We start from the raw sequence: 57,411 nt of genomic DNA on the forward strand, positions 1-57,411 counted from the left end.
CCCTGCGCTTCTCGTGAGGGCCGGCTGGCTCCAGGGAACTCGCTACGCTCAAACACCCTTACGCCGAAACCCCGGCCCTCCCTGCGATGCTCGGCACTGTCGGAGGGGAGGTATGTCAAAAGCAACGGCAACATCAAAAACCAAAACAAAAACAAAAACAAAAACAAAAACAAAAACAAAAACAAAAACAAAAACAAAAACAACCCCAACCCAACCCCGCAAACCGTCTGCTCGCAAGAACGGTTCACCAAGCCCACCACTTCGTCATTCCGGCCCTGAGCCGGAATCCAGTCCGCAGCCCAACGGGCTGCCTATGGTTGCGACCCCGCTGCAACTGCCATCTGGTAAGAGCAAGTGTCACTGTGGGGGTACCGGCACGCTCCCGATTCATCCATGGCTACAAACCGGTATCAGCGCCTGCGGCGCAAGTATTTTGAACTGGATTCCGGCTCAAGGCCGGAATGACGAGTCAGTGGGATGCGCGTTGAATTGGCTGTTGCTGTTGCTGTTGCTGTTGCTGTTGCTGTTGCTGTTGCTGTTGCTGTTGCTGTTGCTGTTGCTGTTGCTGTTGCCGTTGCCGTTGGTTTGGATTTTGGGGTTGTAGTTGCTGTTGTCTTTGATGTTCTCCCCCCATCAAAGCCCAGCGCCGAAGGAGTGGAGGGAGACCCCAGGCTCCCGACCGACTGAGGGAAGCCCGGAGGGCCGCCAGGCTGGGGTCGCCTTTCTTTGCCTACTTTCTTTGGCGAAGCAAAGAAAGTAGGGTGCTCCCGCCACCGCGGGTATCAAATGCTTTTAAAAGACCCGCGCCGCAAGGCGCTAACACGCTTTCCCAACCCTCAGAGGCACAGACCACCAAGCCACCTTCTGGTGCACCCCCCTCTACCACCTCCCCCCACCGTCCATGCCCCAACAAAAAGCCCCCAAGGTCTCCCAAGGGGGCTTTCTGACAACCGGCAAGGTCAAACCCTGTCAGCATGCCGTGCTGGCAGGCACCGCAATCAGATGCTGTCCTGCGGATTGGCACCGTGCAGGCGTTGCTCCAGGTCCAGCACGCGGGCTTCCAGCTCGGCCAGTTTTTCGCGGCTGCGTGCCAGCACTTCTTGCTGGATTTCGAATTCTTCACGGGTCACCAGGTCAAGCTTGGTAAAGGCCGTGCTCATCATGGCGCGCACGTTCTTTTCCACATCCTTGGCCGGGCTGTTGGCAATGGCGTCCGAAATCTTGTTGGCGATTTCGTCGAACAGCTTTTCCTTGATCATGATGCTTCTCCTGGTTTTGTGTTGTACCTGACCAGTTTAGCAGAGCAAGCCCAAAAGCCTACTCCTCAGCACAATAACTTACGTGAATATTTCCTGAAAATCCATGCACTTGCACGGTGCATGCACTATTTTCAACTTGGTTCACGCGCGCATAAATGGTGCGCGGCAAGGTGCAAAGCGGCGCATTTGCCGTTTATCCGCCACGTGCTGACGGCATTTGCGGGGCTGGCACGGTTTCTGCTGAGAGGGAAACGTCGTTACCGGGACATGAGGAGCAAACCCATGAAATTTGTTACCGCCATCATCAAGCCGTTCAAGCTCGATGAGGTTCGTGAAGCCTTGTCGGCCATTGGCGTGGCTGGTCTGACCGTCACCGAAGTCAAAGGCTTTGGCCGTCAGAAGGGTCATACCGAGCTTTATCGCGGCGCCGAATACGTTGTTGATTTTCTGCCCAAGGTGAAACTGGAAGTCGCCATTGCGGACGACCTCCTGGATCAGACCCTGGAAGCCATCGAAAAGGCAGCCAATACCGGCAAGATCGGCGACGGCAAGATTTTTGTCTTCTCGCTTGAGCACGTCGTTCGCATTCGCACCGGTGAAACCGGCGAGTCGGCCATTTAAGCCAATCAAGAAAAATACGGGAAGGAGATGACCCGATGAAGAAATTACTTGCGATGTTCGCAATGCTGGGCGCGATGTGTATGGCCGCCCCCAGCTTTGCCGACGATGCTTCTGCTGCGGCCCCGGCGTCTGACGCTGCCGCTGTGGTGGCTTCTGACGCCTCTGCTGCCGCGCCGGCCCCGGCCGCTGCAGTGAGTTCCGACGCTTCGGCCGCTGCCGCTTCTGCACCCGCAGCAGCCCCGGCGCCGACTGCGCCTTTCAGTGTTGATTCTTCCAAGATCAGCGGTGGCGATACCGCATGGATGCTGACTTCCACGGCGCTGGTGTTGTTCATGACCATCCCGGGCCTGGCGCTGTTCTACGCCGGCATGGTGCGCAAGAAGAACGTGCTGGCCACCGTGATGCAAAGCTTTGCCATCACTTGCCTGATCACGATCATCTGGGTGGTGATTGGTTACTCGCTGGCCTTCACGCCGGGTAACAGCTTCATTGGCGGGTTCTCTCGCGTGCTGTTGTCGGGTATGAACTACATCAAGGGTGCTAACGCAACCACGCTGACCGTCAGCCATCTGGCCACGACGATCCCGGAATCGGTGTACATGGTCTATCAAATGACCTTCGCCATCATCACGCCGGCCCTGATCACCGGTGCGTTTGCTGACCGTATGAAGTTCTCTGCCATGCTGGTATTCATGGCCCTGTGGTCCATCATTGTCTACGCTCCGATCGCTCACATGGTGTGGGAACCGACGGGCTGGTTGGCAACCGCAGGCATCCTGGACTTTGCTGGCGGTACTGTGGTGCACATCAACGCCGGTGTCGCCGGTCTGGTATGTGCCCTGGTGCTGGGCAAGCGCGTGGGCTTTGGCAAAGAAGCCATGGCACCGCACAACCTGGTGCTGTCGCTGATCGGTGCTTCCATGCTGTGGGTGGGCTGGTTCGGCTTCAACGCCGGCTCTGCAGTGGCTGCTGATGGCCGCGCCGGTTTCGCCATGATGACTACGCAAGTTGCCACCGCCATGGCTGCACTGGGCTGGCTGTTTGCCGAGTGGGTTGCCAAGGGCAAGCCATCCGTCCTGGGCATCATCTCTGGCGCTGTGGCAGGTCTGGTTGCCATCACTCCGGCCTCTGGCTTCGTGGGTGTCGGTGGTGCGCTGATCATTGGTCTGCTGGCTGGTGTGGTGTGCTTCTGGTCCGCCACATGGCTCAAGCACAAGCTCGGTTACGACGACTCCCTGGATGCCTTTGGCGTGCACGGTGTGGGCGGTATCCTGGGTGCGGTGTTGACTGGTGTGTTCGCAGTGAAAGATATCGGTGGCGCTGACGGCAACGTGATTCTGCAGATCAAGGGTGTATTGACCACCGTGATCTACAGTGGCGTGCTGACCTTTGTCCTGCTGAAGATTATTGATGTTGTGATCGGCCTGCGCGTGACTGAAGAAGAAGAACGCGAAGGTCTGGATGTGGCCCTGCACGGTGAACGTGTGGAGTAAAACCAGAACAAGACAAAACACATCCGCTTGGTCGTAAAGAGCAGAGTCGTACCTTCAACCCGCCGCAAGGCGGGTTCTTTTTTTGCAGCGTGGCCCGCACTGGTAAAAAAACGCCCCGCGGTCTGGCGGGGCGTCGGGCTGGTCCAATGCAGGCTCAATGCAGCGCCATTTGCGCCACTTTCCACACGGTCATCAAGAGGGCAATCAACAGATACGCCCGCAGCACCCCCATCCACAACGTATTGCGCCGGGACAGCACCATGGGTTTGAGTGCCGACAACGGCGGCATGCGCCATGCATAGCGTGCCTTGTCGGTAAGCACGGCTGGCTTGTGATCGCTGAGGGCGTCTTCCCGCGCATGGATCACATTGACCGCCAGTGCGACCACCAGACCAATGACCCCGCCAAAGATCAATGTGTTGACGATGGTCTGTTCCGGCATATCCGGAAACAACACGGCCGCCACCAGAATCACCGATAACAACACCAGCGCCGCAACGACCACCGCCGTTAACAGATTGGTCAGCCGGCTATTAACCCACGGCCCCAACACCTCCCGGTCGTTGCACAGAATCAGCAAGAACACCGACGCGCTGGGCAGCAGCACCCCGGCCAGCGTCTGGACTGCGTTGGTCAGCAGACCCAGTGGCACACCCGGGATCAGCACCAATGCCGCCGCCAGTGCAATCAGACCGCAGTAAAACAGGTAGAAGCCTTTGGCGTCGCCCGGCTTGCGGTGTAGTGAATGCTTGAGGTTGAGCACGTCCCCCATGGCATAGGCGGTAGAGAGCGAAACCGCCATGGCGCCAATCAGGCTGGCATCAATCAGGGCAATGGCAAACAGTACGCCGGGAAGTCGGCCGTAGTGCTCGCCCAAAGCTTTGGCGACCGCGCCTGCATCGGTGAACTGGCCAAATTCCGGGCGGCCAGCGAACAGATGGGCACTGAAGGCAATCATGGCGACGGCGCCAATAATGACCAGCGCAATGCCCAGCCACAGATCTGCCCGTTCGTACTTGATAAAACGCGGCGTAATACGCTTGTCGATCACATAGCTTTGCTGGAAAAACAACTGCCAGGGCGCCACCGTGGTCCCGACGATAGCAATAATCAGCAGCATGATTTCGCTGAGCTTGCCAGCGGGCAGTTGCGGCACCACAAAGTCATGCGCGACCTGGCCCAGCGGCGGATGCACAATCACAAAGATCGGCACCAGCAGCAGACTGGCAAACACCAGCACCATGGACATCCGTTCAAAGCGACGAAAATCCCCAGTGCCAGCCGCCGCCATAATAGCCAGCGCAGACAGAATCACCCCTGGCACTTTGGGCATACCCAGGTAATCCAGACCCAGACTGATCCCGATGAACTCGGTCACAATGGTCAGCGCGTTGAGCAAAAACAGATCCACCACGCTGAACGCACCCCAGAACTTGCCGAAGCGCTCAAAGATCAGCCGGGCGTGACCGACGCCGGTCACTGCGCCCAACCGCAGCACCATTTCCTGGTTCACATACAGCACGGGAATCAGCAAGGCCAGCGTCCATAGCAGACTGGTGCCATAGTTCTGGCCCGCTTGGGCGTAGGTGGAAAAAGCGCCGGCATCGTTGTCACCGACCATGACGATCAGACCAGGCCCCAGAATGGCCAGCAAGGTACGCAGACGCTGCGCCCAGGTTTTGCGAGAGGCCACGTCGCCGTGGCGGATGGTGCCGAAAGCACCTTTGATATCACCGACATGGGCGCTATCGAGCACCGCTTGTTGTTCAGTCATGTCGTGTACTCCTGCGTTTTTGTGTTTTTCTGGTGGGCCGCACTGGCGCGGCCCGGCGGGTCAAGCGCGGCGCAGCCAGCGGCGGATCCGTTGCCCCAGGGGCAGGCGGGTCTGAATGGCAGCAGCGGGATGGATGTGTTCGGGCCGTTTGAAATCGGCCAGTGGCAGAGCGAAGAACATGGCACTACTCCTGAATCAGGTACGACCAAGGGGTCGCGTTCAGGCGCAGCAGGCAGGTGAGCAGGAAAGCCGGACGAAGCGCGCTAGCGTGGGCTCCTTCCAGATGGTATGCACACCCGCCCTGCTGCCGTCACGCGGGGCAGGTTGGGTAAACAAGATCGACTGTCGTCGGACATGGGACATGCTCCGGTTCGTGAATCACACACGCAGGTTGTGGCCGTGCCTTGCCGCAGTGGCAAAGCCAAGCAGGACACGTGCGCAGCGGCCGCGCTTTGCAATGGGCGCGGACATGCTGCGCAACACCAGCGCAGACCAGGGGTCAACAATAATCAGTGGGATGTACAAGCCGGCGGCTGAAGGCCGCTGGCATGGCATACCGTTGCGCGGATCGGCAACAGCACGCCAGAAAGGAGGGGGGTGCGTAGCCGGATTAGCGCGTCATTAACGCGGGACGACTGGGGGTTTCCAAGGCGGTTGGGCCTCAAAGTATGAAAACGGCGCCATTGTTATCCCGGTGCCATAAAAGCGTCAACGCGTTTTTTGTGCGTGTGGCGTGAGAGATATCCGGCGCCAGATAGGCAGGCGAGTTGTTTATATATCGGCGTTATGTTCGGTAAACTTGCAGCCAAAAGCAGGCTATGTGCTGCCATCATCAAATGATGTGCAAAGGTGGGCGCCGCAAAAAAGCCGCAAGGTACGCGGTCAGGCGTAGGTTTGCGGCTTTGTGCTGAGACGGATTTGTCAGGCCAGGGGTCAGATCAGATGACGAGCGGCCTCAATCGCAATGGCCACCGAATCACTTTCCGTCTTCTTCATGGTCTCGGCGTTGGGAATTTCCTGCTGGGTACGGTTGACGATCACGCCGGCAATCATGCCCGCACGCAGGCCCAGTGCAGCACACATGGTCAGCAGCGTGGCCGATTCCATCTCGTAATTCATGACGTGCAGCGCCTGCCATTGCTGCATGCTGCCTTCCCATTCCTTGTTCACGCGGCCAGAAAAGGTGTCGTAGCGTTCCTGGCCAGGATAGAAGGTGTCAGAGGACGCCGTAATGCCGACGTGTGCTGTCGTGCCTTTGGCTTTGGCACCAGCAACCAGCGCCGTGGTGCAGTCAAAGTCAGCGACGGCAGGGTAAGCGGCCGGTGCAAAGTGGTAGCTGGCACCATCAAGCCGTACCGACCCCGTGGTGATCAGCACATCCCCCACATTGATATGGGGCTGGATCGCACCGGTGGTGCCGACGCGCAAAAAGGTGCGAACCCCCAGCTGCGCCAGTTCTTCCACGGCAATGGAGGTCGACGGGCCACCAATGCCGGTAGAACACACCACCACCGGTTTACCGTCCAGCTCGCCCAGCCAGGAATTGAATTCGCGGTGGCTGGCCAGGGGTTGCGGGTTCTGCATCAGTTCTGCAATGCGCTGGCTGCGGGCCGGGTCGCCCGGCACGATGGCCAGCGTTGCACCCTTGAGCATGGCTTTGGTCAATCCGAGGTGGAACACTTCGGACTGGGTATGGGTTTGCGACATGAGTTGATCCTTGTCAGTCTGCTGCACGAGTCGGCGTAATGGGGCGGGTCAGGCGTTCGGGTCGAGGTAAAACGCACCGGGCAGAAGGGCACTGGCGCTGGTCACTTCCACATCGCCCTTGAGGTTGGTGAGCACCACTTCCAGCGTGGGTGAACCCAGTTCAATGATCACCTGCCGGCACGCACCACACGGTGCAATCGGGCCATCGGTATCGCCCACGACGGCCAGGGTGGCAAAGTCGCCCGGCTTGTAACCAGCGGCGATGGCGGCAAACAGCGCCGTGCGTTCAGCACAATTGCACAGGCCATAAGAGGCGTTTTCCACGTTGCAGCCATGAAAGACCTTGCCATCCCGCGTGAGTAGCGCTGCGCCGACCTGGAAACGGGAATACGGGGCATAGGCTTTCTGGCGCGCGGTTTTTGCTTCCTGCATGAGTTCTTGCTGGTTCATGGTGACTCCTTGTCAAATCGGAACCGGGCTCGGTGGTCAGTAGCCGGTTATCAGTGATGGGTAGGCTAATGAATAAGCTGCTGGATCACTGGTGGCAATTGGGGGGGCGTATCCGTAATGGTGTAGGCGGCGATGACGTCTGCCATGGCATTGCGGGCGCTGTTTTCATTGTGGGCATGCACCAGCGCAAGCGGCTGGCCGGGTTCCACCCGAGCGCCCAGTTCTGCCAGTTCAGTCAGACCCACCGCAAAGTCGATCCGGTCTGCCGGCAAACGGCGACCACCGCCCAGGTTGACCACCGTCAAACCCAGCGCGCGGCAGTCGATATTGCTGATGTAACCGGTTCGCGTGGCGATCACCGGCACCTGGGTGCGTGACTGGGCCAGACACTGATCGGGCGTTTCCAGCAGGTTGGCCGGCCCACCCAGCGCGGACACCATGCGGGCAAAGCGTTCGGCAGCCGCGCCGGTATCAAGGCTGTGCAGCAGTTTGTCGCGTGCCTCTGCCGCATTGGCAGCCAACCCGCCCAGCATCAGCATATGCGTGGCGAGTGTCAGCGTTACTTCGTGCAGCCGCGCAGGCCGGCTCTTGCCGGACAGGTAATCAATGGCGCAGCGGATTTCCACCGCGTTACCCGCTGCCGGGGCCAAGGGCTGGCTCATATCGGTGATCAGCGCCGCCGTTTTAAGCCCGGCCCCGTTACCGACATCGACAATGCTGTGCGCCAGCGTCTGGGCTTTTTCCAGTGTTGCCATGAATGCGCCACTGCCGGTTTTGACATCCATGACCAGCGCTTGCAAACCCGCACACAACTTTTTGGACAGGATGGACGCGGTGATCATGGCCACCGATTCCACCGTCGCGGTGACGTCCCGTACGGCGTAGATGCGTTTGTCCGCTGGCGCCAGGTCTGAGGTCTGGCCGACGATGGCGAGGCCCGTCTCGCTGACAATGCGCTGCAAGCGTGGCAGATCGGGCGAAGTGTCATAGCCCGGGATCGCTTCCAGCTTGTCCAGCGTGCCACCGGTATGGCCCAGCCCGCGGCCGGAAATCATCGGTACAAAGCCGCCGCAGGCCGCCACCATCGGCCCCAGCAGCAGGGACGTCACATCACCCACCCCACCGGTGGAGTGTTTGTCTACCACCGGGCCGGGCAGGTGCCATTGCGCCCAATCCATGGTTCGGCCGGAGTCGCGCATGGCCAGGGTGAGTGCTACCCGTTCATCCGTACTCATGCCATTGAAATAGACGGCCATGGCCAGCGCAGCAACCTGACCATCTGACACCGAACGATCCACCACGCCACGGACAAAAAAGCTGATTTCTTCCGCGCTAAGGGCAATGTGGTCGCGCTTTTTGCGGATAATTTCCTGGGGTAAAAACATGATCGACCTCAATCAATTAGAGCGCGCAGGCCGGACCGCCGCGTTCAGTAAGCTGAATTGCGGGTGGCGCCTGCGTCATGCCCCAGCGTGGTCAGCAAATTGCCGAGGAGACTGGATGCACCAAAGCGGAAGGTGGCCGGTCTGGCCCAGTCTGGCCCCATGATGCGATCGGCCAGCGCCAGATACGCTGCAGCCTCGGTGGCGGTGCGTACGCCGCCGGCCACCTTGAAACCTACCGGTTTGCCGGATTTGCGGATGGCTTCCAGCATGATCTCTGCCGTCTGCAAGGTGGCATTGACCGGCACCTTGCCGGTTGAAGTCTTGATGAAGTGTGCACCAGCCGCGATGGCGATCTCGCTGGCGCGCTTGATCAGTTGCGGCGCGGTCAGTTCTCCCGACTCAATGATCACCTTGAGCACTTTGTCGCCCACGGCAGTGCGACACATCGAGACCAGTTTGTGGCCCACCTCTTCATCGCCTGCCATCAGCGCGCGATAGGGGAAAACCACGTCCACTTCGTCCGCGCCCAGCAGCACGGCTTCGGCGGTTTCGCCGGCGGCGGCTTGCGGGTTGGCCTCGCCCGCCGGGAAATTGGTCACGGTCGCCACCGGAATACTCAAACCCCGGGCAGCCAGGGCTTCTTTGGCGGTGCGCACAAAGGGTGCATAGACACACAAAGCCGCGGGTGTGCCCAGCGGCGTGTCCGCTGCAGTGGCCAGGGCGCGGATGGAATCGTGCGTATCGGTGTCGTTCAGCGCGGTGAGGTCCATCAAATGCAGCGCGCGCAGCGCTGCTTCGGTCAGATGGTTGCGGTCGGTCATGATTGCCTCCGGCGGGTACATGATTACAAAGACAGGAAAATGCCGGCAATGGTTGCACTCATCAGGTTGGAGAGTGTGCCGGCGACCACCACGCGCAGGCCATAGCGGGCTACCTCAGAGCGCCGCTCTGGTGCGACGGCGGAAAACCCGCCCGTCAGGATGGCGATGGATGAGAAATTGGCAAAGCCGCACAGCGCAAACGACACGATCGCCAGGGTTTTGGGGTCCAGCACCGTCAGGCCGGCGGCGGCTACGCTGGTCGCGTCCTTCAGATAGGGTGCCAGCCCGACATAGGCCACAAACTCGTTCAGGATCATTTTCTGCCCCAGGAAATTGCCAGCCACCTGGGCGTGTTCCCACGGTACGCCAATCAGCCAGGCCAGGGGCGAAAACGCATAGCCCAGCAGGGCCTCCAGCGTCCATTGCGGGTGACCAAACCAGCCAAAGAATCCGCCCACAACGCCGTCCAGCAAGGCAATCAGGCCAATGAAGGCAATCAACATGGCCCCCACATTGAATGCAATCTGCAGGCCCACCTGCACGCCAGAGGCAGCGGCCTCAATGACATTGGCCGGACGATGTTCATCAAAACCGACATTGTCGAACTCGACCGTACTGGGCCCGGTGGTGGGACAGATAATCTTGGCAAACAGCAAGCCGCCAGGAATAGCCATGAACGAGGCCGCCAGCAGGTATTCCATTTTCACGCCCAACCCGGCGTAACCCGCCAGCACCGAGCCCGCCACGGCGGCCATGCCGCTGGACATGACCGCAAACATTTCCGGCCCGTTCATTTGTTTGACGAAGGGTTTGACCACGGCCGGCATTTCGCTCTGGCCCAGAAAAATAGTGGTTGCCGCAGAAAACGATTCGATTTTGGAGACGCCGATGATCTTCTGGAAAACGGTCCCCAGAATCAGCACGATCCAGCGCATAACACCGACGTAATACAAGACAGAGATCAGCGCAGTAACAAAAATGATCGCCGGCAACACGCGAAAGGCGAACACAAAACCACCATCGCCAAACACTTCAAACATCTTTTTGCTGACCAGGCCGCCAAACATGAACTCAATGCCGTGGCTACCGTAATCAAGCACGGCATTCACGGCATTGGCGGCACCGGCCAGAATGTCTTTGCCCACCGGCACAAACAGAATGAATGCCCCGATGGCAATCTGGGTCAAGAGCGCGGCAATGACCACACGCGGTTTGATCAAACGACGATTGTTGGAAACAGCAAATGCGATCAACAACAGAACCAGCATGCCTACAAGGCTGCGGATGATATCCATCTTGAAAGGTACCCCCGAAACGGCGTATCGAGATTGTTCTTTGCACCTGACCTGTCCGCTTGTGGCGGGGCCCGGTTATCCAGGAAACAGCTGACCGCCCAATTTGATCGCGCGGGCGCGCGTCAGTATTGATGCGTATCCTGTTTTTGGCAGAAAAATCCCTGATATGCCAATCAGGTTTGTCCTGATGCGGGAGTGAGGAGTGAGGAGTGAGGAGTGAGGAGTGAGGAGTGAGGAGTGAGGAGTGAGGAATGACGACGTAGAGGTGTGCAAGGGGCGGTGAACTGGCCACAGAATCTGGCACACCGCACACCGCACACCGCACACCGCACACCGCACACCGCACACCGCACACCTCACCCCTCACCCCTCACACCTCACCCCGTCAGTAATACTTCTTGAGGTCCATCCCCTTATACATGCCAGCCACATAGTCCCCATAGCCATTGAACATCAATGTCTTGCGCCGGAAGAATTCGCCAATACGCCGTTCGGTGGCCTGGCTCCAGCGCGGGTGATCGACTTCCGGATTCACGTTGGAGTAAAACCCGTATTCGCTGGCCACCGACTTGTTCCACGCCGTCCCCGGCTGGGTACTCACCAGGCGGATTTTCACAATGGATTTGGCGCTCTTGAAACCATATTTCCATGGCACCACGATGCGGACCGGCGCGCCGTTCTGGTTAGGCAGCGGCTTGCCATACAGGCCAAAGGTCAACAGCGTGAGCGGATTCATGGCCTCATCCATGCGCAGGCCTTCGGTATAGGGCCAATCCAGTACCCGTTCGGCCAGGCCTGGCATCTGGCGCGGGTCTGCCAAGGACGTAAATTCCACATATTTGGCGTTGCCGGTGGGTTGAACCTGCTTGATCAGGTCCGCCAGTGGGAAACCCTCCCATGGGATCACCATGGACCACGCCTCAACGCAGCGCAGGCGGTAGACGCGTTCTTCCATGGGCGCCAGCTTGATCAGGCTGTCGATATCAAAGGTCTGTGGTTTAAGGCACTCACCTTCCACCCGCACGGACCAGGGCCGGGTTTTCAGCGTCCCGGCGTTCTGGCCCGGATCGGTCTTGTCCGTACCAAACTCGTAGTAGTTGTTGTAATGGGTGATCTGATCAAAGGTGTTCTGGGCTTCCGTCGTGTTGTATCTGGAGGGTTTGCCTGCAAACACATTGGCCGGTGCGGCTGCGGCCATGGCCAGCTCAGGTATCAGGCTGGCACCCATCAGCGTGCCGGCCGCTGCCATGAAGCGGCGACGTTCGCGATAAATATCTTCCGGTGTGATCTCGCTAGGCGTAATGCCCGCGTCAAACATGAAACGAGACATGAAGGTTCTCCCACAGTGGTGTGAGCTATGAGTCGGGTTATTGCCGGTTTTCTTACGCGGATGAATTGTTTTTGGATGCACGGCACCGGTATCGCCAGGCTTTTGCGCGTGTGACCGTCAGTGCAGTAAAAAGTGCGCGGTGAACACACCGGCGGCGGCCACCACCAGCACACAGGCCGCGATCTTCATGGTGCGATCGACTTCTTTGCGGGCTTTGGGGTAAAGCCGGCTCCAGAGCCACCATGCGGCCAGCAGCAGGACCAGAACGCGGATCATCTGTAGAAATGCTGGGAGCATGTTTGTTTTTCTGGATCAGTAAGGGACGCTTATCGCCGCCGAAAGCGTAGGTCATCTCCGACGACACTTAATGTTCTACTTTAAGTACCGTGGTTTATATGCTGATACTTAATGATTTTATTCGACGGGAATTTTTGTGTGAAGTCCATTATAAGTGATTGTATAGAAACGGAAAAATAGGTGAGCGCCCCTTGTGGCGCGTTTTTTTTTGCTCTATAGTGGGGCGAAGTGGGAGAAAGTGGGTGAAAGTGTCCTTTTTACCCAGAATTCACCAGGAAAAACCAGGCAATGTTCGGCGGCGTAGCAACTCTCAATCTCGACAGCAAAGGGCGTTTGGCCATTCCAGCCAGACACCGCGAACTGCTGTCTGCGCATTGCGCCGGCAAACTGGTGATTACCGTGGAACCGGCAGGCTGCCTGCTGGTTTATCCCGAGCCGGACTGGGTTCCGGTCCGGGACAAGCTCAATCAGTTGTCTGGCGCGCAAGTGGCCATCCGCCGCGTGATCGTCGGGCACGCCGAAGAAATCGAAATGGATAGCGCCGGTCGCGTGCTGATCCCGCCACGCCTGCGCCAGATCGCCGGCCTGGACAAAGAAGTTGCACTGGTGGGCATGGGTAACAAGTTCGAACTGTGGGATGACGTCAAGTGGGCCGCACAAACTGCGTCCGTACTGGCGATTGACCCGGCGGAACTGGCCCAGCAAATGCAGGGTATCGTGCTGTGAGCTTTATCCATCGCACGGTCCTGCTCGACGAAGCGGTCCAGGGCCTAAATCTTCAAGCTGACGGTATTTACGTCGACGGCACCTTTGGTCGTGGCGGACACAGCCGCCGCATTCTGTCACAACTGGGCCCGAACGGTCGCTTGATCGGGTTCGACAAAGACCCGCAGGCCATTACCGAGGCCGGCACCATCACCGACCCCCGCTTCACCATTGTTCACGATGGCTTTGCACATCTGGCGCAAGCGCTGGACAAGCTGGGCGTGGACAAGGTCGATGGCGTGCTGCTGGATCTCGGTGTTTCTTCCCCCCAACTGGATGATGGCAGTCGCGGTTTCAGTTTCCGCTTCGACGCGCCATTGGATATGCGCATGGATACCACGCGCGGCATGACTGCTGCCGAGTGGTTGAACACTGCTGATGTAAAAGACATTGCCGAGGTGATACGTGACTATGGCGAAGAACGGTTTGCTAAACAGGTTGCAGCAGCGATTGTTGCGGGTCGGGGCGAACAACCCCTCACGAGTACACGCCAACTTGCCGCGCTCGTGGCAAAAGCCGTCCGTACCCGTGAGCCGGGCCAGGACCCGGCGACGCGTACCTTCCAGGCTGTACGGATTTTCATTAATCGGGAGCTTGAAGAGCTCTCGCTGATCCTGCCGCAGGCGCTCTCGCGCCTGAAAACAGGTGGGCGTTTGTCGGTCATTGCCTTTCATTCGCTGGAAGACCGGATCGTCAAACAATTCGTGCAGCATGCGTCAAAATCACACATGCCGGACAGATTGCCGCTCAGAGCCTCCGAAATGCCGGTGCCGCCACTGAGAATCATCGGCAAACCGGTCAGAGCCTCCGAAGAGGAGGTGGCGGAAAACCCCAGGGCCAGAAGTGCGATCCTGCGGGTGGCAGAAAGAACGGAGGCGGCGCTGTGATCCGCCTCAATCTGTTTTTATTGGCCCTTGCCATTGTGTGTGCCTTATCTGTTGTGACCAGCCAGCACCGCGCGCGTAAAGCGTACGGAGAACTGCAGAAAGAACAAGAGGTTGCGCGTCAGCTTGACGTGGAGTGGGGCCAGTTGCAGCTGGAAGAAAGCACCTGGGCCATGCATTCACGGATCGAGTCTGAGGCCACCCAGCGTCTTGGCATGCAGATGCCTGGCGCTACGCGCACGCAAGTGGTCGGCCCGGATGGCACGGCGGTCGGTCGCATTGCCACCAAAGCGGATCTGAAAGAATGAACGCGCGTATTTCCTCAGTGCGTCCGCATCAACGCCACGTCCATGTGCTCAAGCTGGAGCGCTGGCGGGTCTGGGCGATTGTAACGCTCTTGATGGCGCTGTTTGGCGTGCTGCTGGCGCGTGGCCTGTATCTGCAGGCGTTCAACGAGTCGTTCCTGCAAAGCCAGGGCGACGCGCGTTACACCCGTACCCTGAAGCTGGAAGCCAACCGCGGCATGATCACCGACCGCAATGGTGACCCGCTGGCTATTTCTACCCCGGTGCAATCCATCTGGTGCAGCCCGCGTGGCATGACGTTGCTGCCGCCGGGCCAGAAGCGCGATGACGACTGGGAACCGGCCAATGAGAAAGACCCGGTGCCGGTGTCGCGTGCCGAAGTGGCTTCACTGGGTAAGGCGTTGGGGATGACCCCGACCGATATCATCGGTCGTATCACGGCTTCGACCAAAAAAGGCCCGAACGGCGAAGATATCCGCCCGGATTTCGTCTGGCTCAAGCGCGGTATGGCGCCAGCCGACGCCAAGAGCGTGCTGGCGTTGAATGTTCCCGGCGTTTACGCCCAGACCGAATACCGCCGTTACTACCCCGCCGGGGAAGTGATGGCGCACATCATTGGCTTTACCAATATCGATGGTAAAGGTCAGGAAGGCTTTGAGCTGACCCGTGACGGCATGCTGGCGGGCAAGCCAGGCAGCCGCACGGTAATCCGCGATCGTCGCGGTTATATTGTGGAAGACATTTCCACCATCGTCCCGCCGCGTGATGGCGAAACGCTGACGCTCTCTATCGACAAGCGCATTCAATATCTGGCTTACCGTGAACTCAAGGCGGCAGTAGAAGCTAACAAGGCCGTGGGCGGCGGCATTGTGGTGCTGGATGCCCATACCGGCGAAGTGCTGGCACTGGCCAATGCCCCTTCGTACAACCCCAACAGCCGCGCCCGTATCGATCCGGCTGCCCGTCGGAACCGGGCGCTCACCGATATCTACGAACCCGGTTCGGTGATGAAACCGATCACGATCTCGGCGGTCATGGATTCCGGCAAGATCACGCCTTCCAGTCGGGTGGATACCTTCAACGGCACCATGTCGATTGGCCCGGCGACCATTCACGACACCCACCATGGCGGCGTGTTGTCCATTGCCCAGGTCATCCAGCAATCTTCCAATGTGGGCGCAGCGCGTATCTCTTTGATGATGCCGCGTGAATATATGTGGAACGCCTACCACAACGCCGGCTTTGGCGAAGTGCCGCACAGTGGTTTCCCCGGTGAAGCGGGCGGCATTTTGCGTAACTGGAAAAACTGGCGGCCCATCGAACAAGCCACCATGGCCTTTGGTAACGGTATTTCGGTCAGCCTGATGCAAATGGCGCGTGCCTACCAGATGTTTGCCGATGGCGGCCAGATTCACCCGATCACCTTTACCAAACTGGTTGCTCCCATGCCGGGCAAGCAGGTGATTACCCCGCAATCGGCGCAAGCCATGCGCGACATGATGGAAAGCGTGGTGCAGCCTGGTGGTACCGGGGTTGCGGCGCGCGTGGTGGGCTACCGCGTAGCGGGCAAGACCGGGACGTCCCACAAGCTGGAAAATGGTCAGTATGTGAACAAGTACGTTGCGTCATTTATTGGTATGGCCCCAGCATCTGACCCCCGTTTGATTATTGCCGTGATGATTGATGATCCTCAGGGCGGCAAGCACTTTGGCGGCTCCGTGGCGGGCCCGGTGTTCAGTAATGTCATGGCTGGCAGTCTGCGTTTGCTGGGCGTACCGCCCGATGCGCCGACCGACAATATCCTTCTGCCCGCACCCGATGAATCGGATGCAAGGGAATAACATGAAGCCACAAACCTGGAAACTTCCCGAGCTGGACCTGGCCGCCATCGATGCGATTGCCGCTGGCCGTGCCGTGCGCGCCGATAGCCGTCTGGTTGGCCCGGGCGATGTGTTCCTGGCCTTCCAGGGCGAATACGCCGACGGCCGCACTTATATAGATAAGGCTATTGCCGCAGGCGCTGGTGCGGTGTTGTGGGAAGCCGAAGGTTTTACCTGGCAACCAGACTGGACCATTCCCAACCTGGCGATCCCGCAATTGCGCGCGCAGGCTGGCATTGTGGCGTCCCACTTGATGGGTGATCCCTCGCAAGCGCTGTTAGTTGTGGGCGTGACCGGCACCAATGGCAAGACCTCGATTGCCCACTGGCTGGGCCAGGCTTTCAGTCTGCTGGGCAACAAGACCGGCGTGCTGGGCACCATGGGCAACGGCCTGTGGGGTGATCTGGAATCGTCCACCCACACCACGCTGGACCCCGTCGCCGTACAACAATGGATGACCCGCTTCCGTGACCAGGGTGCCAGCCACGTCGCCATGGAAGTCTCTTCCCACGGTCTGGCGCAGGCACGGGTGCATGGGGTTGCGTTCGATACGGTGGTGTTCACCAACCTGACGCGGGATCATCTGGATTACCACGGTTCCATGGACGCCTACGGTGCCGAGAAGGCCCGGTTGTTCGCCTGGGAAGGGCTCAAGAACGCAGTCATTAACGTGGATGACGAATTCGGCCGCAAGCTGGCCGAAGAAACCACGGCGCAGAACGTCTTTACCTACGGGATTGACCAGGGAGATATCCGCGCCATCGCCGTGCATACCTCGCTGGCAGGGCTTGCGCTGGAAATCGACACCCCGCAAGGTCGTTGCAGTGTGGTGAGTGAGCTGATTGGCCGCTTTAATGTCTACAACCTGCTGGCCACGCTGGGTGTGCTGCTCAGTGCCGGGGTTTCATTGACCGACGCCGCTCGTGTGCTGGGCGAAATCAAACCCGCTGGTGGCCGCATGCAGCGTCTGGGCGGCGGCAAGCTACCGCTGGTGGTCGTGGACTACGCCCACACGCCAGACGCACTGGAAAAAGCGCTCTCTACCTTGCGTGACGCCATGCCGGAAGGCAAACGGCTGTACTGCGTGTTTGGCTGCGGCGGCGACCGTGATCCGGGCAAGCGCTCCATCATGGGCAAGATTGCCTGTGATCTGGCGGACAACGTCATCATCACCAGTGATAACCCGCGCTCGGAAAGCCCGCAAAAAATCATTGAAGACATCGTCAAGGGCGTCGAGGGCGTTTACGGCCTCGGCGACCACAACTACGCCATCAGCGTGGACCGCCGCCATGCCATTGAAGACACCATTGATCTGGCCGGACCGGACGATGTGGTGCTGATTGCCGGTAAGGGCCACGAGACGTATCAGGAAATCAATGGCGTGCGCCAGCACTTCGACGATGTCGAAGAGGCGCGCGCTGCACTGGAAAGGAAGTCGCAATAATGCTCACCCTGCGCGAAACGGCGCTGGCCCTTAACGGCGCGCTCACTGGCGATGCGGATCTGGTCTTTACCCGGGTCAGCACGGATAGCCGTGATATTCAGCCGGGCGACTTGTTTGTGGCCCTCAAAGGCGAGCGCTTCGACGGCCATGACCACGCCGCCGCCGCGCTGGCGCAAGGGGCTGTTGCGGTGCTGGTTGAGCGTGAAGTGCCGGGCACGCATATCGTCGTGCCCGATACCCTGGCCGCATTGGGCCAACTGGGTGCGTTCTGGCGTAACCGCATGAGCGGTCTGAAAGTGATCGCGGTGACCGGCAGCAACGGCAAGACCACCGTGAAAGAGATGATCGCCACCGTGCTGGCGCATTACGCCGGTGCCGATGCCGTGCTGGCCACGCGTGGCAACCTGAATAACCACATTGGCGTGCCGCTGACGCTGTTGAGCCTCAAACCGGAACACCGCTACGCCGTGGTCGAAATGGGCATGAACCACTTTGGCGAGATCGACTACCTGACCCATCTGGCCAGCCCGGATGTGGCGCTGGTGAACAACGCGTTGCGCGCCCACCTCGAAGCCCTGGGTTCGGTGGAAGGCGTAGCGCGCGCCAAGGGCGAAATTTTTGGCGGCCTCAAAGATGGCGGTACGGCAGTGATCAATGCGGATGATCCGCACGCAGAACTGTGGAGCCAACTGGCCATGGGCAAGCGGCAGATCACGTTTGGTCTGAAATCGGCCGAAGTGCATGCGCGTGAAGTGCGGACCACTGATGAAGGGAGCCAGTTCATTCTGGGGGCCGGCATTGATGAAACCCACGTGCTGTTACCGGTGCCTGGCCTTCACAACGTAGGCAATGCGCTGGCTGCGGCCGCCGCGTCGTCGGCGGTGGGTCTGACCGTGGATGAGATTGCCGCCGGTCTGGCCAGCTACAAGGGTGTGAAGGGGCGACTGGAACGCAAAACGGCCGCCAACGGCGCCGTGCTGATTGATGACACCTACAACGCCAACCCGGATTCCATGCGCGCCGCCATTGATGTGCTGACCGGCCTGAGCGCCGCCAGCGGCAAGCCCTCGATCCTGGTGCTGGGCGATATGGGTGAAGTGGGTACTGAGAAAGTTGAGCGCCACATCGAGATTGGCCAGTACGCCAAAGACAAAGGCGTGCAGCAACTGTTCACGCTGGGCACAGACATGACCCACGCTGCTGCCGCATTTGGCAGCCCGCATTACGCCAGCCTGGAAGACCTGCTGGCGGCACTGAACAAAGCGGTAACGCCAGACAGCATCGTCCTGGTGAAGGGCTCGCGCTTCATGCAGATGGAGCGCGTGGTCAAAGCGCTGCAAGCCGATAACAACAATAAAAAGGATGCCTGAACCATGTTGCTGCTGCTGACTCAATGGCTGGGCGAGTCGATCCGCGCTTTCAACGTGTTCAACTACATCACGTTGCGCGCCGTGCTGGCCATGATTACCTCACTGGGCATTTCCTGGATGCTGGGCCCGTGGGTGATCCGCAAACTGACCGAAATGAAGGTCGGCCAGTCCGTGCGCACGGATGGTCCGCAAACCCATCTGGTGAAAGCCGGCACACCCACCATGGGCGGTACGCTGATTTTGCTGTCGATTGGCATCACCACACTGTTGTGGGGCGAACTCAACAACAAGTATGTGTGGCTGACGCTGATTGTGACGCTGGCGACCGGCGTCATCGGTTTTATTGATGACTACAAGAAAGTGGCACTGAAGAACCCCAAGGGTTTGTCGGCCCGCGCCAAGATGATCGGCCAGTCTGCCATTGCCATTGGGGCCGGCGTGTTCCTCGTGAATGCCGGCCAGTTACCGTCGCATACCGGCTTCATCATCCCGTTCTACAAGGAAATCCTCTACCCGTTCGGGGCGATTGGTTTCTGCGTACTGACCTATTTCGTGATCGTGGGGACATCCAACGCGGTGAACCTGACCGATGGTCTGGATGGCCTGGCGATCATGCCCACCGTGTTTGTCTCCGGCGCCTTCTGCATTTTTGCCTATGTCGCCGGCAACGCGGTGTTCTCCAAATACCTCGGCATTCCGCATGTACCGGGCGCGGGCGAGCTGGTGATTTTCTGTGCCGCCATGGCGGGCGCGGGTCTTGGTTTCTTGTGGTTCAACGCCTACCCGGCAGAAGTGTTTATGGGTGACGTCGGCGCGCTGGCGCTGGGCGCGGGCCTTGGCACCGTGGCCGTGATCGTGCGCCAGGAAATCGTGTTGCTGATCATGGGCGGCGTGTTTGTGGTCGAAGCGCTTTCCGTGATGATCCAGGTAGCCAGCTTCAAGCTCACCGGCAAACGCGTGTTCCGTATGGCCCCGCTGCATCACCACTATGAACTGAAAGGCTGGAAAGAAACGCAGGTGGTTGTGCGCTTCTGGATTATCACCATGCTGCTGGTGCTGGCGGGTCTCGCCACACTCAAGCTGCGGTAAGAGGACAGGACAAGAATCATGGCCTGGCAAGGAAAACACTGCATCGTCGTTGGGCTCGGAGATTCCGGGCTGGCCGCTGCATGCTGGTTGAATGACCAGGGTGCGCGCGTCAGCGTGGCCGACACCAGTGCCGCGCCGCGCAATCTGGCCGCGCTCAAAGCTGCGCTGCCGGATGCTGACGTGCGTCTGGGCAACTTTACCGATGCCACCTTTGCCGATGCCGATGCCCTGATCATGAGCCCGGGCGTCGCCCTGGCGACCCCGGCGGTGGCCGCTGCTGTGGCGCGCGGCGTGCCGGCGCTGGGCGATGTCGAACTCTTTGCACAAGCCGTGGCGGGCAGCAAGAGCAAAGTCATTGCCATTACCGGTTCCAACGGTAAATCCACCGTCACCACCATGGTTGGCAAGATGTGCGAAGCCGCTGGCCTGTCAACGGTTGTGGCCGGCAACATTGGGCTGCCGGTGCTCGAAGCGCTGGCGCAGTGGCAGGCCCAAGGCACGCTGCCAGACGTATTTGTGCTGGAACTCTCCAGCTTCCAGCTGGAAACCACGTACTCGCTGCAGGCCGATGCCGCCACCGTCCTTAACGTGACCGAAGACCACCTCGATCGCTACACCGGCATGAGCGATTACGTCGCCACCAAAGCGCGTGTGTTCAACGGCATGGGCGTGATGGTGCTCAACCGTGAAGACGGCTGGTGCCGTGGCATGACCCAGGCCGGGCGTGATCTGGTCTGGTTTGGTGCCGATGCGCCGCGTAATGGCGCGGAATATGGCCTGGTGGAGCAGGGTGACGATACCAGCCTGCGTGTGGGCGACTTCGAATTGATGAAAGCCAGCGAGCTACCGCTGGCCGGGCTGCATAACGCAGTCAACGCCTTGGCAGCCATCGCCCTGTGCAAAGCCATTGGCATTGCAACCGGCCCATTGGTCACTGCGCTCAAAGCCTTCAAGGGCTTGCCACACCGGGTCGAGTTCGTGGCCGAAGTGGATGGCGTGCGTTACTACGACGACTCCAAAGGCACCAACGTCGGCGCGACCGAAGCCGCACTCAAGGGCATGACCCAGCCGGTGGTGCTGATTGCCGGCGGTGATGGCAAGGGTCAGGACTTCCGCCCGCTGGTGCCCGCATGCGAACGCATTTGCCGCGCCGTGATCCTGATTGGCCGGGACGGCCCGCAGATCGCCGCCGTGTTGAACGACGCAACCTCCAGCTTCATTGCCGCTGGCGATGAGGATGACGACGACGAATCCTTCCTGCCGGTGCTGCAAGTACCGACGCTGGAAATGGCTGTGAGCATTGCCGCCAACATGGCGCAACCGGGCGATGCGGTGTTGTTGTCGCCGGCGTGCGCCAGCCTGGATATGTTCCGCAATTATCACCACCGCGCAGAAGTGTTTATCGCGGCGGTGAACGCGCTGGCCGGAGGTGCGGCGTGAAACAGTTGTTCTATCAGGCCCTCAAACGCGTCCGGCCGACCATGGCCGCATACGATCAGATCCTCCTCTGGACGGTCCTGATCCTGCTCGCGTTCGGCCTGGTGATGGTGTACTCGGCTTCGATTGCCCAGGCAGAAGTCGACAAGGATGTGGGTTTCCGCGCCAATTACTATCTGATCCGCCACTCCATTTTCCTGGTGGTGGGTCTGGTGGCCGGTTTTGTGGCGTTCAATATCTCCACCAAAACCTGGCAGCAGTACGCGCCCGCCTTGTTCATTCTGGGCACCTTGCTGCTGATTGTGGTGCTGGTGCCGGGCATTGGTCGTGAAGTGAACGGTAGCCGTCGCTGGCTCTCGCTGGTGGTCATCAATCTGCAGCCGTCCGAAATCATGAAGTTTGTGGTGCCGCTGTACGCCGCGGACTACACCGTGCGCAAAGCGGCCTTCATGGGCGGCAACCTGATGGAAAGTATCACCAAGGGCCTCTTGCCCATGCTGGTGGTGATGTTGATGGTGGGCGGGCTGTTGCTGCTGGAGCCTGACTTTGGCGCCTTCGCCGTCATTACCGCCATCGCCATGGGTTTGTTGTTCCTGGGCGGTTTCAACTGGCGGTTGTTTGCCGGTTTGATTGTGATGCTGGCAGTGGGCTTTGTCGGCCTCGTGGTCAGCTCACCGTACCGGATGCAACGCGTGCTGGGTTTCCTGGATCCGTGGAAAGACCCGTTCGGCAAGGGTTACCAGTTGAGTCACTCGCTGATTGCCTTTGGCCGGGGCGAGTGGACCGGCGTGGGTTTGGGCGCGAGTGTGGAAAAACTCTCCTACTTGCCAGAAGCACATACCGACTTCTTGATGGCCATCATCGCGGAAGAACTGGGGTTTGTGGGCGTCGCCTTTGTGGTGGCGCTGTTTGCATTCCTGGTCCTGCGTGCCTTCCTGATCGGCGTTCAGGCCGCCAAGCTGGATCGTGCTTATCAGGCGCTCGTCGCCCAAGGCATCGGCATCTGGTTCGGCGTGCAGTCGGTGATCAACATTGGCGTGAACATGGGCCTGATGCCCACCAAGGGTTTGACCTTGCCGCTGCTGTCGTTTGGCGGTTCTGGCATTGTGGCCAACCTGCTGGCGCTGGGCGTGCTGATGCGCATCGACTTTGAAAACCGCCAGATGATCCGCGGGGTGCGCCATGAGTAAGCGCACCTTGATGGTCATGGCGGGCGGTACCGGTGGGCATATTTTCCCGGCGCTGGCGGTGGCAGACGCAGTTCGGCAAAAGGGCTGGGATGTGGTGTGGCTGGGCGCGGCCGGGGCCATGGAAACGCGCATCGTGCCGCAGTACGACATTCAGCTGGAAACGCTCCCCATTACCGGTGTGCGCGGCAAGGGTCTGATCAAGAAGCTGGTGCAGCCGTGGGTGCAACTGCGTGCGCTGGCCAAATCCGTGAGCGTGATTTTCCGCTACCGCCCGGACGTGGCGATCGGCTTTGGCGGCTTTACCGGTTTTCCAGGCGGCGTGGCGACGCGTTTGTTGTGGCTGCCGCTGGTCATCCACGAACAGAACTCCGTGGCCGGCCTGACCAACAAGGCCTTGTCGCGCATTGCCAACCGTGTGTTGTTTGCGTTTCCGGGGGCGTTCAAAGCAGGCCACAACCGCGCTTGCATCGGCAACCCGGTGCGTGGTGCGATCCTGAATGCAGCGGAACCAGCGGTACGTTTTACCGGTCGGACCGGGCCGCTCAAGGTTTTGGTGGTGGGCGGCAGCCTGGGCGCAAAAGTGTTTAACGAAGAAGTCCCCAAGGCATTGGCGCAACTGCCGGTGGCACAACGGCCACAGGTGATTCACCAGGCCGGTGAAAAGAATATTGAAGCCCTGCGCGCCAATTACGCCGCCGCCGGGGTTGAGGCCGATTGCGTGGCCTTTATCAGCGATATGGCCAAGGCCTACGCCGATGCTGATCTGGTACTGTGTCGCGCCGGTGCGCTCACGGTGTCGGAACTGGCCTGTGTGGGCGCTGCCAGCGTGCTGGTGCCGTATCCGCATGCCGTGGACGACCACCAGACCGGCAACGCCCGCTATCTGGCAGATAGCGGCGCCGGCGTGCTGGTGCAACAAACCGAATTCACTGCAGCGTGGTTGCTCACGCTGCTGCAACAAACACAACGCGAGCAGTGTCTGGCCATGGCGATCAAGGCCAGAGCGCTCGCCCACCCTGAGGCCACGGCAGAAGTGGTCAAGGTGCTGGAGGAACTGGCAGCATGAAACACAAAGTCAAACGCATTCATTTTGTAGGGATCGGCGGCGTCGGCATGAGCGGTATTGCCGAGGTACTGGTCAACCTGGGCTTTGAGGTCAGCGGGTCTGACTTGGGGCAAAACGCCACCACGCAACGCCTGATCAAGGCCGGTGCCACCGTACATCAGGGGCACTCAGCGGACTATGCCAAGGGCGTGGACGTGGTCGTCACCAGTACGGCCGTAGGTAGTGAGAACCCGGAAGTGCAAGCCGCGCGCGAAGCCAAAACGCCGGTGATTCCGCGTGCCATGATGCTGGCCGAGCTGATGCGCCTCAAACAGGGCATCGCCATTGCCGGCACGCACGGCAAGACCACCACCACCAGCCTGACCGCCTGCGTGCTCGAAGCCGCCGGTCTGGACCCGACGTTTGTGATTGGCGGCAAGCTGCACGCGGCCGGCACCAATGCGCGGCTGGGTCATGGTGATTTTCTGGTGGCCGAGGCTGACGAGTCTGATGCCTCTTTCCTCTACCTGAACCCGGTGATCTCGGTCGTGACCAACATCGACCAGGACCACATGGACACCTACGACCACGACTTCAACAAGGTCAAAGGTGCGTTTGTCGATTTCTTGCGCCATCTGCCGTTCTACGGCCGTGCCGTGCTGTGTATTGATGATCCGCATGTGCGGTCCATCCTGCCGCAGGTGGCCAGCCCGGTGACGACCTACGGTTTTAGCGAAGACGCTTTGTTGCGCGCCGAAAACGTGCAGGCCATTGGCGGTCAGATGAAATTCGACGCCGTGTGGGAAAACGGCGAAACCCGCCGTATCCCGATCACCGTGAACATGCCCGGTAACCACAACGTGCTCAACGCGCTGGCGGCGATTGCGATTGGCCTGGAAGTGGGTGCCAGCGAAGCCGCCATCCAGAAAGCCCTGGCCGAGTTCACCGGTGTTGGCCGGCGCTTCCAGCGTTATGGCGAAGTGGCCTTGCCGGCCGCAGCCGATGGCAGCGCGCGCGGTCAGTTCACGCTGGTTGACGACTACGGCCACCACCCGGTGGAAATGGCGGCTACGCTGGCCGCCGCTCGCGGTGCATTCCCCGGCCGCCGCTTGTTGCTGGCCTTCCAGCCGCATCGTTACAGCCGCACGCGTGACTGTTTTGAAGATTTTGTCAAAGTGCTGTCCACGGTGGACGGCCTGTTGCTGGCCGATGTCTACGCCGCTGGCGAAGCCCCGATTGTCGCGGCCGACGGCCGCAGCCTGGCCCGCGCGATTCGCGTGGCCGGCAAAGTAGAACCCGTTTTTGTAGAACAGATTGCCGATATGCCCGAAGCCATTCTGGCCGCAGCCCAGGATGGCGACGTGGTGATCACCATGGGTGCCGGCTCCATCGGCGGCATCCCGGTCAAGCTGAGCCAGATTTGAGAACGACGAACATGAAGCAATACGGAAAAGTGGCGGTTTTGATGGGTGGCACCTCCAGCGAGCGCGAAGTCTCGCTGATGAGTGGTGCCGGCGTGCTGGCGGCCCTGCAAAGCCGTGGCATTGATGCGCACAAATTTGATCCGGCCGAAAAGCCGCTGTCTGCCCTCAAGGATGAAGGCTTTGACCGCGTGTTCATCATCCTGCATGGCCCGTTTGGTGAAGACGGCACGGTGCAGGGCGCACTGGAAGTGCTGGGTATGCCGTACACCGGCTGTGGCGTGATGGCCTCGGCCATCGGTATGGACAAGCTGCGCACCAAGCTGGTGTGGCAAGCGCTGGGCCTGCCGATTCCGGCGTTTGAACTGGTGAACGCCAACAGTGATTTCGCGGCGATCGAGAAAAAACTGGGCTTGCCGCTGTTCGTCAAACCGGCCACAGAAGGCTCCAGCGTGGGCGTGGTCAAGGTCAAGGAAGCGGGCGGCCTGAAGGCTGCGTTTGAAGAAGCGGTGAAGTACGACCCGTTGGTACTGGCTGAAACCTTTATGGGCGGCGGTGAATACACCACCGCCATTCTGGATGGCGAAACCCTGCCGGCCGTGAAGATTGAACCGGCCACCGAGTTTTACGATTACGACGCCAAGTATTTCCGCGACGACACCAAATACCTGTGTCCATGCGGTTTGTCGGCCGAGAAAGAAGCACAGATCGCCGCTGATGTGAAAAAAGCGTTCTGGGGCATTGGCGGCAAAAGCTGGGCGCGCGTGGACTTTTTGATGGATGACGCCGGCAACCACTTCCTGCTGGAAGTGAACACGGCACCGGGCATGACCAGTCATAGCCTCTTTCCGATGGCCGCACGTGCCAAAGGCATGAGTTACGAGGATCTGGTGGTGCGCATTCTGGACACAACTCTGGCAGCTGAGGAATAACGCGGCGATGTGGGACAAGCCTCAACTTTTGATGTGGTTTGCCAATCTGCTCACGGCTTTGGCCGTGCTGCTGCTGTTTTATTCGTTGCTGTTTCTGGCCGTGCACTCGCCGCTGTTTCCGGTGCGCAAGATTTCGGTGGATGGCGATCTGGCCCACGTGACGCGGGAACAGTTGCAGTACGTGATCCGCAACGACCTGAAAGGGACGTTCTTCACCCTGGATCTGGACCGTACCCGCTCGGCCTTTGAAAAACTGCCGTGGGTGCGCCAGGTGAGCGTGCGGCGCCGCTGGCCAGACCGGCTGGAAGTGACGATTGAAGAACACCATGCCATCGCCCGCTGGGGATCGATTGCATTGCTCAATAACTATGGCGAACGCTTTGATGCCGCCTCGAATGACCCGCTGCCGATCCTGGAAGGTCCGGACGGCACGGAGAAACTACTGGTAGACGGGCTAAGCGATCTCAAAGGGGCTTTGGCTCCGATGGGCAAGCAGCCTACGCATATCTGGTTGTCGGATCGTCGGGCCTGGCGTTTTGAGCTGGACCGGCAAGTGATTGTGGAAGCGGGACGCACCGATGTCCTGGAACGCGTGCGGCGATTGGCTGCGGCGTGGGGCGGTTCCCTGGCGAAGCTTTCGGGCGATAACCAGGCGTTTTCGTACGTGGATTTGCGTTATCCGAACGGTTTTGCCGTGCGCCTGCCAGGGTTCAAACCCGCGGTGCCGGCCAAGGGTGCCAAAGCGGCCCCGGCCTGACGGCTGACGCGTGACATACAGGCCCGGCGCAAGCGCCGGAAACGTTTAAAAGTAATCAGGAAATTGGAAGAGGTTATCTGTGACACGGGATACCAAAAACCTCATCGTGGGTCTGGATATCGGCACCAGCAAGGTGGTGACGGTGGTGGCCGAGGTACAAGAAGACGGCTCACTGAACGTCGTCGGGCTGGGCTCGGCCGCATCACGCGGTCTGAAGCGTGGCGTGGTGGTGGATATCGAGAAAACCGTCAGCGCCATTCAGTCTGCGCTGGGCGAAGCCGAGTTGATGGCCGATTGCAAAATCCGCGAAGTCTTTACCGGCATCGCGGGCAGCCACATTCGCAGTCTGAATTCGCACGGCATGGTGGCGATCAAGGACAAGGAAGTCACGCAAGCCGATATGGATCGGGTGATCGAGACCGCCAGCGCGGTCAATATCCCCACGGACCATCAGGTGCTGCACATCCTGGCCCAGGAATACATCATCGACGGCCAGGAAGACGTGAAAGAGCCGCTGGGCATGAGTGGCGTGCGCATGGAAGTGCGCGTGCACATTGTGTCCGGCGCGGTGTCTGCCGTGCAGAACATCACCAAGTGTGTGCGTCGCTGTGGCCTGGAAATTGCCGAGGTCATCTTGCAGCCGCTGGCTTCGGCCCACGCCGTGCTGACGGAGGACGAGAAAGAACTGGGTGTGTGTCTGGTGGACATCGGCGGTGGCACCACGGATCTCTCGGTGTTCGTGAACGGCGCCATTCGCCATACGGCCGTGATCCCGATTGCTGGCGACCAGGTGACCAACGACATCGCCATGGCGCTGCGCACCCCGACGGGTGAGGCAGAGACCATCAAGCTGCAATACGGCGTGGCGCTGCGTCATATGACCGATCCGCAGCAAATGATCGAAGTGCCCGGCGTGGGCGAGCGCGGTTTGCGCCAGATGAGCCGCCACACGCTGGCCGAAGTGATTGAACCGCGCGTGGAAGAACTCTACAGCCTGGTGCAGGCCGAACTGCGCCGCGCCGGCTTTGAAGACCGTCTTTCCAGCGGCATCGTCATTACCGGCGGTGCGTCGCTGATGCCAGGCATGGTGGAGCTGGGTGAAGAAATCTTCCACATGCCGGTGCGTCTGGGCACGCCCAAATATGTCGGCGGTCTGGCGGAAGTGGTCAAGAACCCGCGTTTCTCTACCGCCGTGGGTTTGTTGTTGATTGCCCGCGAACAGTACATGCGTAACCCGGTGAGCCGTGCGAAAGACGGTTCGTTTGGCGACATCCTGGGCCGGATGAAGTCCTGGTTCCAGAACAACTTTTAATGAATGCAACACGAAATCGGGCGCCGACCGGTGATCCTGGCCGGCGCCAGGCAAGACCAGCAGAACAGTCAGAACAGTAAAAACAAGTCAGCAGCAGTCGGTTTTTTTGGTGAAACAACGGGCGTTTCGTTTATCAATTTTTCGGGTCAAGCAGTTAGTTAGGGTCAGAGGAGATACACATGGCACTTACTTTTGAGTTTCAGGAAGTAGCGCACCTTGTGAATATCAAGGTGATCGGTGTTGGCGGTGCAGGTTGCAACGCCATCAACAACATGATTGAAAACGCCATGCAAGGCGTTGAGTTCATTGCCGCCAATACGGATGCGCAAGTGCTCAAGCTGGCACGCGCCAGCAACGTGGTCCAGCTGGGCGCGGACCTCACCCGTGGTTTCGGTGCCGGTTGCAATCCGGACATCGGCCGCCAGGCAGCAGAAGAAGACCGTGATCACATTGCGGATCTGATTTCGGGTGCCGACCTGTTGTTCATCACTGCGGGCATGGGTGGTGGCACGGGTACCGGCGCAGCCCCGGTGATCGCCCAGGTGGCGCGTGAACAAGGCATTCTGACCGTAGGCGTGGTCACCAAGCCGGGCGCGGATGAAGGCAGCCGCCAGAAAGTGGCGCAAGTCGGTATCGACGAGTTGGCCAAGTATGTGGATTCGCTGATTGTGGTTTCCAACCAGAAGCTGGAAGAAGTTCTGGGTGAAGACGTCACCATCGACGAAGCCTTCCGTGCCGCCGACGATATTCTGCGCAGCGCCGTGGGTTCGATTGTTGAAATCATCAACTACCCGGGCCTGATCAACGTCGACTTTGCCGACGTGAAGACCGTAATGCGCGAAATGGGCATGGCCATGATGGGTTCGGCCGTGGCTGTGGGTGCAGACCGCGCGGTGGTCGCGACCGAAGAAGCCATTCGTTGCCCGTTGCTGGACAACATCAGCTTCAAGGGTGCGCGCGGCGTGCTGGTGAATTTCTCTGCCAGCCGTGCCACGCTCAAGAAGAGCGAAATCCGTCAGTCGCTGGAAATCATCAACGCGCACGTGTCGGAAGACGCACAGGTCAAGCATGGCGTGGTGTATGACGAATCGCTGGGCGACCAGATCCGCATTACGCTGATCGCCACCGGTCTGGGCGCGAAAGAAACGTCCAAGCCGCAGCTGTCCGTTGTACAAGGTCAGGCGCAACAAGCCCGCACCGGCACCGATAATATCGGCTTTAACGCTGAAGATTACGAAAAGCCGGCGATCTGGCGTACCCGCCGTGGCGGTGCCCAGGGTGGGGGTGAGGCAACGCAATCGGCGGCGCGTCCGGCGTTGAACAATATCGATATGGATATTCCGGCCTTCCTGCGTCGCCAGGCAGATTGAGGCCGGAGCGCCGAACAAAATTCTTCTGGCTGCGTTGTGCTCGCTTGCCGTACTCACGTACTGTCTGCGCTCGCACGCCTTGCCAGAACCGCTTCGCTGAATTTTGTTCAGCGCTCCTTGTGGCTCGCACAAGCAGTTTTGTGTGGTCACAGGGGTGATGCCAGTTGTGCCATTGCTGCGCTTCTCTGACCCGATCGCGTAGCGTGCGGCATGCCTTGTGGCGTGCCGCACCGCCTGCCTGACGGCGGTTGATCGGTCGTCTGCGTTGATGCCATGACGCAGGGGATGATTGTCGGCGCGGTACTGGACCTGGTTTTAGATTGATTCCGGCTATCACTTTTATTGTGACGATCAATCCAGCCCATGACCCGGGGCTGGTAAAATGGCGTCTCTTTGAGATAGGCCGGGATAACCGGAACAGGCGGAGTAACCATTTCATGTTTCAGCAACGCACCTTGAAATCCACGGTTCGTGCCGTTGGCGTCGGTTTGCATTCGGGCGAGCGTGTCACGCTTGTCATGAAACCAGCGCCAGTGGATCACGGCATCGTGTTCAAGCGTTCCGATCTGCCCGACTCGGACACTTTCAAGGTGGGACCGGACCTCGTCAACGATACGCGACTCTCCTCCACGCTCGTCAAAGACGGCGTGCGCGTGGGCACCATCGAACATCTGATGTCGGCGTTTGCCGGCTTTGGTATCGATAACGTGCTGGTTGAAGTGGATGCCCCGGAAATGCCGATCATGGACGGTTCCTCCGCCCCGTTCATTTACCTGCTGCAGTCGGCAGGGGTGGTCATGCAAAGCGCACCCAAGCGTTTTGTGCGCGTCAAGCAGCCGGTAGAAGTGGTGGAAGGCGACAAGTGGGTGAAGCTGGAGCCCTACGACGGCTACAAGACAACGTTGACCATCGACTTCAAACATCCCGCATTCAAGAAGTCCCAGCAGTCCATCTCCATTGATTTTGCCAATACCAACTACATCAGCGAGATTGCCCGGGCGCGAACCTTCGGCTTTATTCATGAGGTGGAATACATGCGCATGAATGGCCTGGCGCGTGGCGGCAGCATGGATAACGCCGTGGTGATCGACGAATACCGCGTGCTCAATGATGGCGGCCTGCGGTTTGATGACGAGTTTGTCCGCCACAAACTGCTCGATGCCATTGGTGATCTGTATATCCTCGGCCACCCGCTGATTGCTGCATTCTCGGGTTACAAGTCGGGCCACGCCATGAACAACAAGCTCTTGCGCGCGCTGCTGGCTGATCCGGATAACTACGAGCTGGTCACTTTTGAAAATGACGCTGAAGTCCCGTCGTCATTCCACGCACTGCCGCCGCTGTCCATCTGACCTGGCATGTTCAGCGTGCTGCGTATCCTGTTCGTGCTGGCCGTGTTGCTGATCGGGTTTGGCGCGTTCAAATACCAGCGTACGCGTGACCGTTTCTGGCTGCGCATGATCAGCTGGGTGCTGTTCGGCGTACTCGGTTTGTTGCTGATGTTCTTCGCCGGGCTGGCGTTTGAACGCCTGTCTGTCGGCTAGTTTTCCCCTCCATTCTTCCGTTGTGCGTTGCCTCGACCTATCTTGCCCATGTCATTGTCACGGTCAGGAAGAACACCATGCTGCGCTGGTTGGTTTTGCTTTGCGGGTTCTGCGCAACGTGTGCGGCAGCCGCGCCCTGCGCCAATGAAGATTTTCAGCATCAGGTGACGGGTGCGGACCAGTGTCTGGTCCTGGCCAGTTATGGCGTGACCGACGCGCCGCAGGTGCTGCTGGTGTGGTTGCATGGCGATACGCCCGCGCGGGACGAAGCGGTTTACCTCTTTCCGATGGCGCGGGCGGTGGCGGAGCAGTTTGCTGCGCAAAAGGTGCTGAGTGTGGCGCTGGTCCGGCCAGGCTATGCCGACGACAAAGGTCATCGTTCGGACGGCGACAATCACTGGCACCAGGACCTATACACCCGGCAAAATATGCAGATTGTCGGCGGCGCCATCGACCGCCTCAAACAGCACTACCACCCGCAGCGGGTGATCCTGATTGGTCACTCGGGCGGTGCGGCCACTGCGGCGCTGCTGGCCGGCATGATGCCAGGGCTGGCCGACGCCGATATCCTGGTGTCCTGCCCCTGTGATCTCGCGGCGTGGCCGCTGGGCCATGACTGGCGTGCCAGCGAAAACCCCATGCGCTGGGCCGATCAGGTCCAGCCCCCGCTCAAGGTGTTTGCCCTGACCGGCACGGCGGATGACAATACGGGCGCTGCACTGGCGCAGGCTTACGTGGCGCGCTTGCAGCAACATGGCGTGGATGCGCGGTTTATTCCGATACCCAACGCCAGCCACAACAGCGCAATACGCTCGCTCCAGGTGATGCAAACGCTCACCGCCCTGCTGACTGCACCCTGATGCTGGCCGGGCAAGAGTCGGACCATTATCATGGCGCATCCCCTCTGACTGAGACCCATCATGTCCAACGCCGATATCCAGCGCCTGCGCCCGACTGCGCAATGGTCTGACGCCACTGCTTTTAACGGCATCATCCACTTTGTAGAAGTCCCGGAAAGTGGCAAAACCTTTGCCGAACAGACCGTGGCCCTGCTGGCCCAGGCCCAACGCACGCTGGCGGCCATGAATTCGGATAAAAGCCGCGTGTTGATGGCGATGATCTACTTGCCTGATCTGGCCAACCGCGCTGAGTTCAACAAGATCTGGCAAGCGTGGTTGCCGGAGGGGTCCGCGCCGTCACGGGCGTGTGTGAAGGCTGAATTGGCCTCGCCGGATGATTTGCTGGAGATTGTGTTTACGGCGGCGGCGCGGCAGGGGTGATGTGGGGTGAGTAAAATGGCGAACTTGCGCCGCCATTCACCAAACAGGCTGGCCGGGGCGTCGGTAGTGGGCGTATAGGCGCGGCGTCTTGCACCCAAATGGCTCGTCATTCCGGCGAAAGCCGGAATCCAGGCGTAAACATGTGTGCCTCAGGCACTGAAAATGGTTTGCCAGGGTAAGCGGTGCAGGGGGATGCGGAGCCTTGGCGACAATCCACCCGCCGCAGCGGTGTAGGGTGGATTCGGAGCGATAGCGACAATCCACCTTCATTGTCGTAAAACCCGAACCCTTGTTAGCGCCTTTGGCGCGAGTTTGAAAGGCATTTTGATACCGGCGGTGGCCGGAGCACGTTACTTTCTTTGCTTCGCCAAAGAAAGTAACCAAAGAAAGGCGACCCCTGCGACAGCGCCCACTACGTGGGTTCCCTGCGCTTCTCACAAGGCGCGGCTGGCTGCGGGAACTCGGCCTGCGGCCTCAAACACCCCTCCGCCGAAACCCCGCACCTTGCTGCGATGCTCGGCGCTGCCGGAGGGGAGGTACGTCAAAAGCAACATCAAAAGCAACCCCAACCCCACAAATCATCCGCGTGCTTGTTTTCCTGGCTACTTCACCCGCGCATGCAACTCCCCGATCGCATAGCGGTGTGCCATCTTGTCCAGGCTCACAGGCTTGAGCTTCGCCGCTTGCCCGGCAGCGCCAAACGCTTCAAAACGGGCGATACATACACTGCGCATGGCATCGACCGATTGTTTCAGGTACTTGCGCGGGTCGAACTCGGCCGGGTTCTGGCCAAAGGCGCGGCGGATAGCACCCGTGGCGGCCAGGCGCAGGTCGGTATCAATGTTGACCTTGCGTACCCCATAGCGGATACCTTCCACAATTTCGGCCACTGGCACGCCCCAGGTTTCCGGGATTTCACCGCCATACTCGTTAATGAGTTTGAGCCACTCTTGCGGCACGGATGAACTGCCGTGCATGACCAGGTGCGTGTTGGGCAAACGGGCGTGGATTTGCCGGATGCGCTCAATGGCCAGTGTCTCTCCGGTCGGTGGTTGGGAAAACTTGTAGGCACCGTGGCTGGTGCCAATGGCAATGGCCAGGGCGTCAACCTCAGTGGCCTCTACAAAGTGTGCGGCTTCTTCCGGGTCGGTCAGCATCTGGCTGTGATCCAGTTTACCCACCGCCCCCACGCCATCTTCCTCGCCGGCCATACCGGTTTCCAGGCTCCCCAGCACGCCCAGTTCGCCCTCAACCGAAACCCCGCAGGCGTGCGCGAAGGCGACCACCTGGCGCGTGGTACTGACGTTGTAGTCGTAACTGGTGGGGGTTTTGCCGTCCTCGCTGAGCGAGCCGTCCATCATCACCGACGAAAATCCAAGCTGGATGGCGCGCTGGCAGATGGCCGGGCTGGTGCCGTGATCCTGATGCATCACCAAGGGCAAATGAGGAAATTCTTCCAGCGCGGCCAGCATCAGATGCCGCAAAAATGGCGCCCCGGCATAGGCGCGGGCCCCGGCGGAGGCCTGCACAATCACCGGGCTACCGGTGCGATCGGCCGCCTCCATGATCGCCCGCATCTGTTCCAGGTTATTGACGTTGAACGCAGGTACGCCGTAGCCGTGTTCGGCGGCGTGATCCAGTAACTGGCGTAGTGAGACCAGAGCCATCGTGTTCTCCGCCCTCAGGGGGCTGGGGCTTCAAGGTGGTATTGCACCAGGCGTTCAACCTCGTTGCGCGATCCCATGATCACCGCTACCCGTTGATGCAATGCTTGCGGCTGAACCTGCATGATGGGCTCGCGGCCGGTGCTGGCGGCGCCGCCGGCTTGCTCCACGATGAAAGACATCGGGTTGGCCTCGTACATCAGCCGCAATTTGCCGGGTCGGGTCGGGTCCCGGTTGTCCTTGGGGTAGAGAAACACCCCACCGCGGATCAGGATGCGATGGATTTCCGCCACCATCGAGGCCACCCAGCGCATGTTGAACGCTTCGCCCCGCGGGCCGTTTACGCCTGCCAGGCACTCGTCGATATAGCGGATCACCGGGGCTTCCCACATGCGGGCGTTGGAGGCGTTGATGGCAAACTCCCGCGTATCCGGGTGAATGGTCAGGTGGGGATGGGTCAGGATGAATTCACCGGTTTCTTCATCCAGCGTAAAACCGTTGACGCCGTGACCGGTGGTGACGACCAGCATGGTCGCCGGGCCGTAGAGTGCATAACCGGCCGCCACTTGCATGACGCCGGGCTGCAGAAAGTCGGCGTCTTCCACTTCGCCTTCGCTATGCGGGCGCTCCAGCACAGAGAAAATACTGCCGACAGAGACGTTCACATCCAGGTTGGATGAGCCATCCAGGGGGTCGAACACCAGCAGATAGCGCCCTTGCCGGTATTGCGTGGGAATCCGGTAGATATCGGCCATTTCTTCCGAGGCCATGGCCGCCACCTGACCGCCCCATTCGGTCCAGCGTATCATTAACTCGTTGGCGATCAGGTCCAGCTTTTGCTGGTTCTCGCCCTGGATATTGTCGGTGCCGGTGTTGCCCATGGCATCTGACAACGGCCCGCGTGCCACGGCGGCGCTGATCACTTTACAGGCCGTCGCCACCTGGCCCAGCAATACCCCCAGATCGGTTTGTGGGGATACGGCAAACTCGCCGGTGTTGAACTCGGAAAAGCTGGTGCCCATATGCGGTTTGCCCGGCGCGCTGCCGGCGGCAGGCCCGGTCGGGGCTGGGGCTTGATCGGCCAGTACGGTACGGTGTGCCATGCGTTTACTCCGTTGCCTGATCGCCGTGCGCACGCTGCGTTGCGCCCGCGGATGCCAGCCCGTCAAGCCAGGGCGGCGGTATAAATCTGCATCAGTGCATCACTTTGCAGCGAAGCACTGCCAACCAGCGCGCCATCGACATCGGGCAGCGCAAACAGGTTGGCCGCATTGCTGGCGTTTACGCTGCCACCATACAACACGGTCATGTTGTTACCCGCCACCGGGTCGCGCGCGGCAAAGCGGCTGCGAATAAAGCGGTGGGCGGCCTCTATCGTCTCGGGCCGTGCGGCCACGCCGGTGCCGATGGCCCAGACTGGCTCGTAAGCAATGATCAACCCGCGCCAGCCAGACAATGCCAGGAGTGTGCCCAACTGGTGTTGCAAAATGGCTTCGGTCTGCCCGGTCTGGTGCTCTATCCAGCTTTCTCCCACGCAGACAATCGGTACGACATGGGCTTCAAGGCAGGCTTGTGCCTTGGCGGCGACCAGATGGTCACTTTCATGATAGTGCCGCCGCCGCTCAGAGTGCCCGACAATGGCGTAACGGCAGCCCAGATCGGCCAGCATGCCGGCAGACCATTCCCCGGTGAGCGCGCCACCGTGGGCATCGGCCACGTTCTGCGCGCAGCACTGCACTTGCGAACCTGTGGCCAGCCGGGTGACTTCGCCCAGATACGGCGCGGGCGGGCACAGCACCAGCGCCGCAGCGGGGTGGGCAATGCTGGCCATGGCGGGCACCATTTCCCGGCACAAGGCCAGACTGCCGTGCATTTTCCAGTTGCCCACCACCATGCGCACACGCACTGGCAAGTCCTCGGCGGGCCTCGTCAGGGGTGCGGGCTGGGTGCGGGCAAACAGGCTCATGGTGCAGAGACCGCATGGGCCGGGGCCGCAACGGGTCGGCGGTATGTCGCCAGCCAGCGTGTCAGCGTGGCCTCGGCACCAGGGCCGGCATGCAGTTTGAGTTTGCTGCGCCGCCAGAGGATATCTTCCGCCGTTTGCGCCCATTCCACTTCCACCAGATAGCGCGCCTCCAGTTCATACAATCCGGGCACGATGCATTCGCCCAGGTCTGCCAAAGAGCGTGCCTGCCCCAACAGCGTGTGAATGCGTGTGCCGTAGGCGTGGGCATAGCGCTTGAGCAGGCTGGCCGGTAGCCACGGATATTGCCGGGCCAGACGGCTGTGAAAGGCCGGGAAATCCGCTTTCGGGATATCTCCCCCTGGCAGCGGCGCATTGCCGGTCCAGGTGGGTCGATACCGGCCCAGGCGTGGGCTGATCATGTCGACGACTTGCTCGGCCAGTTTGCGGTAGGTGGTGATCTTGCCGCCAAACACGGACACCAGCGGCGGGCCTTTTTCATCCAGCTCCAGCGTGTAGTCGCGTGGCACCGCCTGGGCACTGCTGGTCTGGTCTTTGACCAGCGGTCGCACGCCAGACATGGTCGCCAGCACGTCTGCCGGGCCGATCTGCCGGGCAAAATAGCGGTTCACCATCCGGCACAGATAGTCTGTTTCCCCGTCGTCAATCTGCACCTGACCCGGATTGCCCCGGAAATCGACATCAGTGGTGCCAATCAGGGTGTAGTCATCTTCATATGGAATGGCAAAGATGATGCGGTTGTCCGGGTTCTGGAACAGGTACGCATAAGGGTGATCGAACAGCTTGCGCACAATGATATGGCTGCCTTTGACCAGTCGCACGGAATGGCGCGGCGTGACGTCCAGCACGTCACCCAGCAGCCGGTTGACCCACGGCCCCGCTGCGTTGACCACGCCGCGCGCAAACACAATCTGGTTCTGGCCATCTGGCGTGCGCAAGGTCATCCGCCAGGATGAATGTTCTCTGGCTGCCGCCACCAGCGGCGTGCGGGTCAGGATGGTAGCGCCGTGTTCAGCGGCATCCAGCGCGTTGAGCACCACCAGGCGTGCGTCTTGTACGCGGCCATCCGAAAACACAAAGCCGCGCTGGAACCCGGGTCGCAACGCGGTGCCACAGGCGTGGGTGGTCAGGTCGATGGCTTCTGCGCTTTGCAGCACCTTGCGCCGGGCCAGATGGTCATACAGAAACAGACCCAGCCGGATCATCCACACCGGGCGTTGATCCGGTGCGTGGGGCATGACAAAACGCAGGGGCGAGATAATGTGCGGGGCTGAGCGTAACAAGACTTCCCGTTCTTGCAGTGCCTTGCGCACCAGCCCGAACTGATGATGCTCCAGGTAACGCAGCCCGCCATGAATCAGTTTGGTACTGGCCGAGGAGGTATGCGCAGCCAGGTCGTCCTGTTCGCACAGCAGTACCGACATGCCACGGCCAGCGGCATCACGGGCAATACCGGCACCGTTGATGCCGCCCCCGATGACCAGCAAGTCATAAATCAGCTTATCCAAGGGCGCACCTTGTCGCGGGTTCATGAGACCTGGGCGGCTGCGCGTCAGATACCTTGCCGATGATGCTGTGCGCGATCTGGCCAGCCGCTCACGTTCTTTGTTTTGTGAACTCAACCTATGAATTCAGGCTAGGCGTAAAAGCGGTCGTGAACAATATTTGGTAGTGCGAGTGGCGGGGAGGGTGTGGGGTGGGTGCAACGGGGTGAAATGACAGGGCTTTGCCCTGGTGGGCCGGGCTGTTTGCAACTGGCGTTGGCGGGGGAGGAGGGGATTGGCGTCCCACTGACTCGTCATTCCTGCGAAAGCAGGAATCCAGCTGGCCGCCGCAGGTGGCCTTTGCTGGCGGTGGCTGAAAAACCTTGAGTACCTGTTAGCGCCTTCGGCGCGGTGTTTACATACCCGCGGTGGCGGGAGCACGTTACTTTTCTTTGCTTCGCCAAAGAACAGTAACCAAAAGAAAGGCGACCCTGCGACAGCGCCCTTCGGGTTCCCTGCGCTTCTCGCAAAGTCCGGCTGGCTCCAGGGAACTCGCCCTACGGGCTCAGACACCCTTACGCCGAAACCCCGGACTTTGCTGCGATGCTCGGCGCTGCCGGAGGGGAGGCAAGTCAAAAGCAACCCCAACGGCATGCACCCCAACTACCCTGTCATTCCGGAGAACGCCGGAATCCAGCTCGTAGGGTGGATTCGGAGCGATAGCGACAATCCACCATCGCTCCAGTGAACAGCAGCCCGAATCCTGGCCGAGCCAGAACTAATCATCCGCCCACGCAATACTCGCCCGCACCGCCCGTTGCCACCCCGCCACGCGCCGGGCGACGTCGTCTGCTGGCATGGCCGGCGCAAACCGGTGTTCCAGCTGCCACTGGCCCGCCACGTCGCTCAGATCATGCCAGTACCCCACCGCCAGCCCGGCCAGATACGCGGCCCCCAGCGCGGTGGTTTCGGTAATGCGCGGGCGCACGACATCAATGCCCAGGATGTCTGCCTGAAATTGCAGCAACAGGTTATTCACCGTCGCGCCGCCGTCCACCCGTAGTTCCGGCATGGGCACGCCGGCGTCGGCTTCCATGGCGCGGACTACGTCGCGGGTTTGCCAGGCAATGCTTTCCAGCGCGGCGCGGGCGATGTGGCCGGCGCTGGTGCCCAGGGTGGCGCCAAACAGCGCGCCGCGGGCATCCTGGTTCCAGTGCGGTGCGCCCAGACCGGCAAAGGCGGGCACCAGATACAGACCGTCGGTATCCGGCACGCTGCGCGCCAGACTGTCGATTTCTGATGAGGTACGGATCAGCCGCAGCCCATCGCGCAACCATTTCACCACCGCGCCACCGCTGAAAATGCTGCCTTCCAGCGCGTATTGCACCTTGCCGCCGACCTGCCAGGCCACCGTGCTCAACAGATTATTGCGGGAGGTAATGGGCGCATCGCCCGTGTTCATCATCAGAAAACAGCCAGTGCCATAGGTGTTTTTGACCATGCCCGGCGTGGTGCATTGCTGGCCAAACAGGGCCGATTGCTGGTCTCCGGCAATCCCGGCGACCGGGATCGCACCGCCAAACAGGTTGTCTGCCGTGTGGCCATAGATTTCGCTGGATGAACCCGCGCGCGGCAGCATGCTGGCCGGAATCTCAAACAAGCGCAGCAAGTCTTCATCCCACGCCAGCGTGTTGATGTTGAACAGCATGGTGCGCGAAGCATTAGAGACATCCGTGACATGTACGCTGCCTTGCGTAAAGTGCCAGACCAGCCAGCTATCCACGGTGCCAAAGGCCAGCTTGCCGGCTTGCGCCCGCGCAAGCGCGCCGGGGACATTGTGTAAAATCCAGCGGATTTTGCTGGCAGAGAAATACGCGTCAATCGGCAGGCCGGTTTTCTCGCGGATCATCGCCTCGTGGCCGCTGTGCTTGAGTTCATCACAAAACGCAGCAGTGCGGCGGTCTTGCCAGACAATGGCGTTGTACACGGGCTGGCCAGTCTCGCGATCCCACACGATGGTGGTTTCGCGCTGGTTGGTGATGCCAATGGCGGCGATATCCTTGCCGCTCAAGCCGGCGGACGCCACGGCCTCTGCCGCCACGCCCGCCTGGGTGCCCCAGATTTCTCGCGGGTCATGTTCCACCCAGCCCGGCTGCGGGTAGATCTGGCGGAATTCTTTCTGGGCCAGCGAGACGATATTGCCGGCGCGATCAAACACGATGGCGCGGGAACTGGTGGTGCCTTGATCCAGCGCCAGGATGTAGCGGGATGACATGTTGTTCTCCTGTGGCACGCACCACCGTCACGGGTGGGGCGTGGGACTGGAGCAATACTAGAGGCTGATGCCCGATTCGGCCAGATGTGCCGGTCACCGCCAGCACATCCCGCAACCGGAGTTACCGGCGGAAGCCTTTCTTGCCTGCCGCTTGCCGTCTGCCCTCCGGCTTGTGCGGTTTGCGGCCGTGCCGGTGCCTGGTGTTCTGCCCTTGCAGCATCTGGTCGATTTTTTCAGAGGTCGATTGCATCAGCGACTGCGCCATTTCCTCATGCGGGAAGGTATCGGCCATGCGATAGCCCAACCAGGCATAGGCCGCGTAGAGCTTGCAGGTGTCTTCCAGGTATTGCAGTTCGTTGCGGCCCATCATGCCTTCCATACGCAGGAGGGGCGCGGCTTTTTTCTGGCTGCGCAGGCCGGCCCAGTCTTTCAGCGCCCGTTCCAGCATGGGAATCCGGGTAGAGATCGGGCACAGGCTGAAGGTGTAGCGGTCTTCCAGTGACAGCGGCAATACGTCCAGCCACTTGGCCTTTTCCATCTGGTCGGTCAGGTTGGCGGGCAGGAAGAACTCATCGTGCACGTTGATGTGGCGGGTAAAGAGTTCCAGCAGATTGAACAGTTTGAGCTCGCCGCTGGCAGCAGAGATTTGCTGCAGGTAATCCAGATTGGGGGCGACGAAAAAGCCGGTGGCCGGGAGCGGTTCAATCTTCTGCCGCAGCAAAGTGGCGATGATTTTGTGGGTGCCGGCATCCAGCCCGGCGACAAAGCCGGCTTCATGCGCACCAAAACGACCTGCACGGCCCGCAATTTGCTTGGCCAGCGCCGCAGTGATGGTCCCCTCAGACGTGCCGTCAAACTTGCTGGAGGTGGTGAAGATCACGCGCCGTGCCGGGGTGTTCAGGCCCATGCCGATGGCATCAGTGCCGACCACGATCTTGGTTTCGCCTTCCACAAAGCGTTCGGCCTGCGCTGCGCGCACTTCCGGCGAGAGGTTGCCGTAAATGGCAGAAACCGGGAAACCCTGTTCAATCACCTGATCACGCCAGTTCAGCACTTCGCGGCGGGAGAACGCAATCAGCACGTCACCGGCTTGCAGATTGCGCAGCGAGCCCAGCGGCTGCCGTTCCATCTCCAGTGGCGATTTGCGCTCCAGCTTGCGCACTTCCAGCGTACCGCCAACGCGTTTGACCAGCGCCTCAATGGCTTCTTCGGCTTCCAGCGCGCCCAACAGGTACACCGTCATGGCGGGCACGCCGCACACTGCCGCCGTCCAGGCTGCGCCCCGATCCGGGTCTTCCAGCAACTGGATTTCATCAATCACCGCGACATCCACTGCGCGGTTGGGGTTGAGCATTTCTACGGTGCTGGCCACATGGGTGGCGTCCGGGTGCAGCTTGCGTTGCTCCCCGGTGACCAGGCTGACCGCCACGCCGGCATCCAGCAAACGGTTGTAGTTTTCCAGGGCCAGCAAACGCAACGGGGCCAGATAGACACCGCTGCGCGCTTGCGTCAGGTGTTCCATGGCCGCGTGGGTTTTGCCGGAGTTGGTCGGGCCCAGAATGGCAATGAAATGGCGCGGCATTTTCTGCGCCAGCGTGAATGACTCCGGGTAGAGCGAGAGATTGACCGCATCGTGGGTCTTGCTGGCCTGATGGGCCTGGGCCCGGTTGTCGCGCAGCGCTTCAATGCGTTCGACGGCCACCTTGCAGCGCAGGCGTGCCAGTTCGTAACGGGCCTGAAAGGCGTTGAAGGCGCTGCCGGGGTCCAGTTCATGCTCGGAGGCAATGCGGGCAATCTTGAGCGCGCATTGCCGCAACTCGCTTTCCAGTTCGGCGCGGCTGGCGGCGTTCCAGCGCTCTTGTAACAGCGCAAGGCGGCCGGCGGCGTCCAGCTTGCGCCATTTGGCGGCCTTGCCCAGAAAACCGGCATCCGGCACCAGGTGGTACGGCACCACGCGTTTGTTGACGACGATCTCGCCATGCACCGATACCGCGTAGCTGCCCTCCACCGTGATCAGGCTGGCCTGGCTGGCGCTGAGGTAGTCCTCCAGCGCGGAGGTGTCATCGGTATCGAGCAGGGTATCGGTCATTGGGCGGTCTGTTGAGGGTTGATAGACAGATTGTAAAGCCTTGCTGCTGCGCTGCGGCAGGTATGACCAGAACAGGGGCAACGACCTGCCCCCAATTTACTTGCCTGGGCAACAATCAAAAAATGACAATGACAAATTTACCTGTGCTATCAGAATTATCCGATATCTATGTATCTGATGGATAAGGAAAATGTCGCCATCAATGATTCAATTCTGAGAACTATCGTGAGCAATAATTGCTTTCAATGCCTTAACAAACAAGAGAACAGCGTGATGGATTGTGCCGCCGTCAAAACGCTGACGCCTGCCGGTAACGGGCGCTGGACCATCACCGGCAGCTGCAATAACGGCGTTACCGTGTCGCAAGAAGAAGTCGTGGGCAATCAGTATGAAGTGAGCGGTTACGCCGCCTCGTAATCGGCGCGCCAGCCAGTTTGTACCGCGCAGACCAACACGGTGGGCGCGTACTCCGGCAATACCCACTCTCCATCACGCGCTTTCCCCCCGCCGCAATGCCGCTGGCGCCCTAGTGATGCACCAGCCAGTCAATCCGGTCGGCCGATAACAGGTAATGCACCGCCACTGCCAACGCCAGCAAGAGGGCGATGGCCAGTGCGCCACTCATTGCCAGCGCCGCCACGGCCGCGGCAAACACCGCCAGTTCCAGCACCAGCCTGATTTTGCCCGGTACAGCCACCGGTGCTTTGCCATTGCGGCTGCGATCTCCCGGTACGGCAAACAGCCCCCAGATGGTAGCGACCAGTGCCGGCGTCAGCACGGCCAGCGCCATGTGCGCAGCGCCGGTATGCGTTTTCCAGCCCCACCAGGCCAGGCCGGCCAGTGCGGCCAGTTCCAGCACAAACCGCAGTAACAGATTGATCGGATGAAAGCCCATATACCCCCGCTGCCGCGCGAATTACCCGGATCAAGATGAATGCCTGTGTCATTCTGGAGACCCTGACACCGATCGGCAAACCGCGATTGCATGGCCGGTGTCCGGTTGAAATTGGCACCCGGAACTCCCGGCTTCTCTGGCCGTAGACAGAGCGGTGACACCCTCGGCCGGTTAAAAAGCACGCAGGGTGATTGCATCCGGTGGTCATCCTGTTTATACATTTTGCATAAAAACAGCCAGGATCAAGAAACAACGTGAAACCCGCACACCTGCCCGGATTACTCAGCGCCCTTGGCGGCTATGTCGACACCGCCGGTTTTCTGGCATTACAAGGGCTGTTTACGGCCCATGTGACCGGCAACTTTGTGACCCTGGGCGCGGCGCTGGCTTTTGGTTCATCAGGGGTGATCACCAAATTGCTGGCCTTGCCGGTGTTTTGCATCGTGGTGGCGCTGGTGCGCCTGGCCGCCGCAGGCCTGCAGCGGCGAGCAGATGGTGGCGTCACCATCCTGTTGTTCACGCAGACGCTGTTACTGGCGCTGGGTGGCGTATTTGCGGTGACCTTGGGGCCGTTTACCAATGGGGACCACTGGACTGCCATGCTGACCGGCCTGACGCTGGTGGCGGCGATGGCGATTCAGAACGGCGTACATCGCATTCATCTGCCCAGTGCGCCGCCCACGACCTTGATGACGGGCAGCACGACCCAGATCGTCATCGATGGCGTGGATTTATGGCGTGGCTTGCCGCCCGATCTGGCCATCCAGGCCCGTACCCGGCTGCGCAAGATGGGTACGGCAGTGCTGGCTTTCGCCTTGGGCTGCGCCTCGGCCGCGCTGCTGTTTCACTGGTGGGGACGCGATTGTTTGCTGCTGCCGCCCTTGCTCTCTTTGGTGGCGGTATACGCCGCCCGCCCGGTTGTCACCAACGGGTGAATTGTTTGTGACAGCCCTCACTGCGCCGTCAACGTAGACGGCGTGGCTGGCGTTTTGGCAGGTAAGGGACACTTGTCGGCGATGCCGGCCTACCTATCACCGGAGCGCAATCATGCGGTCGGTTATTGCGGGTCTTTCAGTTTGGGGTTTGTCCGTGCTGTTGTACGCCGCCAGTGATGGAACGGGTCTGGTACAAGCGTGCAGCGCGGATTATCAGAACTTCTGTCAGGGCGTGAAGCCGGGCGGCGGTCGGGTGGTGGCTTGTTTGCGCAAAAACCTGGCGGAACTCACCACCAATTGCCGCAGCATGCTGCACGAAATGGGGCCGGCAGAAGGGGATACACCGGCCATTCCCGTTATTGCGCCGGTATTACCGGGCAGCGTGTTAAGAGACGTCAGCTACGGTGATGATCCCGCGCAACAAATGGATGTCTATGTACCTGAACACCCGGACCACGCCGCCATCATTTTCATGGCCCATGGCGGCGGCTGGGAGTTCGGTGATAAATCCGCCCACAACGTCGTCGATCAAAAAACCGCCTACTGGGGCGCACACCAGGCTATTTTTGTCTCCGCCAACTATCGCATGCTGCCCCAAGCCGGCCCGCTGGATGAAGCCGCCGACCTTGCCCGCGCCGTGGCCTATGTCCAGGCGCATGCGCTGACCTGGGGTGGTGATCCGGCCCGCGTCGTGCTGATGGGGCACTCAGCCGGCGCGCACCTGGTGTCCCTGATTACCGCGGATGGGGCGATTGCCCATGCTGCCGGCATGCAGCCGTGGCTGGGGACGGTGGCGCTGGATAGCGCTGCCATGAATGTCCCGGCGGTCATGCAAACCCGGCATCTACCGCTGTATGACCGGGCGTTTGGTGCAGACCCGGCCGGTTGGGCGGCGGCGTCGCCCTATCAGCAGCTCAAGGCTCGCCCCGTGCCCATGCTGTTGATCTGCTCCACCGAACGCGCGGTGTCATGCGACAGTGCCGAGCAGATGGCAGCAAAGATTGCTCAGTTGGGTGGCAAAGTCACCGTCAAGCCGCTGGCCCGCACGCATATGCAGATCAACGCTGATGTGGGTGAGAACAACGAAGAAACCGCGACCATCGCCACATTTTTACAGACACTGGGCGTGAGCTGAACACGCCCGTGTCGTGCATCAGGCCGGGTAATCCAGCACCAGGATATCGGCCAGGGTCGGTTGCAATTTGGCCACAAAAGCCAGATGCACCGGATGCGGCAGATAAGCATCACGCGCTGCGGCATCGGCAAAGGTGAAGTTGAAAATATGGGTCAACCCTTTGGACAGCGGCTCCGGGCTTTCATCCAGACCCCATTCAAACGCGGTGATCCCGTCGATCTTGCTGGCCAGGCCGGCAAACTCTTGCTCCAGTGCGGAGCGGGCTTCTTTGGTGATCTCATCCTTGAAACGCAGTAAAACGAGGTGACGCAAAGCCATGGCGGGTTTCCTCAGGTCAGGTAATGACATCGGCAAATGCCGGACGTGGCTGTAACATAGGCCCACATCGGTACAAATCAACTCGCAAACCATGAGCAACTTGCTGTTTATCTGCAGCCGCAACCAGTGGCGCAGCCCCACTGCAGAGCAGATCTGGCGCAGAACGCCGGGCGTCAATGTGCGCTCTGCCGGCACCAGCCCGTCTGCACGGCGCCGGGTCAGCGCAGCTGATTTGCGTTGGGCCGACCTTGTTTTTGTGATGGAGCACCAGCACAAAACCCGCTTGAAGGCCGACTTTGCTGCCGAACTGGTCGGCAAGACCATCCATGTGCTCGATATCCCGGACGAATACCAATACATGGATCCGGAATTGATCGAACTGCTGGAAAGCGCAGTGTCTCCCTGGCTGTGAGTCCACAAAGCGGGGCCCGCCTTCCATATAAAAAAAGCCACCCGGACGGTGGCTTTTTGATTGCTGGTACACCCGCTTAGCTACACGCCCCCAAGTCTTGCCATGGCCCGTACTGGCCGCTCTGGCTAGGGTTGTCGCCCTGAGTCCACCATTTGTTCTGATAGTTGTGGCCCTGATAGCTCACAGTCTGCCCGGCAGTGGCATAGATTGCGCTGCTGTTCCACGCGGTGGCGCAGGTGCTGGCTGCGGGTGTGGGGGCCGGCGTTGGCGTAGGTGCAGGCGTGGGTGCGGGTGTCGGGGTTGGCGTCGGTGTCGGTGTCGGTGTCGGCGCCGGGGTTGGTGTGGCTGTGGCCACAATGGCGGAGAACGGCTGCTCTGTGGTGCCGACCGCGCCTTCGATATGCCCGGCAAATTCCCGCGCAAACAGCGTATCGCCGCTCAACGTCACCAGATAGTCATACCAGTCTGCGTTGGTGGGAAAGCTTTGACCCACGGTTTTGCCTGCAGGCACGCTGACACTCCACACCTGACCGCCCGCACCGCCAGTGGGGGCATTGCGCCGGGTTACGCTGAAGGTAGCGGCAATGGTTGCGGTATTGCTGAAGGTCAGCGTGATGGGCGTGCCGGCGGTTCCGGTCGTGATGGTGACTTCCGGCTCAGGCTGGTTCTGCCAGGCGGTGGCCGAGATATTGCCGGCAAAACGGCGGTAGAAACGGTTGGGGCCATACACGCTGATATCGTACTTGCCGCCGCCGTAGGTGTTCACGCTGAAATAGTCGGACGATTGCACGCCGGTGCCCGCCACCTGATAACGCCACGGACCATCCGTGCGATACGCGTTGACGTAGGCCGACATCATCACGTCCTGCGGGCCCTGGTTGGTCATGTAGATCCAGTAGCGGCCAGCGCTGCGGTCGGCGCCGCCCCAGGCGTTCAGTTGGTAAGGCTGCACGCGCGCCGGGCGGGGGCCGCTTTCCTGTGTGGGCGGTGTGGTGGTGGCAATCGGGGTTGCGGCCGGCAGGTTCTTGCACTCGGTAGCGGCATTTGCTGCCAGCGCGGCGGTATCGGGCAGGGTGGGGAAAGCGTAATCGCTGGCGGTAAAGTTGAAGGCGCTGGTCAGATCGCCACAAATCTTGCGGCGCCAGGCGCTGATATTGGGTTCTTGCACGCCGGTCCAGGCCTCCAGGAAGCGCAGCGTGGAGGTGTGATCAAACACTTCGCTGGCGACATACCCGCCTTTGGACCACGGCGAAATCACCAGGGCCGGAATCCGCCCGCCCAGGCCAATCGGTACGCCGGAGACATACTCGTCTGTGGTGCCGGTCGGGGCGACCGGGGCGATGGCGTGGTCGAAGAAACCGCCGTTCTCGTCATACACCAGGAAAAACACCGTCTTTTGCCACACCGCCGGGTTGCTCACCAGCGCCTCAAGATACTGGTTCACATAATTGGCGCCAGGGTTGGGGCCGTAATCGGGGTGTTCAGAGAGCGCCGCCGGAGCGATGACCCAGGAGACCGCAGGCAACTGATCGTTGGCGACATCCGCCGCAAACTGGGCCGGTGTGCGGCGCTGCATGCCGTTGGTGTAGAGCGGAGAACTGGTGCCGGCGTTTTTGAAGTTGTTGAACCAGGCCAGGGCGTTATCGTCGAAATTGTCCTGTTCCTGGTACACGCGCCAACTGATGCCGGCGGCTTGCAGGCGCTCGGCGTAGGTGGTCCAGGTGTAGCCTTTTTCGCTGTTGTCGGTGACCGGGCCGCCATTCTTGCCGGCCGGGTCAATCGTGCCCGTCATCAGGTACAGCCGGTTGGGGTTGGTGGGGCCCATGACCGAGTGGAAATAGTGGTCGCACACGGTGAAGTTATCGGCCAGCGCGTAATGCCACGGAATGTCGTTGCGGTTGAAGTAACCCATCGACAGACCGCCCTTGGCGGCATACCACTGATCCAGCTTGCCGTTGTCCCAGCCGGTGTGGCCGCTGCTCCAGTCATGCGCCACATCAGCCGCGCACTCGGCCGCCGTGGTTTTCAGATTGTGGTGAAACGGGCATTGAATGACGCTGCCATTCTTCTGGTAGAACACATTGGCCAGGCCGCTGGCGGCGTTTTGCAGCAGCGGGTGGTTATCACCAAAGCCCGATACGCCATTGAGCGAGCCAAAGTAGTGATCAAACGAACGGTTTTCTTGCGAGAAAATCACCACGTGGGCAATCGACCCCAGGGTGCCGCTGGCGGCGGGCGCGGCCAGTACGCGTTGCAGCCCGGCGGGTAAAACGGTGCCGGCCAGTGCGGCGGCGGCGCCCTTCATGAAACGTCGGCGATTAAAACCGTTAGATTGATGATCCACTGTCTCGTCTCCATGCTGTTTTTGGTTGGCCGCACGCGGCGTGCCGCCACGGTAGGGAGACTCATTTGCAGTTTTGTGACCATGAAACCCCGTTAAAACCGACACATAGCGTGGGTTTTCCGGGTGGATCACTTGATCATGGCAAGCGTCTGTATGCTGCTTTTTCGCTAGACGTATAGATGAATAACCGGCCGCCCGATCTGACCGATCGTCGTGGACAGATGGCAGGGTCAGGCGCTGAAAGGCAGGTGAGCGGCACAAAAAAACGGCGGGAACACCCGCCGTCTGAACGCTCGCGCCTGGGGCGCCACTCAGTACACCCAGGGCAGGCTCACATACTGGGTGCCCATATGGGTCAGTTGTCCGGGGCCGGCCATCAGGTTGATGAAGAACGGATTGCCGTAGGCCCGGTCGGTGTACCACGCATAGCGGAACACATCGCTGCGTGTTTCCAGGGTTTGCACCATGGCCGCCTGTTGGGCCATCGCCTTGGCCTCGGTATCGATCTGCAAGCCATCGTTACCGCTGTGGACGTTATCAAACTCGGTGACCCAGATCTGCTTGCCGTATTTATCCATGCGATCCAGCGCGGCATCCAGCCCGTAGTCGTACCAGTGAAAGGCCAGGAAATCCATTTGCGGATTGCGGTGATACAGCGCGTAGTAATCGGCAATAAAGCTATCCAGCCAGTACACCGGATCGTTGTAATGCAGGGTGTTGCCCATGGTCATGGCCGGACCCACCAGCTTGACGCCAGTCTGCCGGGCAATGGCCTCAAACCTCGGCCAGACCACCACCGCCTGCCAGGGGTTCATATTGGCCTGGGTGGTGCGGTTGGGCTCGTTAATGACCAGCAGGTATTTCACGGAGGGGTTGGCCATTAACCAGTTGATCACGTCCTGATCCACAAAATCCCCGGTCTTGATCATGGGGATGTATTCCATGTTGTACGCGGCCATATAGTCAGCGGGGACATTGGCATTGGGCCCCACGCGATAGTTGTACCACCAGCTTACGCCGCCGGAGACCATTGCCAGATCGACCGGATACGCGCCCAGATCATCTGCAATACCGCGTTTGGTGCTTTTGCTGGTGCCGGTGGGAACCGGCGTGACGGCGGCGGCTTTGGAAGAAGGGGAGACGGGGCTGGCGATACGTTCGGTGGCGAGCGGGGTAGAACCGTTGTCATCGCCACCGCAGGCATACAAGCCGGTGGTGGCGACAAGCAGCATAAGCCAGCGTAATCGGTGAGGGTCTTCGTGCTGAAGATAGCCGTGCATCACGTGTTCTCCTGTTTTGCACTAACCCTGCGGCGGGGAAACCGCGCAGACTGGCAGACCAGTGCAGTTGACTGTGCCTCGTTGAGGGGCTCCTCAAAAATAGACCAGCCGCTGCGAACACGCGTTCTGCGCCAGGCTGCCGCAGGTCTACTTGGGCAGACAGACGTCAGCCAGCGGCCGGGCTGGCGCAAGCGCGGTTTTTCGCGCCTGTCAGAGCTACCAGGGCTGCGTCAGGTATTTGCTGCCCAGATCGGTCAGCACGCCAGTGCCGGCCAGCAGGCTGTCAAAGTGCGGGTCCGGGCTCAGGCGGCCGGTGAACCAGGCATAGCGGAACACATCTGTACGCGTTTCGCAGGTGTTGACCATATCGGCCATCTGCGCTTCTTGTTTGGCCAGCGTATCAATCTGCGCACCGTCGGTTTGTGAATGCCAGTTGGCAAACTCGGTCACCCAGAATGGCTTGCCGTATTTGGTCAGCCGATTCAATTGATCGGCCAGGCCGTAGTCATACCAGTGGAAGGCCAGATAATCGATCTGCGGATCACGGTTATTGCTGGCGCGGAATGCCGCGTAAAACGCATCCAGCCAGACCACGGGATCGCTGTAGCCGGAAAGCGTGCCCCAATTCATGGCTGGCCCGACTAGCTTGACGCCGGTGGCGGCGGAAATGGCCTCATAACGGGGCCACAAGGCCGCCGCGGCTGCTGGTGTCATATTGGCCTGATCGACCAGATTGGGTTCGTTGAGCACCAACAGATATTTGATGGCGGGGTTGGCCCGCAGATAGCTGATGACGTCTGCATCGACAAAATTGCCGTTCCACAGCATCGGCACAAAATCCATGCTGGCGCTGCTTTGCGCATTGGCGGGCAAACTGGCGTTGGGTTTCAGACCCCAGTTGTACCACCAGGTGACGCCGGGGGAGACCGCAGCAAGGTCCTGGCTATTGGCAAAGTCATACCCCACGCCGCGCTTGAAACTTTTGGTGACGGCGGAAGGCGCTGGTGTCGGTGTCGGTGTCGGCGTGACGGAGGGAGAACTCACCTGGCTGCTGGCGGCCGCGTCGCTACTACCGCCGCCACCGCATGCGGTCAGACAGACAGAAAGCGCGGCAATCGTGAACAACGATCGGGCTGGACTGTGTGGCAAAAGCATCGTGACAACTCCCCGCGCATCAAGCGCATCAACCGCAGACGGTCAAGTTTGAAAACGTTTTCAAAGTGCGGGGATGCTAAGGCCGGATGCTTGCCAACGGCAACGGTTGGCCTCCGTGCTGCGGGGGCTGCATGACAAGCGGTCGAGCGGACTGCAAAACGCACCGACGGGCAAACCCGCCACCAGAAATGGTCAGCATGCGGTATCAGTGAGGCAGTTGACCGCGCAGATACTCCAGCAAGGCATGGGGCAATTCCGGGGTGATCACCACGGTGCGCTGAGGCAGCACGATCACCACTGCGCAGCGGCTATCCGTGGCATACAGCCGGTACCGGCCCAACGTTTTACTGGAATACAAGCCGGAAAACGAAAACAGCCCGCTATTACCGCGCAGACGCAGTGAGCCCTTGCAGGCCGCCGGGTCCAGCCGCGCCGACACCAGCCCGGTTAGCGGGATACGGGTGGAAAAACACGGGCGTTCAATGATCAGTGTCGTGCCCTCAATCCGGTAGCCACGGATGATGTACAGCGCGCTGGTTAACAAAATCAGCAACGGCAGCAGCGTCAGCCAGGCCAGCGCCGGATTGATGCGCGGCGTAATGGACAGCACGTGATACAGCACCAGCGCGGCCAGCCCCAGCGTGATGGTGCAAGCGGCAGAGGTCAGTTTGAGGGAGGCAGGCCAGGGGGCAACGGCAAAACGCATGGTCGGTTCCGGATCAGACACCGCTGCAGCATACGCCGCCGTGCATCCACAAGGCGCGCCAGGCGGGCCGAATGTCTCGTTTAACAAACGTCTGGCGGGCAGGGGCTACCCACGTCGGGATGCAGCAAGTACGCTGCATAACCACATCGCCCAAGCGCTTGAAGCAACGGGTAAAAACCGGCATCGACCGGACGAGGAGGATGGATGGAAACCCAAAATCAAACCACGGTCATCGTGGACAATGAATGGCGCCGCTGGATTGCCGAGAACCTGCTCCTGGGCAGTAACCCGGCTGATCTGTTACAGGTGATGGTCTCTGGCGGCGTGGACCCGGAGGTGGCCTCGGCCGAGTTGAACGCCGCTCAGCAAAGCCCCTATCTGGCGGGTGCACAACGCCTGAAAAACCGCCTGGCCAAACACGACTGGGTGCTGGATAACCTGCGGCGGCTGGAACACCTGCGCGCGGCAGAGATTCCCCGGCGGCATCGTTTGTCCACGCGCGAGTTTTTCGATGATTTTTACACGGCCGGGCGCCCTGTCATCATCACCGGCATGATGGATCACTGGCCTGCCATGAATAAGTGGAGCCTCGACTACTTTGCCGATCGTTGCGGCAATGCCGAGGTGCAAGTGCAGTTTGGTCGCAACAGCAACCAGCATTACGAACTGGACAAACAGCGCCACGAAAAAACCATGCGCTTTGCCGAGTACGTGAACCTGGTGCGCACGCAAAGCCCGACCAATGATTTTTACATGACGGCCTACAACGATTCGCGCAATCGCAGCGCGCTCGCCAGCCTGTGGAACGACGTACCGCCAATGCCGGAATACCTGGACCCCAACTCGGTCGATAGCGGTTTTCTGTGGTTCGGGCCGGCGGGCACCATCACGCCGTTTCATCATGATCTGACCAACAACTTCATGGCGCAGATTATTGGGCGCAAGCGCATTGTGCTGGTGCCGGCGACGGAAATTGCCAGCATGTACAACCACGAGCATTGTTTTACTTATGTCGATGCCCAGGCGGTGGATTTCCAGCGGTTTCCCAACCTGCGCCAGGTGCGGCCACTGGAATGCACGCTGAACCCCGGTGAAATCCTGTTCCTGCCTGTGGGCTGCTGGCATTTTGTTGAAGGCCTGGAAGTCTCGGTCACCATGTCTTTTATCAATTTTCGCTGGCTGAACGACTTCACCAGCAGCTACCCCGCCAACCGCGCCTTCTGACCAAGCCATTGCCGTCGGGGTCGGCGGTGATGGCTTGCGCGCAGAATCCCCGTCCTGTTTGATGTGAATCGTCGATACTGATGACAACGGCTTGAATTTTCGGTGGATTGCCGCCACCGTTAGCACACCCTTTCAGGAGTTGCTGTCATGGCTGTATCGATGTATCGCCTTTCCATTCCGGTGTTCCAGCGTGGCCTGCAGGTGCTGACCAGCTATCTGGACAAAGCCGAAGCCCATGCCCAGGCCACCGGCGTGCCGCCCGAAGTGCTGGTCCATGCGCGCATTGCCACCGACATGCTGCCACTGGCCGGGCAGATCCAGCGCGCGTCTGATACATCCAAAAACGCCATCGGCCGCCTGATTGGCGTTGATGTGCCGCGTTTTCCCGATTGCGAAACCACGTTTGGCGAACTGAAAAACCGCATCGCGAAAACCCAGGCGTTTTTTGACACCATCACGCCAGAGCAACTGGACGGCAGCCATTTGCGCGAGGTGTCGCTGGATTTCTCCACCATCAAGGCGACCTTTACCGGTGACGAATATCTGATGACGTTTGTGCTGCCCAACTTCTATTTTCATATCGCCACGGCCCATGCCATCTTGCGCCAGCACGGGCTGGATGTCGGCAAGCTGGATTATCTGGGGCCGTACGGGGAGTGAGAGAGGGCGCTGGCGGTTCTGGCTGTTTTTGACGGGGCTCACAGACGCGTGGGCGTGACTACCTGTCCCCTCGTCATTCCCGCGGAGGCGGGAATCCAGCAGGCCGCCGAAGGTGGCCTTAAGTGACAAGAGACACTTTGTAGCCCGGATGAAGCGATAGCGGGAATCCGGGGTGGCAGGCCTGGTTCATAGTGTTGTGAGCGTAGGGTGGATTCGGAGCGATAGCGACAATCCACCATTGCGGTGCGTGTTAGCGCCTGGCGGCGCGGCTGTTTTTGGTACCGGGGGTGCCCGGACCAAGTTACTTTCTTTTGCTTCGCCACCTCGGCGGCCCCAAAGAAAGTAACCAAAGAAAAGGCGACCCCTGCGACAGCGCCCTTCGGGTGTCCTGCGCTTCTCGCAAGGCGCGGCTGGCTACGGGAACTCGCTACGCTCAAACACCCCTCCGCCGAAACCCCGCGCCTTGCTGCGATGCTCGGCGCTGCCGGAGGGGAGGGAGAGCAAAAGCAACCCCAACACCATAACCCGTCTGCCCGCAAGAATTGATCACTGTGCCCACCACTTCGTCATTCCGGCGAAGGCCGGAATCCAGTGGGCCGTCGCAGGCGGCCTTGCCTTCGGCATCAGCGAGATCAAACCCTCACTCGCCCGGTTTCTCTGTCGCAAAGTAAAGCAGCGCCATCACGGGCAAGGCCAGCCCCAAGGCGCTGGCCCAGAGCCAGCCACCGTGTGCATAGGCCCAGCCACCCAGGGCAGAGGTGATGGCGCCAGCCGCAAAGAAGGTCGCCATATACAAACCGTTGAGGCGGCTGCGCGCGTGGGCGCCCAGGGCAAAGATGGCGCGCTGACCCAGAACCACGTTCGCCTGGACGCCAAAGTCGATCATGATCGCTGCGACAACCAGCAAGGCCAGCGCCAGAGGCGAGCCTTCCGGAGCCAGGTGTGTGAGTAGCCAGGCGGCGGCAGCACAGAGCATGGCTGCTGCCGTGGCGGGGCGGCTCCAGCCTTTGTCTGCCACGCGGCCCGCAATGGGTGCGGCAATAGCCCCGGCGACACCGGCCAGCGCAAACAGGGCAATGCCGCGCTGGGTCAGGTGATAAGACCCGGCCAAAAGAAGCGGCGAGGTGGTCCAGAACACGCTGAACGTGCCGAACAAGCATGCCTGGTACAAGGCGCGGCGGCGCAGGATGGGGGTTTGTAACGCTAGATGCGCCATGGATGACAGCAATTCACCATAAGACAAGGCATGTACGGGTTGCCGCAGCGGCAGCTTGCTACGCAACACCACGCCCAGCGCCACCATCGCCAGCGCCGACAGCACGAACACCACATGCCAGGACGTCAGGGCGGTAATGAAACTGGAGACTGGCCGCGCCATCATCACGCCCAGCATCAGGCCGCTCATGACATTGCCAATCACGCGGCCGCGAGTAGCTTCCGGGGCAAGGTGGGCGGCGTAAGGCACCAGAATCTGCACGGCGACAGAGCCAATGCCGATGAACAGCGCCGCAACCAGAAACGGGAACGGCGACGGCGCCACGGCGGCGGCCAGCAAGGCCAGCGCTGCCAGGCCCACCATCATCAGGACCAGCCTGCGGTTTTCAAACAAGTCGCCCAGTGGCACCACCAGAATCAACCCGGTGCCGTAGCCAATTTGCGTCATGGTCACAATCAACCCTGCGGCGCTGACCGGCAGGCCCAGTGCGGCACTGATCGGGCCAATCAGCGGCTGGGCGTAATAGATATTGGCGACGATCAGCCCGCAGGATGCGGCCAGCAGCCAGATCAATCCGCTTGATATCGCCGTGGGTTCCTGGGTTGTGACGGGTTGGGGCATGTTCATGTCGGGGTCCACGGCAAGGTGCTGGAGTGTCAGGGGCTGGCTGGATAATAGGAAATGATCATTTCCTATTCAATTGTCATGTGACAGATGGCATTCTGGCAAGCGCTACCTCGCTAAAAAACAAAAGCCACCTGCCAGAATCCGGGCAGATGGCCTCGGGCGGTGAGGATGCGTTCAGAAGTGAGTTATCGCCATGGTCCAGACCCGGTCCAGCACCAGCGCGCCAAACACCCAGGCCAGATAGCGGATGGAATACAAAAACAACCCGCGCGCCACGGCTTCATCGGCAGTGCGATAGAGCTTGATGGCGCGCCACAAAAAGCCGCTGTTGAACCACAAGGCAATAGCCAGATACACCCAGCCGCTCATGCCGATGACAAAGGGCAGCAGCGCCACGGCGTACAACATCACCGCGTACAGCACGATGGTCTGGCGGGTATAGGCCGGGCCGTGGGTCACCGGCAACATGGGCAAACCGGCCTTCTGGTAGTCCAGTTGCCGGTACAGCGCCAGCGCCCAGAAGTGCGGCGGCGTCCAGGTATAAATCAGCAGAAACAACACCGCCGCCTCGGCCGGTACCGTGCCGGTGACCGCCGCCCAGCCCAGCACGGGCGGCATGGCGCCGGCCGCACCGCCGATCACAATGTTTTGCGGGGTGGCCGGTTTGAGCCAGCGCGTGTACACCACGGCGTAACCAAAGAATGTCCCCAGGGTCAGCCACATGGCCAGCGAGTTGGCAAAAGTCTGCAACAGCGCCAGACCGGCCAGGGTCAGCACGGCGGCGTAAAGGCCGGCTTCCAGCGGTGTCAGCGTGCCTTTGACCAGCGGCCGGCGTTCCGTGCGGCGCATGACGGCGTCACGATCACGCTCCACCAGACAATTGACTGCCGCTGCGCCCATGGCAACCAGCGCGATCCCCAGCAAAGAGAGGATCACATTGGGCAACGCTGACCACTGCGGTGTCGCCATCAAGGCGCCTGCCGCTGCACAGAACACAATCAGGCTGACAACCCTGGGCTTGCCCAGCCGCCAGAGTTCAACGGCCCGTGAAGGCGTGATGAGTGCGAGCGTAAACATGCACAGTCCTTTGTGCCCGGCTGCGGGCCAGCACAGAAGTCAGACAAAACAACAGGAAAGCCGCGCCACCGTTATGGAGTACGGCCAGCGGCAAAGGCAGAGAGAGCAACACATTGGCGATGCCCAGGCCCACTTGCACACACAGCGCCGCCAGCAACAGCAGGGCCGTGGCGCGGTGCGCAAACCACAAACGCAGCGCCAGCCAGAGCGTGGTGAGCGTGACCACCAGCGCGCCCAATCGGTGTAACCAGTGGATCGCGGCCAGATGGCTGATCGGCAATGGCATGCCATCACTGGTCAGCCCCAGTTGGCGGTCTACCCGCAGCATGTCCATCAGGCCATCCGGCGGGGCAAAACTGCCACGGCAGGCGGGAAAACCATCGCAGGCCAGCCCGGCATAGTTGCTGGATACCAGCCCGCCCAGGATCAACTGGCATAACACGGCGGCCAGGGCCACCCAGGCCAGCGTGCGGTTGGCGTGATCCACATACAACCTGGGTAGCGTGCCGCGCAGGGCAATGGCCGATAACAGCGCCAGCATGGTCATGCCACCCAGCAAGTGCGCGGTGACCACGGCGGGCATCAGTTTGAGCGTGACGGTCCACATCCCGAGCAAGGCCTGCAGCACAACCAGCAGCAAGGGCGCAAACACCAGCGGTGTGGGCAAATCAAAGCGCTGGCGCTGGCGATAGAGCGCGGCGGTCAGTACCACCACCATCAACACCAGCCCGCCGGCCACGTAGCGGTGGATCATCTCTTTCCAGCCTTTGTCCGGCTCGACCGTCGTGCCAAAGGTGGCGGCGGCATGGGCGATTTCATGCGCGGCCTGCGGGACAGTCAGGTGGCCGTAACAGCCGGGCCAGTCCGGGCAGCCCAGCCCGGCGTCAGACAAGCGCACAAACGAGCCCAGCATGACCAGACCAAAGGTCCAGATCACGGCCAGCCAGGCCAGATAACGCAAACGGGATTGCCGCACTCGATTTCTCCCCTCGCATCAGGCCACCAACTGCAATGCGGTTAGTGGCATTTCGTTAGACGTCCACACCTAATCCACAGCCTTGCCCGCGCTGGGTTACCCCAGGGCTTCGTTGTTCTTCAGAATCTTGCCGATCTCTGCCATGGCCTTCTTGCGGCCTTCGTTGTCGCCAATCTGGTCCGGGCGGTAGCGCATGACCAGGTTGCCATGCGGGTCAATCAGATACAGCCCGCCAGCGTGCAGCCCGGTGGCGTTATTGATGACCGCTACATCGTTATCCAGTGCCGGGCAAACCACGGTGGAACCCCGCTGGATACGGTGGCTTTCCTGACCCTGTGCCAGGCGCATTTGCCGGGTGGCAAACAACAAGGCCTTCTGATTGTCCGTACACCCTTGCGGGTCGGCGGCCACCAGTCGCCAGTAACCATTGGCCGGTGTGGCGGCGGGCGCGGCAATCAGTTCGCCGTAGCTTTTGACCGCAGTGGGCCGCCAGAAATG

53 protein-coding genes (1 of these 53 only partly in view) are annotated in these 57,411 nt (G+C 60.4%); 28 read left to right on the forward strand and 25 right to left on the reverse strand.

Features of this window, described 5'->3' with window-relative positions:
* Nucleotides 1-112 precede the first annotated feature (112 nt).
* A complete protein-coding gene (locus HNQ50_RS14300; protein WP_184101883.1) occupies nt 113-604 on the forward strand; it encodes a hypothetical protein in 492 nt (163 codons plus the stop codon).
* Nucleotides 605-998: 394 nt separating this feature from the next.
* On the opposite strand, the gene HNQ50_RS14305 is transcribed toward HNQ50_RS14300, so the two are convergent.
* Nucleotides 999-1,259 carry an accessory factor UbiK family protein gene (locus HNQ50_RS14305; protein WP_184101884.1) on the reverse strand — a complete coding sequence of 87 codons (261 nt, stop codon included), beginning with the start codon at nt 1,257-1,259 and terminating at the stop codon, nt 999-1,001.
* A 282-nt stretch (nt 1,260-1,541) separates the two neighbouring features.
* On the opposite strand from HNQ50_RS14305, the gene glnK reads away from it, so the two are divergent.
* Both glnK and HNQ50_RS14315 read left to right on the forward strand, forming a co-directional pair.
* The gene (gene glnK, locus HNQ50_RS14310) at nt 1,542-1,880 is read left to right on the forward strand and encodes a P-II family nitrogen regulator (protein WP_184101885.1); all 339 of its coding nucleotides are present in this window, start codon (nt 1,542-1,544) and stop codon (nt 1,878-1,880) included.
* 35 nt (nt 1,881-1,915) lie between these two features.
* Nucleotides 1,916-3,373, forward strand: a complete 1,458-nt coding sequence (locus HNQ50_RS14315) for an ammonium transporter (RefSeq protein ID WP_184101886.1) — start codon at nt 1,916-1,918, stop codon at nt 3,371-3,373.
* 154 nt (nt 3,374-3,527) lie between these two features.
* Here HNQ50_RS14315 and HNQ50_RS14320 read toward each other — a convergent pair whose 3' ends face one another.
* The 8 genes from HNQ50_RS14320 to HNQ50_RS14355 all read right to left on the reverse strand — a co-directional run bounded on the left by HNQ50_RS14320 (nt 3,528) and on the right by HNQ50_RS14355 (nt 12,432).
* Complete coding sequence (locus HNQ50_RS14320; RefSeq protein ID WP_184101887.1) at nt 3,528-5,147, reverse strand: Nramp family divalent metal transporter; 1,620 nt, start codon at nt 5,145-5,147, stop codon at nt 3,528-3,530.
* A 933-nt stretch (nt 5,148-6,080) separates the two neighbouring features.
* Nucleotides 6,081-6,854, reverse strand: coding sequence for a uridine phosphorylase (gene udp / locus HNQ50_RS14325; protein WP_184101888.1), 774 nt, complete (start codon nt 6,852-6,854; stop codon nt 6,081-6,083).
* A gap of 48 nt (nt 6,855-6,902) precedes the next feature.
* The gene (locus tag HNQ50_RS14330; protein ID WP_184101889.1) at nt 6,903-7,304 is read right to left on the reverse strand and encodes a cytidine deaminase; all 402 of its coding nucleotides are present in this window, start codon (nt 7,302-7,304) and stop codon (nt 6,903-6,905) included.
* A 65-nt stretch (nt 7,305-7,369) separates the two neighbouring features.
* Complete coding sequence (gene deoA, locus HNQ50_RS14335; RefSeq protein ID WP_184101890.1) at nt 7,370-8,689, reverse strand: thymidine phosphorylase; 1,320 nt, start codon at nt 8,687-8,689, stop codon at nt 7,370-7,372.
* A 44-nt stretch (nt 8,690-8,733) separates the two neighbouring features.
* On the reverse strand, nt 8,734-9,510 hold the full coding sequence (gene deoC / locus HNQ50_RS14340; RefSeq protein ID WP_184101891.1) for a deoxyribose-phosphate aldolase: 777 nt from the start codon (nt 9,508-9,510) through the stop codon (nt 8,734-8,736).
* A 23-nt stretch (nt 9,511-9,533) separates the two neighbouring features.
* Nucleotides 9,534-10,805 carry a NupC/NupG family nucleoside CNT transporter gene (locus HNQ50_RS14345; RefSeq protein ID WP_184101892.1) on the reverse strand — a complete coding sequence of 424 codons (1,272 nt, stop codon included), beginning with the start codon at nt 10,803-10,805 and terminating at the stop codon, nt 9,534-9,536.
* Between the two features lie 385 nt (nt 10,806-11,190).
* The gene (msrP, locus tag HNQ50_RS14350) at nt 11,191-12,135 is read right to left on the reverse strand and encodes a protein-methionine-sulfoxide reductase catalytic subunit MsrP (RefSeq protein WP_246428736.1); all 945 of its coding nucleotides are present in this window, start codon (nt 12,133-12,135) and stop codon (nt 11,191-11,193) included.
* A gap of 117 nt (nt 12,136-12,252) precedes the next feature.
* Nucleotides 12,253-12,432 (reverse strand): protein MIGRI, encoded by a 180-nt coding sequence (locus HNQ50_RS14355; RefSeq protein WP_184101893.1) that lies wholly within the window; start codon nt 12,430-12,432, stop codon nt 12,253-12,255.
* Between the two features lie 288 nt (nt 12,433-12,720).
* Between HNQ50_RS14355 and mraZ the strand changes: the two genes are divergently transcribed.
* The 19 genes from mraZ to HNQ50_RS14450 all read left to right on the forward strand — a co-directional run bounded on the left by mraZ (nt 12,721) and on the right by HNQ50_RS14450 (nt 32,457).
* Complete coding sequence (gene mraZ / locus HNQ50_RS14360) at nt 12,721-13,158, forward strand: division/cell wall cluster transcriptional repressor MraZ (protein WP_184101894.1); 438 nt, start codon at nt 12,721-12,723, stop codon at nt 13,156-13,158.
* On the forward strand, nt 13,155-14,084 hold the full coding sequence (gene rsmH, locus HNQ50_RS14365; RefSeq protein WP_184101895.1) for a 16S rRNA (cytosine(1402)-N(4))-methyltransferase RsmH: 930 nt from the start codon (nt 13,155-13,157) through the stop codon (nt 14,082-14,084). Before mraZ ends, rsmH begins: the two co-directional genes overlap by 4 nt.
* Nucleotides 14,081-14,389 (forward strand): cell division protein FtsL, encoded by a 309-nt coding sequence (gene ftsL, locus HNQ50_RS14370; RefSeq protein WP_184101896.1) that lies wholly within the window; start codon nt 14,081-14,083, stop codon nt 14,387-14,389. Before rsmH ends, ftsL begins: the two co-directional genes overlap by 4 nt.
* Nucleotides 14,386-16,227, forward strand: a complete 1,842-nt coding sequence (locus tag HNQ50_RS14375) for a peptidoglycan D,D-transpeptidase FtsI family protein (protein ID WP_184101897.1) — start codon at nt 14,386-14,388, stop codon at nt 16,225-16,227. Before ftsL ends, HNQ50_RS14375 begins: the two co-directional genes overlap by 4 nt.
* A 1-nt stretch (nt 16,228) precedes the next feature.
* Nucleotides 16,229-17,710 carry a UDP-N-acetylmuramoyl-L-alanyl-D-glutamate--2,6-diaminopimelate ligase gene (locus HNQ50_RS14380; RefSeq protein ID WP_184101898.1) on the forward strand — a complete coding sequence of 494 codons (1,482 nt, stop codon included), beginning with the start codon at nt 16,229-16,231 and terminating at the stop codon, nt 17,708-17,710.
* Nucleotides 17,710-19,080, forward strand: coding sequence for a UDP-N-acetylmuramoyl-tripeptide--D-alanyl-D-alanine ligase (locus HNQ50_RS14385; RefSeq protein ID WP_184101899.1), 1,371 nt, complete (start codon nt 17,710-17,712; stop codon nt 19,078-19,080). The genes HNQ50_RS14380 and HNQ50_RS14385 overlap by 1 nt, the downstream gene beginning before the upstream one ends.
* A gap of 3 nt (nt 19,081-19,083) precedes the next feature.
* Entirely contained in the window at nt 19,084-20,169 is a 1,086-nt protein-coding gene (gene mraY / locus HNQ50_RS14390; protein ID WP_184101900.1) for a phospho-N-acetylmuramoyl-pentapeptide-transferase, read from the forward strand.
* An 18-nt stretch (nt 20,170-20,187) separates the two neighbouring features.
* Nucleotides 20,188-21,609: a UDP-N-acetylmuramoyl-L-alanine--D-glutamate ligase gene (gene murD / locus HNQ50_RS14395; RefSeq protein ID WP_184101901.1), complete on the forward strand. Its 1,422-nt coding sequence runs from the start codon at nt 20,188-20,190 to the stop codon at nt 21,607-21,609.
* Nucleotides 21,606-22,796 (forward strand): putative lipid II flippase FtsW, encoded by a 1,191-nt coding sequence (gene ftsW, locus HNQ50_RS14400; RefSeq protein WP_308419166.1) that lies wholly within the window; start codon nt 21,606-21,608, stop codon nt 22,794-22,796. The genes murD and ftsW overlap by 4 nt, the downstream gene beginning before the upstream one ends.
* A complete protein-coding gene (murG, locus tag HNQ50_RS14405) occupies nt 22,789-23,862 on the forward strand; it encodes an undecaprenyldiphospho-muramoylpentapeptide beta-N-acetylglucosaminyltransferase (RefSeq protein ID WP_184101902.1) in 1,074 nt (357 codons plus the stop codon). The genes ftsW and murG overlap by 8 nt, the downstream gene beginning before the upstream one ends.
* Nucleotides 23,859-25,265: a UDP-N-acetylmuramate--L-alanine ligase gene (gene murC, locus HNQ50_RS14410; RefSeq protein WP_184101903.1), complete on the forward strand. Its 1,407-nt coding sequence runs from the start codon at nt 23,859-23,861 to the stop codon at nt 25,263-25,265. Before murG ends, murC begins: the two co-directional genes overlap by 4 nt.
* An 11-nt stretch (nt 25,266-25,276) precedes the next feature.
* Nucleotides 25,277-26,194, forward strand: coding sequence for a D-alanine--D-alanine ligase (locus HNQ50_RS14415; RefSeq protein ID WP_184101904.1), 918 nt, complete (start codon nt 25,277-25,279; stop codon nt 26,192-26,194).
* Between the two features lie 7 nt (nt 26,195-26,201).
* Entirely contained in the window at nt 26,202-26,951 is a 750-nt protein-coding gene (locus HNQ50_RS14420; RefSeq protein ID WP_184101905.1) for a cell division protein FtsQ/DivIB, read from the forward strand.
* Between the two features lie 79 nt (nt 26,952-27,030).
* Nucleotides 27,031-28,263 (forward strand): cell division protein FtsA, encoded by a 1,233-nt coding sequence (ftsA, locus tag HNQ50_RS14425; protein ID WP_184101906.1) that lies wholly within the window; start codon nt 27,031-27,033, stop codon nt 28,261-28,263.
* A gap of 179 nt (nt 28,264-28,442) precedes the next feature.
* On the forward strand, nt 28,443-29,633 hold the full coding sequence (gene ftsZ, locus HNQ50_RS14430) for a cell division protein FtsZ (protein WP_184101907.1): 1,191 nt from the start codon (nt 28,443-28,445) through the stop codon (nt 29,631-29,633).
* Nucleotides 29,634-30,070: 437 nt separating this feature from the next.
* On the forward strand, nt 30,071-30,985 hold the full coding sequence (gene lpxC / locus HNQ50_RS14435; RefSeq protein ID WP_184101908.1) for a UDP-3-O-acyl-N-acetylglucosamine deacetylase: 915 nt from the start codon (nt 30,071-30,073) through the stop codon (nt 30,983-30,985).
* 6 nt (nt 30,986-30,991) lie between these two features.
* A complete protein-coding gene (locus HNQ50_RS14440; RefSeq protein ID WP_184101909.1) occupies nt 30,992-31,177 on the forward strand; it encodes a hypothetical protein in 186 nt (61 codons plus the stop codon).
* A gap of 77 nt (nt 31,178-31,254) precedes the next feature.
* Nucleotides 31,255-32,037, forward strand: a complete 783-nt coding sequence (locus HNQ50_RS14445) for an alpha/beta hydrolase family protein (RefSeq protein ID WP_184101910.1) — start codon at nt 31,255-31,257, stop codon at nt 32,035-32,037.
* Between the two features lie 60 nt (nt 32,038-32,097).
* Nucleotides 32,098-32,457 carry a RidA family protein gene (locus HNQ50_RS14450; RefSeq protein WP_184101911.1) on the forward strand — a complete coding sequence of 120 codons (360 nt, stop codon included), beginning with the start codon at nt 32,098-32,100 and terminating at the stop codon, nt 32,455-32,457.
* A 602-nt stretch (nt 32,458-33,059) separates the two neighbouring features.
* Here the strand turns inward: HNQ50_RS14450 and fba are convergent.
* From fba to HNQ50_RS14480, 6 genes are all read right to left on the reverse strand, one after another.
* Nucleotides 33,060-34,124, reverse strand: a complete 1,065-nt coding sequence (fba, locus tag HNQ50_RS14455) for a class II fructose-bisphosphate aldolase (RefSeq protein WP_184101912.1) — start codon at nt 34,122-34,124, stop codon at nt 33,060-33,062.
* A gap of 14 nt (nt 34,125-34,138) precedes the next feature.
* Nucleotides 34,139-35,143 (reverse strand): class 1 fructose-bisphosphatase, encoded by a 1,005-nt coding sequence (locus HNQ50_RS14460; protein ID WP_184102160.1) that lies wholly within the window; start codon nt 35,141-35,143, stop codon nt 34,139-34,141.
* Nucleotides 35,144-35,286: 143 nt separating this feature from the next.
* On the reverse strand, nt 35,287-36,087 hold the full coding sequence (gene tpiA / locus HNQ50_RS14465) for a triose-phosphate isomerase (RefSeq protein WP_221303195.1): 801 nt from the start codon (nt 36,085-36,087) through the stop codon (nt 35,287-35,289).
* Complete coding sequence (gene glpD / locus HNQ50_RS14470) at nt 36,084-37,613, reverse strand: glycerol-3-phosphate dehydrogenase (RefSeq protein WP_246428737.1); 1,530 nt, start codon at nt 37,611-37,613, stop codon at nt 36,084-36,086. Before glpD ends, tpiA begins: the two co-directional genes overlap by 4 nt.
* A gap of 754 nt (nt 37,614-38,367) precedes the next feature.
* On the reverse strand, nt 38,368-39,864 hold the full coding sequence (gene glpK / locus HNQ50_RS14475; RefSeq protein WP_184101914.1) for a glycerol kinase GlpK: 1,497 nt from the start codon (nt 39,862-39,864) through the stop codon (nt 38,368-38,370).
* 121 nt (nt 39,865-39,985) lie between these two features.
* A complete protein-coding gene (locus HNQ50_RS14480; RefSeq protein WP_184101915.1) occupies nt 39,986-41,953 on the reverse strand; it encodes a helicase-related protein in 1,968 nt (655 codons plus the stop codon).
* Nucleotides 41,954-42,223: 270 nt separating this feature from the next.
* Here HNQ50_RS14480 and HNQ50_RS14485 point away from each other — a divergent pair, with 270 nt between their 5' ends.
* Entirely contained in the window at nt 42,224-42,370 is a 147-nt protein-coding gene (locus HNQ50_RS14485; protein WP_184101916.1) for a hypothetical protein, read from the forward strand.
* 109 nt (nt 42,371-42,479) lie between these two features.
* Here the strand turns inward: HNQ50_RS14485 and HNQ50_RS14490 are convergent, their stop codons facing one another.
* Nucleotides 42,480-42,848, reverse strand: a complete 369-nt coding sequence (locus tag HNQ50_RS14490; RefSeq protein WP_184101917.1) for a DUF2568 domain-containing protein — start codon at nt 42,846-42,848, stop codon at nt 42,480-42,482.
* Between the two features lie 254 nt (nt 42,849-43,102).
* Between HNQ50_RS14490 and HNQ50_RS14495 the strand changes: the two genes are divergently transcribed.
* Nucleotides 43,103-43,783: a YoaK family protein gene (locus HNQ50_RS14495; protein ID WP_184101918.1), complete on the forward strand. Its 681-nt coding sequence runs from the start codon at nt 43,103-43,105 to the stop codon at nt 43,781-43,783.
* A gap of 112 nt (nt 43,784-43,895) precedes the next feature.
* Nucleotides 43,896-44,918: an alpha/beta hydrolase fold domain-containing protein gene (locus HNQ50_RS14500; protein ID WP_184101919.1), complete on the forward strand. Its 1,023-nt coding sequence runs from the start codon at nt 43,896-43,898 to the stop codon at nt 44,916-44,918.
* 18 nt (nt 44,919-44,936) lie between these two features.
* Here the strand turns inward: HNQ50_RS14500 and HNQ50_RS14505 are convergent, their stop codons facing one another.
* Nucleotides 44,937-45,236 carry a Dabb family protein gene (locus tag HNQ50_RS14505; protein ID WP_184101920.1) on the reverse strand — a complete coding sequence of 100 codons (300 nt, stop codon included), beginning with the start codon at nt 45,234-45,236 and terminating at the stop codon, nt 44,937-44,939.
* A gap of 91 nt (nt 45,237-45,327) precedes the next feature.
* Between HNQ50_RS14505 and HNQ50_RS14510 the strand changes: the two genes are divergently transcribed.
* Nucleotides 45,328-45,648 carry a low molecular weight protein tyrosine phosphatase family protein gene (locus HNQ50_RS14510; RefSeq protein ID WP_184101921.1) on the forward strand — a complete coding sequence of 107 codons (321 nt, stop codon included), beginning with the start codon at nt 45,328-45,330 and terminating at the stop codon, nt 45,646-45,648.
* Nucleotides 45,649-45,724: 76 nt separating this feature from the next.
* On the opposite strand, the gene HNQ50_RS14515 is transcribed toward HNQ50_RS14510, so the two are convergent.
* The 4 genes from HNQ50_RS14515 to HNQ50_RS14530 all read right to left on the reverse strand — a co-directional run bounded on the left by HNQ50_RS14515 (nt 45,725) and on the right by HNQ50_RS14530 (nt 51,133).
* Nucleotides 45,725-47,992, reverse strand: a complete 2,268-nt coding sequence (locus HNQ50_RS14515; protein WP_308419167.1) for a phosphocholine-specific phospholipase C — start codon at nt 47,990-47,992, stop codon at nt 45,725-45,727.
* A gap of 311 nt (nt 47,993-48,303) precedes the next feature.
* Complete coding sequence (locus HNQ50_RS14520) at nt 48,304-49,272, reverse strand: glycosyl hydrolase (RefSeq protein WP_221303196.1); 969 nt, start codon at nt 49,270-49,272, stop codon at nt 48,304-48,306.
* Between the two features lie 216 nt (nt 49,273-49,488).
* A complete protein-coding gene (locus tag HNQ50_RS14525; protein ID WP_221303197.1) occupies nt 49,489-50,397 on the reverse strand; it encodes a glycosyl hydrolase in 909 nt (302 codons plus the stop codon).
* A gap of 235 nt (nt 50,398-50,632) precedes the next feature.
* Nucleotides 50,633-51,133 (reverse strand): PH domain-containing protein, encoded by a 501-nt coding sequence (locus HNQ50_RS14530; protein WP_184101923.1) that lies wholly within the window; start codon nt 51,131-51,133, stop codon nt 50,633-50,635.
* Between the two features lie 204 nt (nt 51,134-51,337).
* Between HNQ50_RS14530 and HNQ50_RS14535 the strand changes: the two genes are divergently transcribed.
* Both HNQ50_RS14535 and HNQ50_RS14540 read left to right on the forward strand, forming a co-directional pair.
* Nucleotides 51,338-52,357, forward strand: coding sequence for a cupin-like domain-containing protein (locus tag HNQ50_RS14535; RefSeq protein WP_184101924.1), 1,020 nt, complete (start codon nt 51,338-51,340; stop codon nt 52,355-52,357).
* Nucleotides 52,358-52,504: 147 nt separating this feature from the next.
* Nucleotides 52,505-53,017 (forward strand): DUF1993 domain-containing protein, encoded by a 513-nt coding sequence (locus tag HNQ50_RS14540; protein ID WP_184101925.1) that lies wholly within the window; start codon nt 52,505-52,507, stop codon nt 53,015-53,017.
* A gap of 640 nt (nt 53,018-53,657) precedes the next feature.
* Here HNQ50_RS14540 and HNQ50_RS14545 read toward each other — a convergent pair.
* From HNQ50_RS14545 to HNQ50_RS14560, 4 genes are all read right to left on the reverse strand, one after another.
* Nucleotides 53,658-54,860, reverse strand: coding sequence for an MFS transporter (locus HNQ50_RS14545; protein ID WP_184101926.1), 1,203 nt, complete (start codon nt 54,858-54,860; stop codon nt 53,658-53,660).
* Nucleotides 54,861-55,034: 174 nt separating this feature from the next.
* Nucleotides 55,035-55,937, reverse strand: a complete 903-nt coding sequence (gene cyoE, locus HNQ50_RS14550; protein WP_184101927.1) for a heme o synthase — start codon at nt 55,935-55,937, stop codon at nt 55,035-55,037.
* A complete protein-coding gene (locus HNQ50_RS14555) occupies nt 55,897-56,913 on the reverse strand; it encodes a COX15/CtaA family protein (protein WP_184101928.1) in 1,017 nt (338 codons plus the stop codon). The genes cyoE and HNQ50_RS14555 overlap by 41 nt, the downstream gene beginning before the upstream one ends.
* A gap of 96 nt (nt 56,914-57,009) precedes the next feature.
* On the reverse strand, nt 57,010-57,411 hold the 3' portion of the coding sequence (locus tag HNQ50_RS14560) for a hypothetical protein (protein WP_184101929.1). 78 nt of this gene lie beyond the right edge of the window; the window shows 402 of its 480 coding nt (coding positions 79-480); its start codon lies off the right edge, out of view; its stop codon occupies nt 57,010-57,012.

This window comes from Silvimonas terrae (assembly GCF_014202765.1).
In the GTDB taxonomy this organism is placed as follows: Bacteria; Pseudomonadota; Gammaproteobacteria; order Burkholderiales; family Chitinibacteraceae; genus Silvimonas; species Silvimonas terrae.

Bases quoted from the DNA above. Each gene is read 5' to 3' on its own strand.
- HNQ50_RS14300 (WP_184101883.1), top strand. From the start codon at position 113: ATGTCAAAAGCAACGGCAACATCAAAAACCAAAACAAAAACAAAAACA.
- HNQ50_RS14305 (WP_184101884.1), bottom strand. From the start codon at position 1,259: ATGATCAAGGAAAAGCTGTTCGACGAAATCGCCAACAAGATTTCGGAC.
- glnK (WP_184101885.1), top strand. From the start codon at position 1,542: ATGAAATTTGTTACCGCCATCATCAAGCCGTTCAAGCTCGATGAGGTT.
- HNQ50_RS14315 (WP_184101886.1), top strand. From the start codon at position 1,916: ATGAAGAAATTACTTGCGATGTTCGCAATGCTGGGCGCGATGTGTATG.
- HNQ50_RS14320 (WP_184101887.1), bottom strand. From the start codon at position 5,147: ATGACTGAACAACAAGCGGTGCTCGATAGCGCCCATGTCGGTGATATC.
- udp (WP_184101888.1), bottom strand. From the start codon at position 6,854: ATGTCGCAAACCCATACCCAGTCCGAAGTGTTCCACCTCGGATTGACC.
- HNQ50_RS14330 (WP_184101889.1), bottom strand. From the start codon at position 7,304: ATGAACCAGCAAGAACTCATGCAGGAAGCAAAAACCGCGCGCCAGAAA.
- deoA (WP_184101890.1), bottom strand. From the start codon at position 8,689: ATGTTTTTACCCCAGGAAATTATCCGCAAAAAGCGCGACCACATTGCC.
- deoC (WP_184101891.1), bottom strand. From the start codon at position 9,510: ATGACCGACCGCAACCATCTGACCGAAGCAGCGCTGCGCGCGCTGCAT.
- HNQ50_RS14345 (WP_184101892.1), bottom strand. From the start codon at position 10,805: ATGGATATCATCCGCAGCCTTGTAGGCATGCTGGTTCTGTTGTTGATC.
- msrP (WP_246428736.1), bottom strand. From the start codon at position 12,135: ATGTCTCGTTTCATGTTTGACGCGGGCATTACGCCTAGCGAGATCACA.
- HNQ50_RS14355 (WP_184101893.1), bottom strand. From the start codon at position 12,432: ATGCTCCCAGCATTTCTACAGATGATCCGCGTTCTGGTCCTGCTGCTG.
- mraZ (WP_184101894.1), top strand. From the start codon at position 12,721: ATGTTCGGCGGCGTAGCAACTCTCAATCTCGACAGCAAAGGGCGTTTG.
- HNQ50_RS14375 (WP_184101897.1), top strand. From the start codon at position 14,386: ATGAACGCGCGTATTTCCTCAGTGCGTCCGCATCAACGCCACGTCCAT.
- HNQ50_RS14380 (WP_184101898.1), top strand. From the start codon at position 16,229: ATGAAGCCACAAACCTGGAAACTTCCCGAGCTGGACCTGGCCGCCATC.
- HNQ50_RS14385 (WP_184101899.1), top strand. From the start codon at position 17,710: ATGCTCACCCTGCGCGAAACGGCGCTGGCCCTTAACGGCGCGCTCACT.
- mraY (WP_184101900.1), top strand. From the start codon at position 19,084: ATGTTGCTGCTGCTGACTCAATGGCTGGGCGAGTCGATCCGCGCTTTC.
- murD (WP_184101901.1), top strand. From the start codon at position 20,188: ATGGCCTGGCAAGGAAAACACTGCATCGTCGTTGGGCTCGGAGATTCC.
- murG (WP_184101902.1), top strand. From the start codon at position 22,789: ATGAGTAAGCGCACCTTGATGGTCATGGCGGGCGGTACCGGTGGGCAT.
- murC (WP_184101903.1), top strand. From the start codon at position 23,859: ATGAAACACAAAGTCAAACGCATTCATTTTGTAGGGATCGGCGGCGTC.
- HNQ50_RS14415 (WP_184101904.1), top strand. From the start codon at position 25,277: ATGAAGCAATACGGAAAAGTGGCGGTTTTGATGGGTGGCACCTCCAGC.
- HNQ50_RS14420 (WP_184101905.1), top strand. From the start codon at position 26,202: ATGTGGGACAAGCCTCAACTTTTGATGTGGTTTGCCAATCTGCTCACG.
- ftsZ (WP_184101907.1), top strand. From the start codon at position 28,443: ATGGCACTTACTTTTGAGTTTCAGGAAGTAGCGCACCTTGTGAATATC.
- lpxC (WP_184101908.1), top strand. From the start codon at position 30,071: ATGTTTCAGCAACGCACCTTGAAATCCACGGTTCGTGCCGTTGGCGTC.
- HNQ50_RS14440 (WP_184101909.1), top strand. From the start codon at position 30,992: ATGTTCAGCGTGCTGCGTATCCTGTTCGTGCTGGCCGTGTTGCTGATC.
- HNQ50_RS14445 (WP_184101910.1), top strand. From the start codon at position 31,255: ATGCTGCGCTGGTTGGTTTTGCTTTGCGGGTTCTGCGCAACGTGTGCG.
- HNQ50_RS14450 (WP_184101911.1), top strand. From the start codon at position 32,098: ATGTCCAACGCCGATATCCAGCGCCTGCGCCCGACTGCGCAATGGTCT.
- fba (WP_184101912.1), bottom strand. From the start codon at position 34,124: ATGGCTCTGGTCTCACTACGCCAGTTACTGGATCACGCCGCCGAACAC.
- HNQ50_RS14460 (WP_184102160.1), bottom strand. From the start codon at position 35,143: ATGGGCACCAGCTTTTCCGAGTTCAACACCGGCGAGTTTGCCGTATCC.
- tpiA (WP_221303195.1), bottom strand. From the start codon at position 36,087: ATGAGCCTGTTTGCCCGCACCCAGCCCGCACCCCTGACGAGGCCCGCC.
- glpK (WP_184101914.1), bottom strand. From the start codon at position 39,864: ATGTCATCCCGCTACATCCTGGCGCTGGATCAAGGCACCACCAGTTCC.
- HNQ50_RS14480 (WP_184101915.1), bottom strand. From the start codon at position 41,953: ATGACCGATACCCTGCTCGATACCGATGACACCTCCGCGCTGGAGGAC.
- HNQ50_RS14490 (WP_184101917.1), bottom strand. From the start codon at position 42,848: ATGGGCTTTCATCCGATCAATCTGTTACTGCGGTTTGTGCTGGAACTG.
- HNQ50_RS14500 (WP_184101919.1), top strand. From the start codon at position 43,896: ATGCGGTCGGTTATTGCGGGTCTTTCAGTTTGGGGTTTGTCCGTGCTG.
- HNQ50_RS14505 (WP_184101920.1), bottom strand. From the start codon at position 45,236: ATGGCTTTGCGTCACCTCGTTTTACTGCGTTTCAAGGATGAGATCACC.
- HNQ50_RS14510 (WP_184101921.1), top strand. From the start codon at position 45,328: ATGAGCAACTTGCTGTTTATCTGCAGCCGCAACCAGTGGCGCAGCCCC.
- HNQ50_RS14520 (WP_221303196.1), bottom strand. From the start codon at position 49,272: ATGCACGGCTATCTTCAGCACGAAGACCCTCACCGATTACGCTGGCTT.
- HNQ50_RS14530 (WP_184101923.1), bottom strand. From the start codon at position 51,133: ATGCGTTTTGCCGTTGCCCCCTGGCCTGCCTCCCTCAAACTGACCTCT.
- HNQ50_RS14535 (WP_184101924.1), top strand. From the start codon at position 51,338: ATGGAAACCCAAAATCAAACCACGGTCATCGTGGACAATGAATGGCGC.
- HNQ50_RS14540 (WP_184101925.1), top strand. From the start codon at position 52,505: ATGGCTGTATCGATGTATCGCCTTTCCATTCCGGTGTTCCAGCGTGGC.
- HNQ50_RS14545 (WP_184101926.1), bottom strand. From the start codon at position 54,860: ATGAACATGCCCCAACCCGTCACAACCCAGGAACCCACGGCGATATCA.
- cyoE (WP_184101927.1), bottom strand. From the start codon at position 55,937: ATGTTTACGCTCGCACTCATCACGCCTTCACGGGCCGTTGAACTCTGG.